The 57,671-nt window shown below is 70.6% G+C and carries 45 protein-coding genes (2 of these 45 cut by a window edge); 36 read left to right on the top strand and 9 right to left on the bottom strand.

What is annotated here, in order from left to right:
- The 6 genes from miaA to hflX all read left to right on the top strand — a co-directional run.
- Positions 1–69, top strand: partial view of a tRNA (adenosine(37)-N6)-dimethylallyltransferase MiaA gene (miaA, locus tag ACIQBL_RS44625; protein WP_401953845.1) — the final stretch only. The gene continues 870 nt to the left of window position 1, outside the view; only the last 69 of its 939 coding nucleotides appear in the window; its start codon lies off the left edge, out of view; it ends in the stop codon at positions 67–69.
- 108 nt (positions 70–177) lie between these two features.
- On the top strand, positions 178–678 hold the full coding sequence (locus tag ACIQBL_RS44620; protein WP_401953956.1) for a hypothetical protein: 501 nt from the start codon (positions 178–180) through the stop codon (positions 676–678).
- A gap of 60 nt (positions 679–738) precedes the next feature.
- Entirely contained in the window at positions 739–1,608 is an 870-nt protein-coding gene (dapF, locus tag ACIQBL_RS44615; RefSeq protein ID WP_401953843.1) for a diaminopimelate epimerase, read from the top strand.
- A 283-nt stretch (positions 1,609–1,891) separates the two neighbouring features.
- Positions 1,892–4,036: a RelA/SpoT family protein gene (locus ACIQBL_RS44610; RefSeq protein ID WP_401953840.1), complete on the top strand. Its 2,145-nt coding sequence runs from the start codon at positions 1,892–1,894 to the stop codon at positions 4,034–4,036.
- A gap of 156 nt (positions 4,037–4,192) precedes the next feature.
- The gene (locus ACIQBL_RS44605; RefSeq protein WP_401953837.1) at positions 4,193–5,722 is read left to right on the top strand and encodes a M1 family metallopeptidase; all 1,530 of its coding nucleotides are present in this window, start codon (positions 4,193–4,195) and stop codon (positions 5,720–5,722) included.
- 123 nt (positions 5,723–5,845) lie between these two features.
- Positions 5,846–7,339 (top strand): GTPase HflX, encoded by a 1,494-nt coding sequence (hflX, locus tag ACIQBL_RS44600; RefSeq protein ID WP_401953835.1) that lies wholly within the window; start codon positions 5,846–5,848, stop codon positions 7,337–7,339.
- A gap of 63 nt (positions 7,340–7,402) precedes the next feature.
- Here the strand turns inward: hflX and ACIQBL_RS44595 are convergent, their stop codons facing one another.
- Positions 7,403–8,632 carry a trypsin-like serine peptidase gene (locus tag ACIQBL_RS44595; protein WP_401953833.1) on the bottom strand — a complete coding sequence of 410 codons (1,230 nt, stop codon included), beginning with the start codon at positions 8,630–8,632 and terminating at the stop codon, positions 7,403–7,405.
- A gap of 308 nt (positions 8,633–8,940) precedes the next feature.
- Here ACIQBL_RS44595 and ACIQBL_RS44590 point away from each other — a divergent pair, with 308 nt between their 5' ends.
- From ACIQBL_RS44590 to ACIQBL_RS44575, 4 genes are all read left to right on the top strand, one after another.
- Positions 8,941–10,407, top strand: coding sequence for a diaminobutyrate--2-oxoglutarate transaminase family protein (locus ACIQBL_RS44590; RefSeq protein ID WP_401953830.1), 1,467 nt, complete (start codon positions 8,941–8,943; stop codon positions 10,405–10,407).
- 102 nt (positions 10,408–10,509) lie between these two features.
- On the top strand, positions 10,510–12,606 hold the full coding sequence (locus tag ACIQBL_RS44585) for an IucA/IucC family protein (RefSeq protein WP_401953827.1): 2,097 nt from the start codon (positions 10,510–10,512) through the stop codon (positions 12,604–12,606).
- Between the two features lie 17 nt (positions 12,607–12,623).
- Positions 12,624–13,361 (top strand): GNAT family N-acetyltransferase, encoded by a 738-nt coding sequence (locus ACIQBL_RS44580; protein WP_401953825.1) that lies wholly within the window; start codon positions 12,624–12,626, stop codon positions 13,359–13,361.
- 183 nt (positions 13,362–13,544) lie between these two features.
- On the top strand, positions 13,545–15,527 hold the full coding sequence (locus ACIQBL_RS44575) for an ATP-dependent DNA helicase (RefSeq protein ID WP_401953823.1): 1,983 nt from the start codon (positions 13,545–13,547) through the stop codon (positions 15,525–15,527).
- A 149-nt stretch (positions 15,528–15,676) separates the two neighbouring features.
- Here the strand turns inward: ACIQBL_RS44575 and lexA are convergent, their stop codons facing one another.
- Complete coding sequence (gene lexA, locus ACIQBL_RS44570; RefSeq protein WP_352111424.1) at positions 15,677–16,456, bottom strand: transcriptional repressor LexA; 780 nt, start codon at positions 16,454–16,456, stop codon at positions 15,677–15,679.
- A 564-nt stretch (positions 16,457–17,020) separates the two neighbouring features.
- On the opposite strand from lexA, the gene nrdR reads away from it, so the two are divergent.
- The 3 genes from nrdR (at position 17,021) to ACIQBL_RS44555 (ending at position 21,504) form a co-directional block, all read left to right on the top strand.
- A complete protein-coding gene (gene nrdR, locus ACIQBL_RS44565; RefSeq protein WP_401953820.1) occupies positions 17,021–17,572 on the top strand; it encodes a transcriptional regulator NrdR in 552 nt (183 codons plus the stop codon).
- Between the two features lie 165 nt (positions 17,573–17,737).
- On the top strand, positions 17,738–20,638 hold the full coding sequence (locus ACIQBL_RS44560; RefSeq protein WP_401953817.1) for a vitamin B12-dependent ribonucleotide reductase: 2,901 nt from the start codon (positions 17,738–17,740) through the stop codon (positions 20,636–20,638).
- A 170-nt stretch (positions 20,639–20,808) separates the two neighbouring features.
- Positions 20,809–21,504 (top strand): DUF6215 domain-containing protein, encoded by a 696-nt coding sequence (locus ACIQBL_RS44555; RefSeq protein WP_401953814.1) that lies wholly within the window; start codon positions 20,809–20,811, stop codon positions 21,502–21,504.
- Between the two features lie 19 nt (positions 21,505–21,523).
- On the opposite strand, the gene ACIQBL_RS44550 is transcribed toward ACIQBL_RS44555, so the two are convergent.
- Positions 21,524–22,057 (bottom strand): TerD family protein, encoded by a 534-nt coding sequence (locus ACIQBL_RS44550; RefSeq protein ID WP_401953811.1) that lies wholly within the window; start codon positions 22,055–22,057, stop codon positions 21,524–21,526.
- A 155-nt stretch (positions 22,058–22,212) separates the two neighbouring features.
- Between ACIQBL_RS44550 and ACIQBL_RS44545 the strand changes: the two genes are divergently transcribed.
- From ACIQBL_RS44545 to ACIQBL_RS44535, 3 genes are all read left to right on the top strand, one after another.
- A complete protein-coding gene (locus ACIQBL_RS44545; RefSeq protein WP_401953808.1) occupies positions 22,213–22,818 on the top strand; it encodes a YdbC family protein in 606 nt (201 codons plus the stop codon).
- 140 nt (positions 22,819–22,958) lie between these two features.
- A complete protein-coding gene (locus ACIQBL_RS44540; RefSeq protein ID WP_401953805.1) occupies positions 22,959–23,633 on the top strand; it encodes a histidine phosphatase family protein in 675 nt (224 codons plus the stop codon).
- Positions 23,630–24,580: an ADP-ribosylglycohydrolase family protein gene (locus ACIQBL_RS44535; protein ID WP_401953802.1), complete on the top strand. Its 951-nt coding sequence runs from the start codon at positions 23,630–23,632 to the stop codon at positions 24,578–24,580. The genes ACIQBL_RS44540 and ACIQBL_RS44535 overlap by 4 nt, the downstream gene beginning before the upstream one ends.
- Before the next feature lie 214 nt (positions 24,581–24,794).
- Here ACIQBL_RS44535 and ACIQBL_RS44530 read toward each other — a convergent pair whose 3' ends face one another.
- The gene (locus ACIQBL_RS44530; protein WP_401953799.1) at positions 24,795–26,342 is read right to left on the bottom strand and encodes an MFS transporter; all 1,548 of its coding nucleotides are present in this window, start codon (positions 26,340–26,342) and stop codon (positions 24,795–24,797) included.
- 186 nt (positions 26,343–26,528) lie between these two features.
- Between ACIQBL_RS44530 and ACIQBL_RS44525 the strand changes: the two genes are divergently transcribed.
- The 3 genes from ACIQBL_RS44525 (at position 26,529) to ACIQBL_RS44515 (ending at position 28,646) form a co-directional block, all read left to right on the top strand.
- Positions 26,529–27,152 carry a TetR/AcrR family transcriptional regulator gene (locus tag ACIQBL_RS44525; protein WP_401953796.1) on the top strand — a complete coding sequence of 208 codons (624 nt, stop codon included), beginning with the start codon at positions 26,529–26,531 and terminating at the stop codon, positions 27,150–27,152.
- A gap of 82 nt (positions 27,153–27,234) precedes the next feature.
- The gene (locus ACIQBL_RS44520) at positions 27,235–27,936 is read left to right on the top strand and encodes a ribonuclease HII (RefSeq protein WP_401953793.1); all 702 of its coding nucleotides are present in this window, start codon (positions 27,235–27,237) and stop codon (positions 27,934–27,936) included.
- Positions 27,937–28,004: 68 nt separating this feature from the next.
- Positions 28,005–28,646: a hypothetical protein gene (locus tag ACIQBL_RS44515; protein ID WP_401953790.1), complete on the top strand. Its 642-nt coding sequence runs from the start codon at positions 28,005–28,007 to the stop codon at positions 28,644–28,646.
- 257 nt (positions 28,647–28,903) lie between these two features.
- On the opposite strand, the gene ACIQBL_RS44510 is transcribed toward ACIQBL_RS44515, so the two are convergent.
- Entirely contained in the window at positions 28,904–29,539 is a 636-nt protein-coding gene (locus tag ACIQBL_RS44510) for a hypothetical protein (protein ID WP_329349201.1), read from the bottom strand.
- Positions 29,540–29,907: 368 nt separating this feature from the next.
- Between ACIQBL_RS44510 and ACIQBL_RS44505 the strand changes: the two genes are divergently transcribed.
- The 8 genes from ACIQBL_RS44505 to ACIQBL_RS44470 all read left to right on the top strand — a co-directional run bounded on the left by ACIQBL_RS44505 (position 29,908) and on the right by ACIQBL_RS44470 (position 43,609).
- The gene (locus ACIQBL_RS44505; RefSeq protein ID WP_401953787.1) at positions 29,908–32,067 is read left to right on the top strand and encodes a RecQ family ATP-dependent DNA helicase; all 2,160 of its coding nucleotides are present in this window, start codon (positions 29,908–29,910) and stop codon (positions 32,065–32,067) included.
- Between the two features lie 140 nt (positions 32,068–32,207).
- A complete protein-coding gene (locus tag ACIQBL_RS44500; protein WP_401953784.1) occupies positions 32,208–33,731 on the top strand; it encodes a DUF4192 domain-containing protein in 1,524 nt (507 codons plus the stop codon).
- Between the two features lie 917 nt (positions 33,732–34,648).
- Entirely contained in the window at positions 34,649–36,565 is a 1,917-nt protein-coding gene (locus tag ACIQBL_RS44495; RefSeq protein ID WP_401953954.1) for a glycogen debranching N-terminal domain-containing protein, read from the top strand.
- Positions 36,566–36,695: 130 nt separating this feature from the next.
- Positions 36,696–37,454 carry an NUDIX domain-containing protein gene (locus tag ACIQBL_RS44490; protein WP_401953781.1) on the top strand — a complete coding sequence of 253 codons (759 nt, stop codon included), beginning with the start codon at positions 36,696–36,698 and terminating at the stop codon, positions 37,452–37,454.
- A 91-nt stretch (positions 37,455–37,545) separates the two neighbouring features.
- Positions 37,546–39,570, top strand: coding sequence for an ATP-binding cassette domain-containing protein (locus tag ACIQBL_RS44485; protein WP_401953778.1), 2,025 nt, complete (start codon positions 37,546–37,548; stop codon positions 39,568–39,570).
- A 162-nt stretch (positions 39,571–39,732) separates the two neighbouring features.
- Complete coding sequence (locus ACIQBL_RS44480; protein ID WP_401953775.1) at positions 39,733–40,620, top strand: FadR/GntR family transcriptional regulator; 888 nt, start codon at positions 39,733–39,735, stop codon at positions 40,618–40,620.
- 434 nt (positions 40,621–41,054) lie between these two features.
- Positions 41,055–42,596, top strand: a complete 1,542-nt coding sequence (locus tag ACIQBL_RS44475; protein WP_401953772.1) for an RNA polymerase sigma factor — start codon at positions 41,055–41,057, stop codon at positions 42,594–42,596.
- A 155-nt stretch (positions 42,597–42,751) separates the two neighbouring features.
- Positions 42,752–43,609: a S1 family peptidase gene (locus ACIQBL_RS44470; protein ID WP_401953770.1), complete on the top strand. Its 858-nt coding sequence runs from the start codon at positions 42,752–42,754 to the stop codon at positions 43,607–43,609.
- 309 nt (positions 43,610–43,918) lie between these two features.
- On the opposite strand, the gene ACIQBL_RS44465 is transcribed toward ACIQBL_RS44470, so the two are convergent.
- The gene (locus ACIQBL_RS44465; RefSeq protein ID WP_401953767.1) at positions 43,919–44,152 is read right to left on the bottom strand and encodes a hypothetical protein; all 234 of its coding nucleotides are present in this window, start codon (positions 44,150–44,152) and stop codon (positions 43,919–43,921) included.
- A 441-nt stretch (positions 44,153–44,593) separates the two neighbouring features.
- Here ACIQBL_RS44465 and ACIQBL_RS44460 point away from each other — a divergent pair, with 441 nt between their 5' ends.
- From ACIQBL_RS44460 to ACIQBL_RS44435, 6 genes are all read left to right on the top strand, one after another.
- The gene (locus ACIQBL_RS44460; RefSeq protein ID WP_401953764.1) at positions 44,594–46,714 is read left to right on the top strand and encodes a type IIA DNA topoisomerase subunit B; all 2,121 of its coding nucleotides are present in this window, start codon (positions 44,594–44,596) and stop codon (positions 46,712–46,714) included.
- A gap of 295 nt (positions 46,715–47,009) precedes the next feature.
- Positions 47,010–47,534, top strand: coding sequence for a DUF1453 domain-containing protein (locus ACIQBL_RS44455; protein WP_401953761.1), 525 nt, complete (start codon positions 47,010–47,012; stop codon positions 47,532–47,534).
- Entirely contained in the window at positions 47,531–48,682 is a 1,152-nt protein-coding gene (locus ACIQBL_RS44450) for a sensor histidine kinase (RefSeq protein WP_401953758.1), read from the top strand. Before ACIQBL_RS44455 ends, ACIQBL_RS44450 begins: the two co-directional genes overlap by 4 nt.
- On the top strand, positions 48,679–49,365 hold the full coding sequence (locus tag ACIQBL_RS44445; protein ID WP_401953755.1) for a response regulator: 687 nt from the start codon (positions 48,679–48,681) through the stop codon (positions 49,363–49,365). The genes ACIQBL_RS44450 and ACIQBL_RS44445 overlap by 4 nt, the downstream gene beginning before the upstream one ends.
- A 69-nt stretch (positions 49,366–49,434) precedes the next feature.
- Complete coding sequence (locus tag ACIQBL_RS44440) at positions 49,435–49,995, top strand: DUF485 domain-containing protein (protein WP_401953753.1); 561 nt, start codon at positions 49,435–49,437, stop codon at positions 49,993–49,995.
- Positions 49,992–51,581 (top strand): cation acetate symporter, encoded by a 1,590-nt coding sequence (locus tag ACIQBL_RS44435; RefSeq protein ID WP_401953750.1) that lies wholly within the window; start codon positions 49,992–49,994, stop codon positions 51,579–51,581. The genes ACIQBL_RS44440 and ACIQBL_RS44435 overlap by 4 nt, the downstream gene beginning before the upstream one ends.
- A 139-nt stretch (positions 51,582–51,720) precedes the next feature.
- Here the strand turns inward: ACIQBL_RS44435 and ACIQBL_RS44430 are convergent, their stop codons facing one another.
- Positions 51,721–52,413 (bottom strand): response regulator, encoded by a 693-nt coding sequence (locus tag ACIQBL_RS44430; protein WP_401953747.1) that lies wholly within the window; start codon positions 52,411–52,413, stop codon positions 51,721–51,723.
- Between the two features lie 159 nt (positions 52,414–52,572).
- Between ACIQBL_RS44430 and ACIQBL_RS44425 the strand changes: the two genes are divergently transcribed.
- The 3 genes from ACIQBL_RS44425 (at position 52,573) to ACIQBL_RS44415 (ending at position 55,407) form a co-directional block, all read left to right on the top strand.
- A complete protein-coding gene (locus tag ACIQBL_RS44425; RefSeq protein ID WP_401953744.1) occupies positions 52,573–53,388 on the top strand; it encodes an ABC transporter ATP-binding protein in 816 nt (271 codons plus the stop codon).
- A complete protein-coding gene (locus tag ACIQBL_RS44420) occupies positions 53,378–54,256 on the top strand; it encodes an ABC transporter permease (RefSeq protein WP_401953741.1) in 879 nt (292 codons plus the stop codon). The genes ACIQBL_RS44425 and ACIQBL_RS44420 overlap by 11 nt, the downstream gene beginning before the upstream one ends.
- A 98-nt stretch (positions 54,257–54,354) precedes the next feature.
- Positions 54,355–55,407 carry an ABC transporter substrate-binding protein gene (locus tag ACIQBL_RS44415; RefSeq protein ID WP_401953738.1) on the top strand — a complete coding sequence of 351 codons (1,053 nt, stop codon included), beginning with the start codon at positions 54,355–54,357 and terminating at the stop codon, positions 55,405–55,407.
- A gap of 71 nt (positions 55,408–55,478) precedes the next feature.
- Here ACIQBL_RS44415 and ACIQBL_RS44410 read toward each other — a convergent pair whose 3' ends face one another.
- Together ACIQBL_RS44410 and ACIQBL_RS44405 are read right to left on the bottom strand one after the other, a co-directional pair.
- On the bottom strand, positions 55,479–56,159 hold the full coding sequence (locus ACIQBL_RS44410; protein WP_401953735.1) for a response regulator: 681 nt from the start codon (positions 56,157–56,159) through the stop codon (positions 55,479–55,481).
- Positions 56,156–57,671, bottom strand: partial view of an ATP-binding protein gene (locus tag ACIQBL_RS44405; protein ID WP_401953732.1) — the 3' portion only. The gene runs 179 nt beyond the window's last position; the window shows 1,516 of its 1,695 coding nt (coding positions 180–1,695); the start codon falls outside the window, past its right edge — the gene reads right to left on this strand; it ends in the stop codon at positions 56,156–56,158. Before ACIQBL_RS44405 ends, ACIQBL_RS44410 begins: the two co-directional genes overlap by 4 nt.

Here is a 57,671-nt window from a genome sequence, read left to right as displayed (position 1 = left end):
GCTGCGGCGGATCTCACAGAACTTCCGCACCTGGCACTGGCGTTGGTCGAACGACCGGTCACAGCCTGATCACGTCATGGCATCGGGACGCTCCGGCCGCCGTTGTGGCCTTCGGGGGCGTGCCATCATCGAGCTTCGATCGACCAAGTGGAGTCCGAGTTGGGAGGGCGCGTGGCGATGGAGGCCGGCCCTCGCGACACCGCAGAAGGCACCGAGCAGGTCACCGCGGACCGTGGTGAACCGGAAGAGGGCGACGGCCTGCTGAGCCCGGACGGCCCGGACGAGATCCAGGGCGGGGTGACCGCCGACGGTCCCGGGCCCGACGAGATGTTCGCCGGACCCGAGGTCGAGGTCGAGCTGCGCCCGCAGCGCCGTCTGCGTATCTGGCAGCTCGCCCCCATCGTGGCCCTGGCCGCGGTCGGCTCCCTGATGTTCGCCTTCCCGCTCGCCTTCGACTTCGGCGACAGCGGGGCCGTGATCGCCATGCTCGGTCTGCTCATCTGCTCCTGCGCGGCAGGCTGGGGCACGACGGCCGCCCGCCGCGTCGGCTACACCTGGCCCGGCTTCCCGCCGCGCGGCTCCGGCCGCCGCCCCGACTGGCGGGTCGTCGTCGCGTACTCCCTGGTGGTGGGTGTGGCCGTGGTCCTCGCCGTGTACCGCGTGGCCAGGCTCCGGTAGGACCTGTCCGGCAGTCACCGTGATCACCGGGTTGTCGTAGCCACCCCGTACGATCGGGGAATGAGCACGCGGATCGCCTTCCTCAAGGGGCACGGCACCGAGAACGACTTCGTGATCGTCCCGGACCCCGAGAACGTCATCGACCTGTCCCCGGCCGCCGCGGCCGCCCTGTGCGACCGTCGCGCGGGCATCGGCGGCGACGGGCTCCTGCACGTCGTGCGGTCCGCCGCGCACCCCGAGGCGCGGGACATGGCGGCCGAGGCGGACTGGTTCATGGACTACCGCAACGGCGACGGCTCGGTCTCCGAGATGTGCGGCAACGGAGTGCGTGTGTTCGCGCGCTATCTCCAACGCGCGGGACATGTGGCCGAAGGGGACATCGCGGTCGCCACGCGCGGGGGAGTCAAGGCCGTCCACCTCGCCAAGGACGGCGACATCACCGTCGGCATGGGCAAGGCGCGCCTCCCCGAAGGGGACGTCACGGTGAGCGTCGGCGAGCGCAGCTGGCCCGCGCGGAACGTGAACATGGGCAACCCGCACGCGGTCGCCTTCGTCGACGACCTCGCGCACGCCGGCGACCTGTACTCCCCGCCGCCCTTCAGCCCGGCCACCGCCTACCCGGACGGTGTGAACGTGGAGTTCGTGGTCGATCGCGGCCCCGGGCACGTCGCGCTGCGCGTGCACGAGCGCGGTGCCGGCGAGACCCGCTCGTGCGGCACGGGCGCGTGCGCGGTCGCCGTGGCCGCCGCCCGCCGGGACGGCGCCGACCCGACCGTCACCGGAACGCGGGTGACATACACCGTCGATGTGCTCGGTGGCACGCTGACGATCACCGAGCGGCCCGACGGCGAGATCGAGATGACCGGCCCCGCGGTGATCGTCGCCGAGGGCGAGATCGATGCCGAGTGGCTGGAAAACGCCATCCGCTGAACGGGTGAATCGCAGTCCCGGCCGCTCCGGGCACCCTGATCCGAAGTCTCCGGCGTCCGGCGCGGCTCGAAACCACGGCCGACGTCGCACGGCGTGGCGCAAAACCGTAAACCTCCCGACCTTCGCTCGAATGGGTGATCCGTTTCACGCTCGGCGAGAGGCGGTCAGTCGCACGTGGTGGGCTCGGTAGCATCAAGCACCGGCCCGGACGGGGGATCGAAGATCCCCTGAGCCGAGTACGCCATGGGGCACCCGTCCGCCGGTCAAGCAGCCGGAGGTGCCCATGAGTGCGGAGGCCACGAACCCTGCGAGCCCAGGCCCTGTGATCAACACAGTGCCCCGCAGGAAGGCCCGCCCCCGGATCGACCTGCGCCGGCTCGGCCGGGCCGCCCTGCTCGGCCCCGCCGCCCGCGACCGGCTGCCCGACGCCATCGGCCATGTCGCCGAGGCGCACCGCGCCCACTATCCCGACGCCGACCTCGAACCGCTGCGCCGCGCCTGGGTGCTGGCCGAGTCCTCGCACCGCGGCCAGATGCGCAAGAGCGGCGAGCCGTACATCACGCACCCCCTCGCCGTGACCCTGATCCTCGCCGAACTCGGCGCCGAGACAACGACGTTGACGGCCTCTCTGCTCCACGACACCGTCGAGGACACGGCAGTGACGCTCGATCAGGTCGGCGAGGAGTTCGGCGCCGAGGTGCGCTATCTCGTCGACGGCGTCACGAAGTTGGAGAAGGTCGACTACGGGGCGGCGGCCGAGCCCGAGACCTTCCGCAAGATGCTCGTCGCCACCGGCAGCGACGTCCGGGTGATGTCGATCAAACTCGCCGACCGCCTGCACAACATGCGCACCCTGGGTGTGATGCGCCCCGAGAAACAGGCCCGCATCGCCAAGGTCACCCGCGACGTCCTCATCCCGCTCGCCGAACGGCTCGGCGTCCAGGCGCTCAAGACCGAACTGGAAGACCTGGTCTTCGCGATCCTCCACCCCGAGGAGTACGACCACACCCGCGAGTTGATCGTCGACAACGCCTCCCGCACGGACGACCCGCTCGCCGAGGTCACCGACGAGGTGCGCACCGTCCTGCGCGACGCCGGCATCCAGGCCGAAGTCCTCATCCGGCCACGGCACTTCGTCTCCGTGCACCGCGTCGCCCGCAAGCGCGGCAGGCTGCGCGGCGCCGACTTCGGCCGCCTCCTGGTGCTCGTGAACGAGGACGCGGACTGCTACGGCGTCCTCGGCGAACTGCACACCTGCCTGAAGCCCGTGGTCTCGGAGTTCAAGGACTTCATCGCCGTACCCAAGTTCAACCTGTACCAGTCGCTGCACACCGCCGTCGCCCACACGGACGGCCAGGTCGTCGAAGTCCTCATCCGCACCCACCAGATGCACAAGGTCGCCGAGGCCGGCGTCATCGCGCTCGGCAATCCCTACGCTCCTCCTTCGGAGGAGCAACAGGCCGCGAACGACGGCGAGCGCGCCGACCCCACCCGGCCCGGCTGGCTCTCCCGTCTCCTCGACTGGCAGGAGGGCGCGCCCGACCCCGACACCTTCTGGTCGACGCTCCGCGAGGACCTCGCCCAGGACCGCGAGATCACCGTGTTCCGGCCCGACGGCGGCACGCTGGGCCTGCCCGACGGCGCGACCTGTGTGGACGCCGCGTACGCGCAGTACGGCGAGGACGCCCACGCCTGCATCGGCGCCCGCGTCAACGGCCGCCTGGCGACCCTCAGCACGGTCCTGAAGGACGGCGACACCGTCCAGCTCCTCATGGGCCAGGACCCGGCCTCCGAGCCCTCCAGGGAGTGGCTGGAGCACGCGCACACCCCCGCCGCCCGGATCGCCATCCAGCGGTGGATCGCGGCGCACCCGGGACGCGGTGACGGGGAGGGCGCCGAAACGGCCGAGAAGGCGCACAGTGCTCGATCGGCGCCCCCCGCCTCCGAGGACACCCCGCACACTCCCGCCGAACGCCCCGCCACCCCCGTCGTGGACCAGCCCGGCGCGACCGTACGACTCGCCGGCTGCTGTACGCCCGTACCGCCCGACGAGGTCACCGGATTCTCGGTGCGCGGCGGGGTCGTGACCGTGCACCGCGTGGAGTGCGCCGCGGTGGCGCAGATGAAGAGCGTGGGGCGCGCGGAGGTCGGTGTGCGCTGGGGCGACACCACCGAGTGCCGGGTCACGTTGGTAGCCGAATCGTTCGGCCGCCCGCATCTCCTCGCCGATCTCACCGAAGCGATCGCCCTGGAGGGCGCGGAAATCGTGTCGGCGACCGTCGAACCCCCGACCCAGCAGCGCGTCCGCCACACGTACACGCTCCAACTTCCGGACGCGGCCCACCTCCTGACTCTCATGCGGGCGATGCGCAACGTCCCGGGCGTCTACGACGTGAGTCGCGCGCAGCACCACACGACGGCCTTCTGAGACACGTGCGCCGGTCCGCGCCCAGGCTCCCCGGGCGCGCCCCGGCCCGCGCGCCCCGGCGCGCCGAGCGCCCCGTGGACCTGCGGAAGACCCCGTTCGAGTGGGCCGGGCGCGAGTCGTCGCCGTGCGGCACGCGCGCGCTGGTAGCGGTGGGGCATGCTGCTCACCCCTCGCACCGGCACGACCGGCATCGGCGTCCCCCGCACCGGCTCCGGAGATCCGGCCGCCCGGCCGCGCACCGGGAACTCCCGACGGCTGAGGGCGGCGCTGCTCGCCTCCGCCGTCTCCGTCTGCCTCGTCGCCGCGAGCGCCCCGCCCACGCCCCTGGGCGTCGGTGACCGCCTCTTCCCGACCCTGGGCAACCCGGGCTACGACGTGGCGTCGTACGACCTCTCCTTCACCTATCCCGGCACCAACAGCAAGCCGCTCCGGGCCGTCACCACCATCGACGCGTGGACGACCGAGGCGCTGGACCGGATCAACCTCGACTTCGCGCACGGCACCGTGGACTCGGTCGAGGTCGACGGGCGGCCCGCCGCCTTCGAGAGCGCCGGCGAGGACCTGGTGGTGACGCCGGAGAGGCCGCTGGCCGAGGGGAGCTGGACGCGGATCACCGTGCGGCACACCAGCGACCCCGTGTCCGCCAAGGGCCAGGACGGCGGCTGGGTGCAGACCAAGGACGGGCTGGCCATGGCCAACCAGGCCGACGCGGCGCACCTGGTGTTCCCGTGCAACGACCATCCCTCCGACAAGGCGATGTTCACCATCAGGGTCACCGCGCCCAACGCCTACACGGCCGTCGCCAACGGTCTGCCGGCCGGCGTCGACAAGGTCGGCGCGAACACCACCTGGACGTACCGCACCCAGCACCCCATGGCCACCGAACTCGCCCAGGTGTCCATCGGCCGCTCCGCAGTGCTGCACCGCACCGGACCGCACGACCTGCCGATGCGCGACGTCGTGCCCGCCAAGGACCGCGCGAAGCTCGAACCGTGGCTCCAGAAGACCCCCGACCAGATCGCCTGGATGGAGAGCAAGGTCGGCCGGTACCCCTTCGAGACGTACGGGCTGCTCATGGCCGACGCGTCCACCGGCTTCGAACTCGAGACGCAGACGATCTCTCTCTTCGAGAGAGATCTCTTCACCGAGCCCGCCTACCCCCAGTGGTACGTCGAGTCGATCATGGTGCACGAGCTGTCCCACCAGTGGTTCGGCGACAGCGTCAGCCCCCGCACCTGGTCCGACCTGTGGCTCAACGAAGGACACGCCACCTGGTACGAGGAGCTGTACGCCGAGGAGAAGGCGCACAAGCCCATGGAGACGCGCATGAAGGCGGCCTACGGCGCCTCCGACCGCTGGCGCGCCGCAGGCGGCCCGCCCGCCCTCCCCAAGGCACCCGCGCCCGGCCAGAAGATCGGCATCTTCCGCCCGAACGTCTACGACGGCGCCGCCCTCGCCCTCTACGCCCTGCGCCAGGAGATCGGCCGCCCGGCCTTCGAACGCCTGGAGCGCACCTGGGTCAGCGTCCACCGCGACGGCACCGCCACCACGGCCGACTTCGAGGAACTCGCCTCCGCGATCTCCGGCCGCGACCTGAGCGGCTTCTTCAAGGCGTGGCTCTACGGCGAGAAGACCCCGCCGATGCCCGGTCACCCGGACTGGACGTCGGAGCCACCCGTGAAATAAGGCCGTGACGGGGCGATCCGCGCCGTGCGACCATCGTCGGGTCGGCGGCGCGGTTCACCGGGAATCTCCCGGGGCACTCGCACGTTGTGACCTTTGCAGGACTCCCATCGACGTAAGGACCCAATGACCTCCTCTTCTTCCCCTTCCCAGGACACTGAGCGCCTCGCGCACGCCTACCCCGACGGTCTTCGGGCCGATGCCCTGATGGAAGAGGACGTCGCCTGGAGCCACGAGATCGACGGAGACCGGGACGGCGACCAGTTCGACCGCTCGGAGCGCGCGGCCCTGCGCCGCGTGGCGGGCCTCTCCACCGAGCTCGAGGACGTCACCGAGGTCGAGTACCGACAGCTCCGCCTGGAGCGCGTCGTACTCGTCGGCGTCTGGACCACGGGAACGGCGCAGGACGCGGACAACTCGCTCGCCGAGCTGGCCGCCCTCGCGGAGACCGCGGGCGCGCTCGTGCTCGACGGTGTCGTCCAGCGCCGCGACAAGCCGGACGCGGCCACCTACATCGGTTCGGGCAAGGCCAACGAACTGCGGGACATCGTCCTGGAGACCGGCGCCGACACCGTCATCTGCGACGGTGAGCTGAGCCCCGGCCAGCTGATCCACCTCGAAGACGTCGTCAAGGTCAAGGTCATCGACCGTACGGCCCTGATCCTCGACATCTTCGCCCAGCACGCCAAGTCCCGGGAGGGCAAGGCACAGGTCGCGCTCGCGCAGATGCAGTACATGCTGCCGAGGCTCCGCGGCTGGGGTCAGTCCCTGTCCCGCCAGATGGGCGGCGGCTCGGGCGGCGGCCTCGCCACCCGCGGTCCCGGTGAGACCAAGATCGAGACGGACCGGCGTCGTATCCGCGAGAAGATGGCGAAGATGCGCCGGGAGATCGCGGACATGAAGACCGGCCGCGACATCAAGCGCCAGGAGCGCCGTCGCCACAAGGTGCCCTCGGTCGCGATCGCCGGTTACACCAACGCCGGCAAGTCGTCGCTGCTGAACCGGCTGACCGGCGCGGGCGTCCTGGTCGAGAACGCGCTGTTCGCGACCCTCGACCCGACCGTGCGCCGGGCCGAGACCCCGGGCGGACGGCTCTACACGCTGGTCGACACCGTCGGATTCGTCCGGCACCTGCCGCACCACCTGGTCGAGGCGTTCCGCTCCACGATGGAGGAGGTCGGCGACGCCGACCTGATCCTGCACGTGGTGGACGGTTCGCACCCGGTCCCGGAGGAGCAGCTGGCCGCCGTACGCGAGGTGATCCGGGATGTCGGCGCCACGAAGGTGCCCGAGATCGTGATCATCAACAAGGCGGACGCGGCGGACCCGTTGACGCTCCAGCGGCTGATGCGGAACGAGAAGCGGTCCATCGCCGTCTCGGCCCGCACCGGCCAGGGCATCGACGAACTGCTCGCGCTCATCGACAGCGAACTGCCGCGCCCCTCGGTCGAGATCGAGGCGCTCGTGCCGTACACGCACGGCAGGCTGGTCGCCCGCGCCCATTCCGAGGGCGAGGTGATCTCCGAGGAGCACACGTCGGAGGGCACCCAGCTCAAGGTGCGGGTGCACGAGGAACTGGCGGCGGAACTCGCGCCGTACGTCCCGGCGCCGCTGGCCTGACGGCCGTAGCACAGCACGTCCTGAGGCTCGCCCCGGATCACCTGGGGCGAGCCTCGGTCGTGTCTACTGCCCTGCGAACTTCTTGCTGACCGAGTCGTACACGCCCTTGGCCACATCGCCCAGTCGCGGGCCCGCCAGCCAGCCCGAAGTCACCGGGCCGATCGAGGTGTTGGACACCAGCGCCGGCTTGCCGTCGGAGCCCGTCTCCACCCAGCCGCCGCCGGACGAACCGCCGGTCATGGTGCAGCCGATGCGGTACATCGTCGGGTCCGAGGCGTTGATCGACAGCCGCCCCGGCTTGTCGGTGCACTGGTACAGCGTCGAACCGTCGTACGGCTTCGCCGCCGGGTAGCCGGTCGCCGTGATGCTCGACACCTTCGGCACGGCCGGCGCGTCGAAGTTCACCGGCAGGGCCGAACCGACCGTCTCCTCAAGGGACTTGCCCCCGCTGCCCTTCTCGGGCGTCACATGGATCACGGCGTAGTCGTACGACGAACCCTGCCCGCCCGTCTCGCCGCCCTGGTCGATCCACTGCTGCGAGGTCCGCACCCAGTCGCCCCACCAGACACCGTACGGAGCGACCTGGTCCCGGGTGGCGGTCGTCAACCGCGCTGTCGTCATACCGGCGTTGTTGTACGACGGCACGAACGCGATGTTGCGGTACCAGCCGCCCTTCTTGCCCGCGTGCACGCAATGGCCCGCCGTCCACACCAAGTTGGACTTGCCCGGGTGCGCCGGGTCCTCGACGACCGTCGCCGAGCAGACCATCGTGCCCTCGGGGGAGTCGAAGAACACCTTGCCCGCCGTCGCCGCGTTGGCGTGGTACGTAGGCGACACGGCCTTCGCGTCCACCGCCGAGGGCGTCGGGTCGGTCACGCCCTGGTCACCGGAGATGTCGTTGGTGTCGACGCCCTTGTCCGGGTCGTTGGCGTCCCGCATCCGGCCGGAACTCCACAGCCCCTTGATGATCGGGTTGATGTAGTCGTCGGCCTCGCGCAGCCAGTCGTCCTTGCTCCAGTTCTTCCAGGCGCCGTGCTTCCACTTGTCGAGGTCGATCCCGTGCTCTTTGAGCTTGTCCTTGATGTTGTCCGGGATCTTGATCTTGCCGTCGCCCGTGTCGCCGCTGGTCGCGGACGCGGTCGACCGGCCGTCCGCCTTGGTGTCACCGGAACCGCAGGCGGTCGCGGTGAGCGTGAGCGCAGAGGCGAGGGCAACGGCGGCCAGCACGGGGGAGGTTCCGCGACGCGCGCTCCTCCCCCGACGGGCGGTGAAGGACGGCCGTATCGATCGCATGGTCTTGACTCCCCCTGGGTGAACGGATGATGCGCCGCGGCTGTGATCCCAGCCGCGACCAGTGGTGAGCTCACGCGGAACTCACGGCCTTCGGGAACGGCAACACACACTATGCGCTCGCTGTGGGGGACTTCCCACGGAACGGCAACGGTTCCGTCACGGCAAGGATCTTGAGGAAACCCGTAACCCCGCCGCCGGTACGGGGGTTGGCCCCGATGGGGTCCTGCTGCCGACGCGCGGTCCCCCGCGCCCGTGGCGACGCGAGACCTCAACTCGCCTTTGGACAGCGGGAGGGACGGGGAGCGGCCGTGGCCGAGTCTGTGTACGGGGGAGGTGGGCCCGCCGGGGGCGTGCCGGGCGGGTCCGGCGGGGTGTCCGCGGCGGCGCGTGGCGTGCCGGAGGGTGTCCTGGGGCGTCAGGCGGCGCGCGGGGCGCACGAGGGGATCCTGCGGCGCCAGGCGGCGCGCGAGTCGGCGGCACGCACCTACGCGCGCGCCCTTCCCGTCGTGCCGGTGCGGGCGCGCGGCCTGACCATCGAGGGCGCGGACGGCCGCCGTTACCTGGACTGCCTCTCGGGCGACGGGACGCTGGCCCTCGGGCACAACCACCCCGTGGTCCTGGAGGCGATCCGCGGCGTCCTCGACTCGGGCGCCCCGCTGCAGGCCCTCGACCTCGCCACCCCCGTCAAGGACGCCTTCGTCACCGAGCTGTTCCGCACGCTGCCGCCCGGACTCGCCGACCACGCGCGCGTGCGGTTCTGCGGCCCGTCCGGCACCGACGCCGTCGAGGCCGCGTTCAAGCTGGTCCGGGCCGCGACCGGGCGCACCGACATCCTCGCCTTCACCGGCGCCCACCACGGCATGCCCACCGGCGCGCTCGAAGCACCCGGCGACGCGTCCAGCGCCCGCGTCGGCCGCCTTCCCTCCCCGCAGGACTACCGCTGCCCGTGCGGCGTCGGCGGCGCGTACGGCGCCGAACTCGCCGCCCGCTGGGCCGAGTCCGTCCTCGACGACCCCGAGTCCGGTGCGCCGCGGCCCGCCGGAGTGATCCTCGAACCCGTCCTGGCAGAGGGCGGAGTGATCCCCGCCCCCGACGACTGGATGCGGCGCGTCCGCCGGATCACTGCCGCCCGTTCCATCCCGCTGATCGCCGACGAGATCCAGACGGGCGTCGGCCGAACCGGCGTCTTCTGGGCGGTCGAGCACAGCGGTGTCACTCCCGACGTGATGATCCTCTCCAAGGCCATCGGCGGCAGCCTGCCCCTGTCCGTCGTCGTCCACCGCGACGACCTCGACCTCCGCCAACCCGACGCCCACGCGGACGCGTTCCGCGGCAACCAACTCGCCATGGCCGCCGGTACGGCGACCCTCGCGTACGTCCGCGAGAACGGGCTCCCCGCCCGCGCGGGCGAACTCGGCGCACGGATGCTCGCCCAACTTCGGGGAGTGGCAAGCGAGTTCGCGTGTGTGGGGGATGTGCGGGGGCGGGGGTTGATGATCGGGGTCGAGTTCGTGGGTGGGAACACGGCCTCGCCGCAGCGGCTCGCGCACCGCCACCGTCCCGCCGCCGCTCCCGAACTCGCCGCCGCGGTCCAGCAGGAGTGCCTGGGCCGCGGCCTCATCGTCGAACTCGGGGGCCGCCACGCGAATGTCGTACGACTCCTGCCACCTCTCACGATCACCGACGAGCAGGCGACGGCGGTACTCGACCGCCTGTCCGACGCGGTGGAGGCCGTGGCCCGGGGTCGGACCGAAGGGGGACACCAACGCGGCTGACCCGTAGCGCCAGTTGCAGAGCACCCAAGTCCAACGCCCGCCAGAACATCCGGAGTCGGCGCGGTACGACTCCCACTCCGAACCACCTTCCGAGGAACTGTCTTGAACCCCACGCACACCCCTGACGGCCATTCCCAGGAGCCGAGTCCTCGGCACCCGCAGACCCTGACGGCGGCGTCGGCCGAGTCCGTTCCCCGGCAGCAGCCCCGCAGCCCGGAAACAGGGCAGCGGCGCGGCACCAACACCGACCTGCTGGAGCACCCGGACCCCCACACCGCCGCCCAGTCCGCAGCCGTCGAGAACCTCCTGCGCTGCTGGGCACGCGAAGCGAACCTCCCCGCTCCCGCCGACGGCACCCTCCGCATCCCCCTACCGGCCAGCGGCACGGCCCTGCTCGCGCAGGTCCACTACTGGTCTCCGACGGGCTGGCACCGCTTCGGCCCTCCCCACCTCGCCGAGGCTCCTCACGGCGCACCGCCCGCCGACGCGGTCACGGTCGCGGCGTTGCTCGCGAGGGAGACGATGGGGCGCGGTGGGGGATCGTACGTACCGGGTGTGGATGCGGAGTCCGGAACCGCAGCCGCGTCCGGAGCCGCAACCTCAGCCGCCACGGCACCCGATACCGCGACAGCAGAAACGTCAACCGCACCAGAAACGTCAACCGCACCAGAAACCCCAACCGCACCAGAAACCGTGACCGACCTCGTAGCCCGCGTAGCCGACTCCCTCCGCCGTACCGTCACCTTCATCACGGACCGCCGAGCCCGCCCGGCCGACGGCCCCGATCTCTTCCTCTCCGCCGAGCAGGCACTCCTGCTCGGACACCCGCTGCACCCGACCCCGAAGAGCCGCGAGGGTCTCTCCGAGGCCGAAGCCCGCCTGTACTCACCGGAGTTGCGGGGCTCCTTCCGGCTCCACTGGCTGGCTGTCGCCCCCTCCGTAGTCGCCACCGACTCGGCCTGGACCGAACGAGGCCGCCCGGTATCCGCCGCCGACCTCACGGCCCGACTCGCCGGAACCGAACTCCCCCTGCCCGAGGGCCATTCCGCGCTGCCCCTGCATCCCTGGCAGTGGCGCGAGATCCAGCACCGTGCCGACATCGCGGCCCTGCTCGACGCCGGCCTGATCCAGGACCTCGGTCCGCAGGGCGCGCCCTGGCAGCCCACCTCCTCCGTACGAACTGTCCACCAGTCCGGCGCCCCCGCCATGCTCAAGCTGTCCCTGGGCCTGCGCATCACCAACTCCCGTCGCGAGAACCTCCGTAAGGAACTCCATCGCGGCGTCGAAGTGCACCGTCTGCTGCGCGGCGGCCTGTCGAAGCAGTGGCAGGCCACCCACCCGGGCTTCGACATCGTCCGCGACCCGGCGTGGCTGGCCGTCGACGCACCCGGCGAGCGCGGCCCCCGCGTGCCCCTGGCCGGGATCGACGTGGTGATTCGGCACAACCCGTTCAGCGCGTCCGACGACGTGTCGTGCATCGCCGGGCTCGTCTCACCACGGCCGTACGCAGAACGGAACGCCACTGTCGGCGGACCGGCGACGACCTCGCTCACCAGCCACTCCCCGTCCGGCGGACCGCTGCGGTCCCGGCTGGCGGAGGTCGTCACGGGCCTCGCCGGGCGGACCGGCCGGTCGCGCGGAGCGGTCGCCGCCGAGTGGTTCCTGCGCTACCTGGAGCAGGTCGTCCGTCCCGTGCTGTGGCTGGACAGCGAGGCGGGAATCGCCCTGGAGGCACACCAACAGAACACGCTCCTCCTGCTGGACGCCGAAGGCTGGCCCACGGGCGGCCGGTACCGCGACAACCAGGGCTACTACTTCCGGGCGTCCCGTCGCGCGGAACTCGACGCCCGACTGCCCGGCATCGGCGAACACAGCGACACCTTCGTCTCCGACGAGGTCACCGACGAACGCTTCGCGTACTACCTCGCGATCAACAACGTGCTCGGTCTCATCGGAGCGTTCGGTTCGCAACACCTCGCCGACGAGCGGCTGTTGCTCTCCGCCTTCCGCCGCTTCCTCCGCGACGTGGCCTCCGGTCCCGCCAGGCTGCGCACCTCCCTGCCGGCCCACCTGCTCGACTCACCCGTCCTGCGCTGCAAGGCCAACCTGCTGACCCGACTGCACGGCCTCGACGAACTCGTCGGCCCGGTCGACACCCAGTCCGTCTACGTCACCATCGCCAACCCCCTCCATTCCTGACCGTCAGGAGCGTCACCGTGCCTCCCGCCAGCGCGCATACAGGTCACAGTCCAGGTACGGACAGCGAGGACACCCTCGTCCTCCGCCTGCCCGAGGAGTTCATCGCGCTCTGGGCCGAGGCGGACGCAGCCGACGCAGCCCCAGCCGACGCGGCGGACTACGAGACAGGCACTCCGACCGGCGACGATCTCCTCGACCGTGTCGCCGGCTGGGGGCCAACTCGCACCCCCGTAGGCGCCTTCCACCTCGTCCCCGTCCAGTTCGCGCGCGACCTCCCCCTGATCGACCGCTGGATGAACGACCCCGCAGTCGCGGAGTTCTGGGAACTGGCCGGCCCGCAGACGCTGACCGAGGACCACCTGCGCGCCCAACTCACCGGTGACGGACGCAGCGTCCCCTGTCTCGGCGTGCTGGACGGCACCCCGATGAGCTACTGGGAGATCTACCGGGCGGACCTCGACCCCCTGGCCCGGCACTACCCCGCCCGACCGCACGACACCGGCGTCCATCTGCTCATCGGTGACGTCGTCGACCGGGGACGAGGGCTGGGCAGCGCCCTCCTCCAGGCCGTCGCCGACCTCGTACTCGAAAGGCGCTCCGCCTGCGCTCGCGTCGTCGCGGAACCCGACCTCCGCAACACTCCCTCCGTGGCCGCTTTCCTGAACGCCGGTTTCCGGTTCGACGCGGAGGTCGACCTGCCCGCCAAGCGGGCCGCGCTCATGGTCCGGGACCGGTCGCTGCGCGATCGGCTGTAGCGCAGGGTGGCAGTGTCGTCACATTTTGTGCACTGCTCGGACCTGTCTGGTCCCGGCCCGAACCGACTTGATCCTCAACCGAACCGAAATCGCCCCCATCCGAAAGACCACCGGTCTTGATCCACCCCCTCCTCCCGCCTTGATCGCCCGGTTGTCAGTCCCGCCCCGTAGGGTGGTCGCGCTATGACGAAGCCCTCACTCCCCGAACTCCTGCATGCTGCCGTCACCGCCGTCGGCGGTTCGGAGCGCCCCGGCCAGGTGACCATGGCCGAAGCCGTCGCGGAGGCGATCGACGACGGCTCCCATCTGCTGGTCCAGGCCGGCACCGGCACCGGAAAGTCGCTCGGCTACCTGGTGCCCGCGCTCGCGCACGGGGAGCGTGTGGTCGTCGCGACCGCCACCCTCGCGCTCCAGCGCCAGCTGGCCGAGCGGGACCTGCCGCGCACGGTCGACGCACTGCAGCCCCTGCTGCGCCGACGCCCCCAGTTCGCGATGCTCAAGGGCAGGTCGAACTACCTGTGCCTGCACCGGCTACACGAGGGCATGCCGCAGGACGAGGAGGAGGGCCTCTTCGACCAGTTCGAGGCGGCGGCGCCCACCAGCAAGCTGGGCCAGGACCTGCTGCGGCTGCGCGACTGGACGGAGGAGACCGAGACCGGCGACCGCGACGACCTCACGCCCGGAGTCTCCGACCGCGCCTGGGCGCAGGTGTCGGTGTCCTCGCGCGAGTGCCTGGGCGCCCAGAAGTGCGCCTACGGAGCGGAGTGTTTCGCCGAGGCGGCCCGCGAGCGCGCCAAGCTCGCCGAGGTCGTCGTCACCAACCACGCGCTGCTCGCGATCGACGCCATCGAGGGCGCCCCGGTCCTCCCGCCGCACGAGGTGCTGATCGTCGACGAGGCGCATGAACTGGTCTCGCGGGTCACCGGAGTGGCCACCGGCGAGCTCACCCCGGGCCAGGTCAGCCGCGCGGTGCGCCGTGCCGCGAAACTGGTCAACGAGAAGGCCGCCGACCAGCTCCAGACCGCCGCCGAGGGCTTCGAGCGGCTGATGGAGCTCGCCCTGCCGGGCCGCCTGGAGGAGATCCCGGAGGACCTCGGTTACGCCCTCATGGCGCTCCGGGACGCCTGCCGTACGGTGATCTCCGCGATCGGCGCCACCCGTGACAAGTCCGTGCAGGACGAGGACGCGGTCCGCAAGCAGGCGCTGGCCTCCGTGGAGGCCGTGCACGACGTGTCGGAGCGCATCACCAACGGCTCCGAGTGGGACGTCGTCTGGTACGAACGCCACGACCGCTTCGGCGCCTCCCTGCGCGTCGCCCCCATGTCCGTGTCGGGCCTGCTGAGGGAGAAGCTCTTCGCGGACCGCTCGGTGACCCTGACCTCCGCGACACTGAAGCTCGGCGGCGACTTCAACGGCGTAGGGGCCTCCCTGGGCCTCGCCCCCGAGGGCACCGCGGGCGACGACCTGCCGCAGTGGAAGGGCGTCGACGTCGGCTCGCCCTTCGACTACCCGAAGCAGGGCATCCTGTACGTCGCCAAGCACCTCTCGCGCCCCGCGCGGGACGGTGATCGCGCCGACATGCTGGACGAGTTGACGGAACTGATCCAGGCGGCGGGCGGTCGCACATTGGGCCTCTTCTCCTCGATGCGGGGCGCCCAGCTCGCCGCCGAGGAGCTGCGCTCCCGCATCCCCGAGTACCCGATCCTGCTCCAGGGCGAGGAGACGCTCGGCGAGCTGATCAAGAACTTCGCGGGCGACCCGAAGACCTGCCTCTTCGGCACGCTGTCGCTCTGGCAGGGCGTCGATGTCCCCGGCCCCAGCTGCCAGTTGGTCGTCATGGACAAGATCCCGTTCCCGCGTCCGGACGACCCGTTGATGAGCGCCCGCCAGAAGGCGGTCGAGGACGCCGGGGGCAACGGCTTCATGGCGGTGGCCGCCACCCACGCGGCGCTCCTCATGGCCCAGGGCGCCGGCCGTCTCGTCCGCGCGTCGGGGGACCGGGGTGTGGTCGCCGTCCTGGACCAGCGGCTGGCCACCGCCCGCTACGGCAGCTATCTCAAGGCGTCACTGCCCGACTTCTGGTACACCACGGACCGCGACCAGGTCCGGAGGTCGCTGGCCGCGATCGACGCGAAGGCGAAGCAGGGGGAAGCGGAATCCGAGTGATCCGGCGCTCCGGGGCAACACCGCCCCGGAGCGCGCCGGTTCGGCTGCCGGTTCCGGACCCCGGACAGCACAGGACCCCGGAACCGGCGCAGGGGTCCCGGGGTCCGGTCAGGGGGCGGGGCCGAGGGGCCCGCCCGCCGCAGCCGCCGTCACACGCGCCGCAGCACCGCCACCACCTTGCCGAGGATCGTCGCGTCGTCGCCGGGGATCGGCTCGTACGCCGCGTTGTGCGGGAGGAGCCAGACGTGCCCGTCCTCGCGCTTGAAGCGCTTGACGGTGGCCTCGCCCTCCAGCATGGCGGCCACGATGTCGCCGTTCTCGGCGACCGGCTGGCGGCGCACGGTGACCCAGTCGCCGTCGCAGATCGCGGCCTCGATCATCGAGTCACCGACGACCTTGAGGACGAACAGCTCACCGTCACCGACCAGTTGGCGGGGGAGGGGGAAGACGTCCTCGACCGACTCCTCGGCGAGGATCGGGCCACCGGCGGCGATACGGCCCACCAGTGGGACGTACGACGCGGCCGGCTTGCCCGCGGTGTCCGTGGGCTGCACCGACGAGGACTGGTCGCTGCCGCGGACCTCGTACGCGCGCGGGCGGTGCGGGTCGCGGCGCAGGAAGCCCTTGCGCTCCAGTGCCATCAGCTGATGTGCGACCGAGGACGTGCTGGACAGGCCCACGGCCTGGCCGATCTCGCGCATCGACGGCGGGTAGCCCCGTCGCTGCACCGAGTCCCTGATGACCTCGATCACCCGGCGCTGCCGGTCCGTGAGTCCCGAGCTGTCCGCCCGGATGCCGGGAGGTCGGCCTGGGAGGGAACGCTTGTGTCCCTCGGGATTCGCGGCTTCGTTCATTGCATGCACCGGCTCGAGTCGGCCCTGGGAGCGATCCTGGGCAGTGATGGTGGCACTGTCTGCGGTGGTGGTCACGTCGGCCCCTCTCGATGGTCTCCCTGCTGGACAACGGTAGTTGCTTTCGAAAGGTTGCGCCAAACACACGTTCGAGTGAAAAATCGCGGATGGCCTCCCGCGACCATGTGTCTGGGTGTATGGCTGACGCTTCACCTGGTGGACGAAGAGCCCATCGCTGCCCTCTTCGCCGCCCGGGTGGTGACCTTGTAGGTTGTCGCCTCAGTCTGCCACCCGGTGTCCCGGCAGTCGGGGGCCGGTCCCGTTCCGTGCGGGAGCCCCACGCCTCCTCCGTGCCGCGCTCACGGTATCCCCGTAAGTGCCCTGGCGGTACGGCTGTGCGCCCGAGTGTTCGGGGTGACGGTATGGCCGTATGGCACATGCCAATACGGGTGCGACACGCGCGTGCGGCGTGTTTGTGTGAGCCAATCACCACATCTAGTGGTTGGATTGCGGCAGCAGCCCAGAAGTTGTGGTCCCCCGGGTCTCCGCAGTCTCGGCCATCCCCTATGCTTGGGGCTGCTTCGAGAGGCCCAAGGGGTCTCCCGAGGCTATTGAGTCTGCTGTGAGGGAGGGTTGGAGATCATGCACTGCCCCTTCTGCAGGCACCCCGACAGCCGTGTCGTCGACAGCCGTACGACCGACGACGGTACGTCGATCCGCCGACGCCGCCAGTGCCCTGACTGCTCCCGTCGTTTCACGACCGTGGAGACGTGCTCGCTCATGGTGGTCAAGCGGTCCGGAGTCACCGAGCCTTTCAGCCGTACCAAGGTCATCAACGGTGTGCGCAAGGCATGCCAGGGACGGCCTGTCACCGAGGACGCACTCGCCCAGCTCGGCCAGCGGGTCGAGGAGGCCGTGCGGGCCACCGGAAGCGCCGAACTGACCACCCATGACGTCGGGCTGGCCATACTCGGCCCGTTGCAGGAGCTCGACCTCGTCGCGTATCTGCGATTCGCCTCCGTCTACCGGGCGTTCAACTCGCTCGAGGACTTCGAGGCCGCGATCGTGGAACTGCGGGAGGCGACGCCTGGACCCGCCGCGGACGACGAAGACGCGGGATCGGGGAGCCAGGAAGACGACGGTGGGTCCGGAGGGACTGTTCAGGTCCCCGTGCCCGCCCACTCCGCCGACTGACCGACGGGCCGGAACCGGGCGGAGACCCCGGATCCGGTCGGACAGCGGCGGACCAGAACTTGTCGCGGAGCCATGAGCGTGTGGGCTGCCGTGACACCAGACAAACACTCTGCCACGGGAACATCGTGGCATTTCAGGGCGTTTTTGCCTGTAGAGGGAGGCGGCATGACAGAGACGGCGAGCGGTCCGGCACGAGGTTCCCGTACGAAGGGCACCAAGACCACCAAGGGACTGCGCATCGAGCGTATTCACACCACCCCCGGCGTGCATCCGTACGACGAGGTGGAGTGGGAGCGTCGTGACGTCGTCATGACCAACTGGCGCGACGGCTCGGTCAATTTCGAGCAGCGTGGCGTCGAGTTCCCCGCCGAATGGGCGGTGAACGCGGTCAACATCGTCACCAGCAAGTACTTCCGCGGCGCTGTGGGCACCCCGCAGCGCGAGGTGAGCCTCAAGCAGCTCATCGACCGCATCGTGAAGACGTATCGGAAGGCCGGCGAGGACCACAAGTACTTCGCCTCGCCCGCCGACGCCGAGATCTTCGAGCACGAGCTGGCGTACGCCCTCCTGCACCAGGTCTTCAGCTTCAACAGCCCCGTGTGGTTCAACGTAGGGACCCCGCAGCCCCAGCAGGTCTCGGCCTGCTTCATCCTCGCCGTCGACGACTCCATGGAGTCGATCCTCGACTGGTACAAGGAAGAGGGCATGATCTTCAAGGGTGGTTCGGGCGCGGGCCTCAACCTGTCCCGCATCCGCTCCTCCAAGGAACTGCTCTCCTCCGGTGGCAACGCCTCGGGACCGGTCTCCTTCATGCGCGGCGCCGACGCCTCCGCGGGCACCATCAAGTCCGGCGGCGCCACCCGCCGCGCGGCCAAGATGGTCATCCTGGACGTCGACCACCCCGACATCGAGGACTTCATCCAGACCAAGGTCAAGGAAGAAGAGAAGATCCGCGCGCTGCGCGACGCGGGCTTCGACATGGACCTCGGCGGCGACGACATCACGTCGGTGCAGTACCAGAACGCCAACAACTCGGTCCGCGTGAACGACACGTTCATGAAGGCCGTCGAGAACGGCGACAAGTTCGGCCTGACGTCCCGCATGACCGGCGAGGTCATCGAGGAGGTCGACGCCAAGGAGCTCTTCCGCAAGATGGCCGAGGCCGCCTGGGCCTGCGCCGACCCGGGCATCCAGTACGACGACACCATCAACCAGTGGCACACGTGCCCGGAGTCCGGCCGTATCAACGGCTCGAACCCGTGCAGCGAGTACATGCACCTGGACAACACGTCCTGCAACCTCGCCTCGCTGAACCTGATGAAGTTCCTCAAGGACGACGGCAAGGGCCACCAGTCCTTCGAGGTCGAGCGCTTCGCCAAGGTCGTCGAGCTCGTCATCACCGCGATGGACATCTCCATCTGCTTCGCGGACTTCCCGACCCAGAAGATCGGCGAGAACACGCGCGCGTTCCGCCAGCTCGGCATCGGCTACGCCAACCTCGGCGCCCTGCTGATGGCGACGGGCCACGCGTACGACTCCGACGGCGGCCGTGCCCTCGCGGGTGCCATCACCTCCCTGATGACCGGCACGTCGTACAAGCGCTCCGCCGAACTCGCCGCGGTCGTCGGCCCGTACGACGGCTACGCCCGCAACGAGCAGCCGCACCTGCGTGTCATGAAGCAGCACGCCGACGCCAACGCCGTGGCTCCGCGCGCGGACGACCTGGACACGCCCATCTGGGCCGCGGCCACGGAGTCCTGGCAGGACGTGCTGCGCCTCGGCGAGAAGAACGGCTTCCGTAACGCGCAGGCGTCCGTCATCGCCCCGACCGGCACCATCGGTCTCGCGATGTCCTGCGACACCACCGGCCTTGAGCCCGACCTCGCCCTGGTCAAGTTCAAGAAGCTGGTCGGCGGCGGCTCGATGCAGATCGTCAACGGCACCGTCCCGCAGGCCCTGCGTCGCATGGGCTACCAGGAGGAGCAGATCGAGGCGATCGTCGCCCACATCGCCGACAACGGCAATGTGATCGACGCCCCGGGCCTCAAGCAGGAGCACTACGAGGTGTTCGACTGCGCCATGGGCGAGCGCTCCATCTCCGCGATGGGCCACGTCCGCATGATGGCCGCCATCCAGCCCTGGATCTCCGGCGCGCTCTCCAAGACGGTCAACCTGCCGGAGACGGCGACCGTCGAGGACGTCGAGGAGGTCTACTTCGAGGCGTGGAAGCTGGGCGTCAAGGCGCTCGCGATCTACCGCGACAACTGCAAGGTCGGCCAGCCCCTCTCCGCGAAGACCAAGGAGAAGGAGAAGGTCGAGGTCACCGCCAAGGCCGAGGAGACCATCCGGACCGCGGTCGAGAAGGTCGTAGAGTACCGCCCCGTCCGCAAGCGCCTCCCCAAGGGCCGCCCGGGCATCACGACCTCCTTCACGGTCGGCGGCGCCGAGGGCTACATGACCGCCAACTCCTACCCGGACGACGGTCTCGGTGAGGTCTTCCTGAAGATGTCGAAGCAGGGCTCGACCCTCGCGGGCATGATGGACGCCTTCTCGATCGCCGTCTCCGTAGGCCTCCAGTACGGCGTGCCGCTGGAGACGTACGTCTCGAAGTTCACCAACATGCGCTTCGAGCCGGCCGGCATGACGGACGACCCGGACGTGCGGATGGCGCAGTCGATCGTCGACTACATCTTCCGCCGCCTGGCGCTCGACTTCCTGCCCTTCGAGACGCGCTCCGCGCTCGGCATCCACTCCGCGGACGAGCGTCAGCGTCACCTGGAGACCGGTTCGTACGAGCCGTCCATCGACGATGTCGAGGTCGACGTGGAGGGCCTCGCCCAGTCGGCGCCCCGCGCCCAGGAGTTGAAGGCTGTGGCCGCGCCGACGGCCGTGGCCGAGGCGACCAAGCCCGCCCCGCTGCAGGCGCACACCAGCGCCGAACTGGTGGAGATGCAGCTGGGTATCCAGGCCGACGCCCCGCTGTGCTTCTCCTGCGGCACGAAGATGCAGCGGGCCGGTTCCTGCTACATCTGCGAGGGGTGCGGGTCGACCAGCGGCTGCAGCTGATCAACCGCAGCTGCTTGAAGTGAACTAGCTGGTCAGGGCGGCGGAGTCGGTATCAGGACTCCGCCGCCCTCGGCGTTTCCCGGCCCGGGGCGAATCCGGTTTCCCAGGGGAACGATCAGCGGTTAATCTCCCTCGACGCACATAGCGTGCGCACAGGGGAGGGTGGGGGCATGGTCGACGATTCCGTCGAACCCGAAAGAGGCATGAGGGCGGGGGCCCAGGCAGTCGCGGCGGTGGTGGTGGTCGGCGGCATGGTGGGCGGTATGTGGGGACTTGGGGGAGTCCTGCCCAAGACGTCGGCACAGGACGGCAAACCGGCGACCTGCTCGGCGAGCGCGGACAACACCCTGCCGGCGAAGTACGTTTCGCCGACGAAGCTCTGCGCGGCGCTGAACCGCGCGGACCTTCCGGTGCTCCTGGGGACTCCGGACGAGCACGCGGAGTCCGCCTCGGGGAGTTCGGGCTGGATGACGCTCGCCGGCGGCACCAAGATCGCCAGCCCTGAGGCAGACGTCGACCTGAGGACGTATTCGGTGCGGCTGTCGGCGTCCTACGACGACATTCCCGTCGCCGAGGCGGCCCGCTATGTGGACTCCAGCTCGCAGGTGAAGACGGTCCTGGGGCGCCCGGCCGTCCTCTACTCGGACCGTACCATCGCCATCAGCTTCAACCTCGGTGGCGGCAAGGCCAGTACGGGCCCCGGGGGCGTCGCCCGCAGTCTGCTGGTCTCCATGAGCGCGAAGGACCGGGGCGACTCCTTCGAGATATCCATCTGGCGTCAGGACGACGTGCCGCCCGACGATGAGGCGCTGTTCCGTATCGCCGAAGAGGTGCTGCCGACGGTCCCGGGCTGGACCGCCGGCTGACGAGCCGTCCGCGACGGGCTCAGGGCTGCTGCGCCCTGCCCATCGTCCGGGTGAAGGTCGCGGGGTCGTCCTCGAAGCCCTGGATGCCGGGGTGGAAGTCCCAGCTTCCGGAGTCGTCCCGGACGAACTCCCCGACCGTCGCCGCCGTCGCACCGAGGACGTCACCGAAGTCGTCCTCGGTGAGGACGGTGTACCCCTCCCGGATGCGCAGTTTCGGGTTGAGGACGTTGACGAACGTACGGTGGGCGACACGCTGTTGGATGACGACACCGACCACCACGCGCGCGTACCGGTCGGCGAGCCGGTCGAGCTCCAGGGTCATGACCTCGTCCCAGCCGAAGCCCTTGCCGTCCTTGCTGTCCCGGTTGAGATAGATGGTGCCGTCGGGGGAGCGGCTGTCGAAGTGCACCGCGTACGCGGGAGCGCCGTACAGGTCGCCCGCCACATAGGTGGTGGCGACGATGTCCAGATCGACGGGCGGCTGCCCGGTGGGACTCGGATCCCACTGGAGCCCGACTTCGGCCTTGCGGATCCCCTTGTTGAGGCCGTTCACCACAGTTCCCCTTCCCCGTTCGCCTCGATCGCGCGCCCCAACTACTGGGCGATCAGCGTTCGTTGTCCATCGTGCCACGCGCGCGGGGGCGCATGCGCCGACGATCTCAGCCGGAGCGTGACCGGCGCCACGCTCCGTGGCCTTACGATGGCGCGGTGCTGGTCAAGTGGATTCGCTGCACCGTCGTGGACCGCCGCGGCTTCGAGCGCGGGCAGCGAAAGTGGGCGGGGCTGCTGGGTGAGCCGGGATTTCGGGGACAGGGGGGAGGCTGGAGCAGAGCACGGCCAGGAGTGGCGCACATCTTCGCGTTCTGGGAGAGCCGTGCCTTCTACGACTCCTTCATGGCCCGATCCCACGACCGGCTGGCGTCGGCCCAGGCGGGCACCTTCAAGGACGCGCAGGTCAAACTGTTCGACCACCGCTTCGACGTGAAGACCGGCTTCGAACCGCGCTTCACCGACGCCGACCTGGTGCGGGTGGCGCTGTGCCGTGTCCACGAGGAGCGCGCCGAGCACTTCACGCTGATGCAGGAGAAGGTCTGGAATCCCGCGATGGCCGGTTCCCCGGGCATGCTCCGCGGGCTGTTCGGCGAGGCCCCGGGACACGAGTTCATGGTGCTGTCGATGTGGCACTCGGCCGCCGAACACGGCAAGTACCGGACCGAGCGGGTGGAGCGGCTCGCCCTGAGGGCCCAGATCGAGGCGGACGTCGCGTCCCTCACGGGCGACATCGTCCAGCTCGAACCGGGGTGGACAGTTTGATATCCGGACTGACGGCGTCGACGTCCCGGTGTGTGAATCGTGCGCCCCTATGTGGCCCAACGGGCACAATTTGTGTGACCTACGCCGTATGGAGCCCGTACGAGTGCTCGATATGCCGTCACTCGATCTAGGGTTTTGGCATGGCACGACCACGGCGCATCGTCCTTGTCCGGCACGGCGAGTCAACGGGCAATGTTGATGACACTGTGTACGAGCGTGAACCCGACCATGCCCTGGCGCTGACCGACCAGGGTTGGCGACAGGCGGAGGAGACCGGCAAGCGGCTGCGGGAGGTGTTCGGCCGCGAGCGCATCAGCGTGTACGTCTCCCCGTACCGCCGCACGCACGAGACCTTCCGCGCCTTCCACCTCGACCCCGACCTCGTGCGGGTACGCGAGGAACCCCGGCTGCGCGAACAGGACTGGGGGAACTGGCAGGACCGCGACGACGTACGCCTCCAGAAGGCGTACCGGGACGCCTACGGGCACTTCTTCTACCGCTTCGCCCAGGGCGAGTCCGGTGCCGACGTCTACGACCGGGTCGGCGGCTTCCTGGAGAGCCTGTACCGCAGTTTCGAGGCCCCCGACCACCCGCCGAACGTGCTCCTGGTGACACACGGCCTGGCGATGCGGCTGTTCTGCATGCGCTGGTTCCACTGGACGGTCGCGGAGTTCGAGTCGCTGTCGAATCCGGGGAACGCCGAGATGCGGATGCTCGTTCTGGGAGACGACGGCAGGTACGCCCTGGACCGGCCGTTCGACAGCTGGCGGGACCCGGAGCCGTACGGGATCAGTGGACAGGGTGCGGAGCGATGATCGCCGACTCCTCTCCCACCTCCCCCGACTCTCCGCACGCTCTCGACGCCGACGACCTTCTCGACGCGCGCCTGGGCCGCGCCCTGGCCAGCCTGCGCGGACTGGCGGTGGGTGACGCGCTGGGCTCCCAGTTCTTCGTGCCGGTGAACTACCCGCTGCTCAAGCGCGGGAAGCTGCCGCCGGCTCCCTGGCAGTGGACGGACGACACGGAGATGGCCTGCTCCGTGGTCGCGGTCCTGGCCGCCCACCACCGCATCGACCAGGACGCGCTGGCCCGTTCCTTCGCCGTGCGCCACGACTTCGACCGCGGCTACGGCCCCGCGGTCAACCGGCTGCTGCGCCTCGTCCGCGAGGGCGGCGACTGGCGCGAGCTGTCCGCCGCGCTCTTCGACGGACAGGGGTCATGGGGCAACGGCGCGGCGATGCGGATCGCACCCCTGGGCGCCTGGTACGCGGACGACCCCGAGCAGGCGACCCACCAGGCGGAGATCTCGGCCTACCCCACACACCAGCACCGCGAGGCCGTGGCCGGCGCCATGGCCGTCGCCGCGGCCGCCGCACTGGCCGCGTCCCCCGACGGCCCGCCCAGCGGCGAGGCACTCCTCGACGGCGTCATCGCCCTTGTACCGAAGAGCGCCGTCGGCGCGGGGCTGCGGCGCGCCCGCGACATGCTCGACTACGCCGACGCGGGTACCGTCGCGGCCGTCCTGGGCTGCGGACGTCGTACGACAGCTCACGACACGGTCCCCTTCGCGCTCTGGTCGGCTGCCCGCGGGCTCGGCGACTACGAGCGGGCGTTCTGGGCCACCTCCCAGGTCGGTGGGGACGTGGACACCACGTGCGCGATCGTGGGCGGCGTGATCGCCGGCGGTACGGCGGGGGCGCCGCCCGCAGAGTGGGTGGAGCGGACGGAGGCGCTGCCCGACTGGGTGCCGACGTCCGTCTGACGCCTTCAACTCCTCGTCCTGCGGCGCCGTCCGCACACCATCGAAACTCTCTGTGCCCGTTGGGAACTCTCCGTGACCGCCCGGCCGTTGTCCTGGCAGCTGCTGTGTGACACATGAGTCCACACGGCAGACAGGGCACGACAGCTGTAGGGGGTGGGTGGTCATGAGGATTTCGCTGGAGCCGGTCGGTCGGGCCCCGACCGGGCCCGACCGGTCAGGCGATCCCCGGACCCGCCGTGCCCGCGAGGGCCTCGAGATCGCTCTTGCGGACCCGGATCACGAACCAGGCGGTGGCCAGGGCGAGTACGGCCATCGCGGCGGCCGGGATGAAGGCCGTCGAGATGCCGTGCGCGAGCACCTCGTGCCCCCACGGCGCGGGCAGCCGGTGCGACTTGGCGAACTCGGCCTTCTGCTCGGCCGAACCGTGGGAGAGGAACTTCGGCAGCTGCTTCTTCGCCTCGTCCCTGCTGGCCGAGCCGAACACCGTGGTCAGGATGGACAGACCGAGCGAACCGCCCACCTGCTGCATGACGTTGAGCAGCGCGGAGGCCGCGCCGGCCTCGTGCGGGGAGACACCGGAGACGGCGGTCACCGTCAGCGTCACGAAGTTCAGGCCCATGCCGAAGCCGAACACCAGCATGGGGCCGAGTACTCCGTCGACGTACGAACTGTCCGAGCTGATGAGGGTCTGCCAGGCCAGCCCGATCACGGCGAGCGCCGAGCCCATGAGCATGAAGGGTCGCGGCCCGAGCACCGGCAGGAACCGTTGGGACAGGCCCGCGCCGGCCGCGATCACGACCGTCACCGGCAGGAAGGCGAGACCCGCCTGGATCGGGCTGTACCCCAGCACGTTCTGCACGAAGAGCACGATGTAGAAGAACATGCCGAACATCGCGGCGGCCAGGCTCAGCATGATCACGTAGGTGCCCGAGCGATTGCGGTCGGCGAACATCCTGAGCGGGGTGATCGGCTCCTTGGCCCGCGACTCGGTGATCGCGAAGGCCACCAACAGGACGATCGCCGCGGCGAAGGACCCGATGGTCAGGCTGTCGCGCCACCCCTTGTCCGCCGCGCGGATGAAGCCGTAGACGAGGGACGCCATGCCCGCCGTCGAGGTCAGTGCGCCCGCGATGTCGAAGCGGCCGGTGTGCCGTTCGGACTCGCTGATGTACAGCGGTGTGAGCACGGCGATGAGCAGACCGATCGGCACGTTGACGAAGAGCACCCAGCGCCAGTCGAGCCACTCGGTGAGCATGCCGCCCGCGAGCAGACCGATCGCGCCGCCGCCCGCCGAGACCGCGGCGAAGACTCCGAACGCCCTGTTCCGCTCCGGGCCTTCGGGGAAGGTGGTGGTGATGAGTGCCAGCGAGGTGGGCGACGCGATCGCGCCACCCATGCCCTGAAGGACGCGCGCGGCCAGCAACTGCCAGGGTTCCTGGGCGAGTCCGCCGAGCAGCGAGGCGAAGGTGAAGAGCAGGATGCCGGTCGTGAAAACCCGGCGCCGGCCGAGGATGTCACCGGCCCGGCCACCGAGAAGCAGCAGGCCGCCGAAGGTGAGCGTGTAGGCGCTGACGACCCACGTGAGGTCGGTCGTGCTGAAACTGAGCGCGGCTTGAATATGCGGGAGGGCGATGTTCACAATCGTCGCGTCGAGTACCACCATGAGTTGGCAGGCCGCGATGACCGCGAGCGCGATGCCGGGATGCCCCTCCCGGCGGGCCGCCCCTGGTTTCGGTTCCTGAATCAACTGAGAGGTTGTCACTATGGGTCCCCCACAAGTGAGTTAGTGAACGCTCGCGTTCACTGCCGCGTCAACGGTAGTGAGTCCCCGACAGTGAACGCAAGCGTTCACTTAACTCGCCTTCGTGTGGCGCGTCCCCGTCGCTGCCGCGTGACGCATCCCCGATCCCCGGAATCCCCCATTCCACTGCTCGCTGGAGACACTCAGATGGTTACTTCGGGCTGGACGGCCGCCCCCGCTCGGACGGCCTCCCTCCGCCGCCGCGGCGCCGTGCTCGAACGCGCGATCCTGGACGCTGCACTGGAGCAGCTCAGTACGGTCGGATGGAACGCCCTCACGATGGAAGGCGTCGCCGCCGGCGCCCAGACGGGCAAGGCCGCGGTCTACCGGCGCTGGTCCTCCAAGGAGGACCTCGTCGCGGACGCGTTGCAGGCCGGACTGCCGCGTCTGGACGACGCGCCCGACCTGGGAAACGTGCGCGGGGATCTGCTGGCGCTGTGCACGCAGGCGCGCGACGCGATGTTCTCGCGCCCCGGATTCGCCCTACGCGCGGTGATTCACGAATGCGACACCGTGCAGGCGGAGCGCTTCCATGGCGTGATCTTCGAAGGGGTCGTGGAACCGACGATCCGACTGCTCCGCGAGGCCATTGACCGAGGAATAGAGCGGGGCGAGGTCCGCTCCGACGCGTCCAACAGCTATGTCATCGATGCCATCCCGGCCATGATGATGTACCGCTCGAAGATGTGCGGCAGCGAATGGAGAGACGTCGACATCGAGGAGATGATCGACCAGTTGATGCTTCCGCTGCTCCGGCCCGGCGGTGCGTGACGCCTGACCGGGACGGTCGTGGAGGAGCTTGGGGAAACCTGGGTGTCGCAGGGGGTACCGGGCGGCGTACCCTGAGGGCGCCATGCCGTACGAACCACCCACTCACGCCGTCGAGCGCTCACTCCGCGCCACGACCGGAGCCAAGGTCATTGCCGGCGTCGACGAGGTGGGGCGCGGCGCGTGGGCCGGACCCGTCACCGTCTGCGCGGCGGTCACCGGACTGCGCCGACCCCCCGAAGGCCTCACCGACTCCAAGCTCATCGCGGTCAGACGACGCACCGAACTCGCCGAGGAACTCCGCAAGTGGGTGACCGCGTACGCCCTGGGGCACGCGTCCCCCGAGGAGATCGACGACCTGGGGATGACGGCCGCGCTGCGGCTCGCCGCGGTACGGGCCCTGGAGGCCTTGCCGGTTCGCCCCGACGCGGTCATCCTCGATGGGAAGCACGATTACCTGGGGGCTCCTTGGCGGGTCCGTACGGTGATCAAGGGCGACCAGTCGTGTGTGGCGGTCGCCGCCGCTTCGGTGATCGCCAAGGTTCAGCGCGACAAAATGATGGCCGAACTGGGCATCGACCATGCAGACTTCGCTTTTGCGGCCAACGCCGGGTATCCGTCACCCGTGCACAAGGCCGCGCTGGAGGAGCGGGGACCCACCCCGTACCACCGGTTGTCGTGGGCGTATCTTGATGCGCTGCCCCAGTGGCGGCACCTCAAGAAGGCCCGCAGCTGGGTGGAGGGAACCGTTCCGAAGATCGAGGGCCAGCTCGGCTTCGACTTCTGACTGTTCCGCTCGCACTCATGTGCCACCCCCTGGCGCGAGCCGCACCAACGTTTGATAAAAATCAGCTCATGCCTCTCATTCCCGAGGAGCCTCAGATTCACGAGAGTGCCCAGGGTCCCCGCGCCACTCCGGCCAGCGGCCGCGTCGCGCCGACCCCCCGCCCTGTACCCGGCCCCCGCCCCGCGGCTCCGTCGCGTCCCGGTCGCCCTGGCCCCCTGCGGCCGACGGCCCCGGCGCAACGCACGCCGCGTGACGTGGCCGTGGCCAAGCCCGGACCCTCGGGTCCGGCTGCTCCCACCGCCTCCGACACCGCTGTGGCGACCCCGCAGATCCAGTTGGTCCCGGCCTCGGCCGAGGGCGCGCTGGACGCCGCCGAGGAAGCCGTCGACCTGCTCCTGGAGTCGGGCCGTACCCCCGGTGACGTGCTGGTGATCACCACCGGCGAACCGCACCCGTGGGCCGCCCACGAACTGTCCTTCGGCGAAGCGTCCTACTGGGCGCAGCACGACGCGCGCGACGACGTCTTCTACGCGGACGCCGCCGTCGCGGGCCGGGCGGCGTCCCGTCCCGTCGTCGTGGTCGCCGTCAACGGAGGTCCCGCCGCCGTTGCCGCCACCGCTCTGCCCCTGGCCCTCGGCCGGGCCGGTGCCCTGCTGATCGTGTGCGGCGACCCGCAGCAGATCAACTCGGTGCTGGGCGCGGGCGTCTGAGCCGTCTCCGGGACTCCCGGAGAGCGACGGCGGTGGTGTCAACGCCGTCGCGACGGTCTGTGCACGGTGGGGCGTTCGGCGTGCGCGGATTACGGTCGTACGGCAGGCGAAACGTGCCTTCCGTGGGGGGCTTCTTCGCGTGCGGTGCGCGTGACCGGGCGTGCGGGAGTCTCCGCCCGGGGCGGCTCGGCGTCGTACGGACTCCGTAGTGGTGGCGTGTGGCGGCGCGCGGTCCGGGCGTGGTGCCCGGACCGGGTTCAGCGGGCCGCGGCGCGGCGCAGGACCTCTGAGGCGGCGCCGCCGGTGCGGGGCAGCAGGGGCGGTACCTCGGACATGGCGAAAGGTTCCGGCGCGGAGTCCGCGCTGGGCCGTCGGCCGCCGCGCCCCTCGCCGAGCACCTGCCAGCCGTCGCGGGTCAGCGTGATGTAGGCCCCACAGCGCAGCCCGTGCAGCGTGCAGGCGTCACGCAGCCCCCACATCCACGCGCCGTCCTCCTCGGTCCACCGCGCGTCGCCCTCACGGCAGTAGAGCAGCACGGCGGTGCGCACCGGCGTACGGCGGCGCAGATCGTGCGGGATGACCCGGCGCAGCTGCGCGAGCAGCGCGTTGCGGAACATCCAGCCGTCGGCCGGGGCGGACCGCCGGACGAACGAGGCGCTCGCGAGCAGTCGCTCGTCCGGGTCGAGGACGGCCACGATCGCGGTCGCCGGTCTCGGGCGATGCCGGGAGTGCAGTCCGCTGACGACCTCACGGGGATTGCGCAGCAACGGGATTCCGGCGGCGGCCCATTCGGAGGGTTCGAGCAGACGGGCGAGGGGGTTGGCGGAAGCGGCGGACAGGTCGGCAGACGTCGACGTGGATGCCGCGGAGGACGGAGCGAATCCGAAGGTCACGGTCCTCCCTTCGGCTACGCGCCCACACTACGGGCGGGGTCGGATTCGGGGGAGCGCACACCGCAGCAGAGCCCTACCGGATCACGGACGAGCCGTGCGGGGAGCGGACTCCAATTCTTCCTGTCGAACTGGGATGCGGCAACGAGCAAATGGGGCCACAGACCCTTATCCGGCGGTCTGTGGCTTATATCCCTACCCAATGCGTCGCCCGGCGACGCCTGGGACGTTCGAGCACGACACTTTCGTACGCCATTGACGTGCGGGAGGTCCAGAGGGCGCTGGTCGGCCCGGGTGCGGGAGCCGGTCCCGCGGGCTGCTTCACGGCGGCGGATTGGGCCGTTGTCAGTGGCGTGAGGTTGCATGGGGGGATGAGCAACCAGGAGCTGCGCGCAGAGGCCGACGCCATCCTCGCCGAGCTGGTCGGTGACCCGAGCGGTACGGCGCGGCTGCGGGAGGACCAGTGGCAGGCGGTGGCCGCTCTCGTGGAGGAGCGCCGGCGCGCCCTGGTGGTGCAGCGCACCGGCTGGGGCAAGTCGGCGGTGTACTTCGTCGCCACCGCCCTGCTGCGCCGGCGTGGCTCCGGACCCACGGTGATCATCTCGCCGCTGCTGGCGCTGATGCGCAACCAGGTCGAGTCGGCGGCGCGCGCCGGTATCCGGGCGCACACCATCAACTCGGCCAACCCGGAGGAGTGGGACAGCATCTACGGAGAGGTCGAGCGCGGCGAGACCGACGTTCTCCTGGTGAGTCCCGAACGGCTCAATTCCGTGGACTTCCGCGACCAGGTCCTGCCCAAACTCGCGGCCACGACCGGCCTGTTGGTGGTCGACGAGGCGCACTGCATCTCCGACTGGGGACACGACTTCCGCCCCGACTACCGCCGGTTGCGCGCGATGCTGGCCGAACTGCCCGCCGGCGTACCGGTACTGGCCACCACCGCGACCGCCAACGCGCGCGTGACCGCCGATGTGGCCGAGCAGTTGGGCACGGGCGCCGGAGAGGCCCTGGTGCTGCGCGGTCCGCTGGAGCGCGAGAGCCTGCGCCTCGGGGTGGTCCAACTGCCGGATGCCGCACACCGTTTGGCCTGGCTCGCCGAGCACCTGGACGAGCTGCCCGGCTCGGGGATCATCTACACGCTCACCGTGGCCGCCGCCGAGGAAGCCACCGCCTTCCTGCGCCAACGGGGCTTCAAAGTCGCCTCGTACACCGGGAAGACGGAGAACGCCGACCGGCTGCAGGCCGAAATCGACCTCCAGGAGAACCGGGTCAAGGCACTCGTCGCCACGTCGGCCCTGGGTATGGGCTACGACAAGCCGGACTTGGGCTTCGTCGTCCACCTCGGCTCGCCCTCCTCACCGATCGCCTACTACCAGCAGGTGGGGCGTGCGGGACGCGGTGTCGCCCACGCCGATGTGCTGCTCCTGCCGGGCAGGGAGGACGAGGCCATCTGGCGCTACTTCGCCGATACGGCCTTCCCGCCCGAGACGCAGGTCCGCCAGACCCTCTCCGCCCTCGCCGACGCGGGACGACCGCTGTCCGTGCCCGCCCTGGAGACGGCGGTGGACCTTCGGCGCAGCCGCCTGGAGACGATGCTCAAGGTCCTGGACGTCGACGGAGCCGTCAAGCGCGTGAAGGGCGGCTGGGCGGCCACCGGAGCCGAGTGGGTGTACGACGCCGAGCGGTACGCGTGGGTGGCCAAGCAGCGGGCCACCGAGCAACAGGCCATGCGCGACTACGTGAGCGCGTCCCAGTGCCGGATGGAGTTCCTGCGCCACCAGCTGGACGACGAAGGGGCGGTGCCGTGCGGCCGGTGCGACAACTGCGCGGGCGCCTGGATCGATTCCTCCGTCTCGGCCGAGACGTTGACAGGGGCGACGAAGGAACTCGACCGCCCTGGAGTGGAGGTCGAGCCGCGCCGGATGTGGCCGACCGGGATGCCCGCGCTGGGCGTCGACCTCAAGGGCCGTATCCCGGCCAAGGACCAGTGCTCCACGGGGCGTGCCCTGGGGCGTCTCTCGGACATCGGCTGGGGCAACCGACTGCGCCCGCTGCTGGCCGAGAACGCGCCTGACGGCCCGGTCCCCGACGACGTCCTGAAGGCCGCGGTGGCGGTCCTCGCCGACTGGGCGCGCTCTCCGGGCGGTTGGGCACCGGACGTCACGGACGCCTCCGCCCGGCCTGTGGGAGTCGTGGCCGTACCGTCACTGGCCCGCCCGCGACTGGTCGGTTCCCTCGCCCAGGGCATCGCGACCATCGGCCGTCTCCCCCTCCTGGGCACCCTGACGTACACCGGACCGGACGGCACGCACGCGGCACGCCGCAGCAACTCCGCGCAACGCCTCAGGGCCCTGTCCGACGCCTTCGCCGTCTCCGAGGACCTGGCCGGCGCCCTGGCCGCCACTCCAGGCCCGGTCCTGCTCGTGGACGACTACACCGACTCCGGCTGGACCCTCGCCGTCGCCGCCCGATTGATCCGCCGGGCAGGGGGCGAACAGGTTCTTCCGCTGGTTCTCGCGGCGGCAGGCTGAGATTCCGGTGCCGGAGTCCGGGGGTGGACACCCTGATCAGGTAAGCCGATACGGCCGTACCGCACCCCATGTGGCGTGTCCCTGACCGGACTTATCCACAGGCTCAAGCGGGATTCCGTGATCCGCGAGATCGTCAACGCATGACGAATCACAGCGAAACGACCGGATCCTCCGAAAACGGCGACATCGACCCCACCGCCTACGACCGACACGGCTCCGAGCACCAGGTCACCCTGCGCACCCCGGGCGAACTCGCGGACGCCCTGCCCTATCTGCTCGGGTACCGCCCCGAGGACAGCATCGTCCTGGTCGCCCTGCACGACCGGGGCGGCCGGGGCCGGTTCGGAGGCCGGGCCAGGCTCGGCATTCCCGCCGGCGCGGACGACTGGGCTTCTGTGGCACAGCAGTTGGCCCACGGCCTGGTGACCGGCAGCGAGCGCAGGGGAACCCGGCCCGAGCAGATGATCGCCTACGTCTGTCAGGAACCGGCGCCGGGAGAGTCGGGTCGTCAGGTCATGGAACGCCTGCGCCCCCTCGTGCAGAGTCTGCGCAAGGCGTGCGGCCTCCTCGACGTGACGGTGATCGAGGCGATCTGCATCTCGGACGGCCGCTTCTGGTCGTACTGCTGCCCGATCGAGGGATGTTGCCCGGTCGACGGCTCCCCGATGGGCCTGCCCGGTACCTCCGTGCTGGCCGCCGCGGCGACCTACGCGGGGCTCCAAGTGCGCGGCACACTGCGCGAGTTGCGCACCAGGCTGCTGCCGTGGGAGACGGCTGCCGCACTGGAGCAGGAAGCCGCTCTGGACGCCGCCGGCATGACCCTGGTCCCCAGGATCCTCGACGACTCCGGCCGTGCCGAGGTGGCACAGGAGACCTTGGACCTCGCCCAGCGGATCCTGGGCCGGTTCGCCGCGGCACCGCCCGTGTCCGGCGCGCTCCCGTCGGACCTGCGCGACGACGAACTGCTCGCCCACGACGAAGCCGCCACGCTGATCCTCGGCCTCCAGGACCGTACGACCCGCGACCGCGCCGCCGAATGGATGGAGGGCCAGGACGCGGTCCCGGCCCTGCGCCTCTGGCGCGCACTGGCCCGCCGCTGCGTCGGCTCGTACGGCGAGCACGCCGCGGCTCCTCTCACTCTCGCCGGTTGGGTCGCCTGGTCGACCGGCGACGACCTGGAGGCCCGGGAGGCGCTGGCCATGGCCCTGGGCGCGGACCCCGGGTACTTGTTCGCCCGCCTCCTGCACCAGGCATGCAACGAGGGCCTGGACCCGGAGTCGATCCGCCGCTGCCTGCGCGCGGAACGGGAGGGGCGCGCGGGAGTCGAAGGGGCGATCGGCGGAGAGGAGGTCGTCGACATTTCCGTGCCGCGGGGCACGAGCGATCCCGGCGACGGTCCGGCAACGGCGGCGACCTCGCCCACGGCCTCCCGTCGTCGACGACGCGCGCGTGCCGCCGACGGAGTCGAGGGCCGTCCCCGTCTTTCGGGGTCGGACGGCCGCCGATCGGGAACGGACGGACCCCGTCCCCGCACACCGGCGCAGGGCACCGCGCGCTCCGGCAGCACACGTCCGCGCACCTCCGGGAAGGGCGGTTCACGGCGTCACGACACCTGCGCGGAGGGGGCGCAGCCGGGGACCAACGGCATTGAGGGGGACGGGTGATCAAGGGCTGGGGGAGTGGAGGACAACCCGGCTCGGCCGGTGGTTGGCTCCGAGCCTTCGGGGTGTGGTTCCGCAGGGCCGTCGGGGCGAGGGTGGTGGCCCCGCGAGCAGTGGGGATGCGGGAGGTGATCCCACAACTGGGCGGAGTGCGGGCGGTGGAACCGCGAGTGGTCGGCGTTCGGGAGGTGACCCCGCACCTGGTCGGTGCGCAGGCGGTAACCCCGCAAGTGGCCGACGCGCGGGGCGGCGCTCCTGCCATGGCGGGGCACGCGACGCAAGGAATGGGTAGGAGCGGCCGATGGACCGTGCGCCGAGCTGTCGGCGATCGGGACCGGGGGACCGGCGTCGACCGGCCGCGTTCTGCGCTGCGCCGGCGAGGGATTGGCGCCGACTGCCCGCCTCCTGCGTCGCGCCGCCATTCGGTCGGCTTCCCCGGGCGAGGGCGTGACCAGGAGGAGCCCGCCTCCGTTCACCTGAGTGGCGGAACGCCTGAACGGGCCGTGTCGCCGCACCGCCTTTGTCCTCCCGGAACCCTCTGTTTGGCGCCGAACATGCCTGAGGCGCAGAGAGCGCAGAAGAAGCCGCCCATGTATCCGCCGCCTCCGCCCTCCGCAAACGACGAGCGCCCTGCCTCCGGTGACCCCGAGCCGCGCCTGAGCCGGAGCGCCGGCCCATCGCCGGGGCCCAACCCGCGCACTTCAGCGGGTGCGGACCAGAACCGACGTCCGTCCGATCCGCCGCAGCCACCTCATCGGCCGGCAGAAGGGCGACCACCCGGCCAAGTCCGCCGCCCGCCTCCACCTCCATCACCCCCGCACCAGTCCTCCTCCCTCGCCTCGCCGCAAAGCCCGACGTCACGCACACCTCGCCCGTTACCCCGCCGTTCCCTCGAACTGCCGCCCACCCACACCACGTTGATCTGCGTGGCCCTCCCCGGCCTCGCGGTCTCCACCGAGCAGGGGCAGATGAACGGCCGGGGGTTGGAGGGCTTCTACCGTGCGGGCCGGCGGGTGCTCTCCCGCTGCCAGCTGCGGGTGGCCGGACGCGAACCGCTGGCGGTGCAGGCCAGGATGACGGCGGCCGACCGCGCCCGCTTCGTGGGGACAGTCCGGGTGTCTCCCGACTGCGGTCCGGACCCCGACCTCGTCGTCGAGCGGACCCGGCACGCCGACGGCGCCGAGCGCATCACACTGCGCAGCGTGTCCTGGCGTCCGCTGCGCCTGCCCGTCGAGGTGGCGCTCGGCACGGACCTGGCGGACCTGGGCGCGATCGCCGCGGGCGGCACGGGACCCGAACTGCCCGCCGGCGTGCACGCCTCCGGGCTGCGCTGGTCCGGCGCCACCGGCAGCTCGGAGGTCACGGCGGACCCACCGCCCGCCGACGCACTGGCCTCCGCGGGGCTCCTGCGCTGGGAGTTCGAACTGCCACCGGGTGGCACGGTGAGCGTGGAGCTTCGGGTACGGCCGGTCGGCGCGGGACCGGTCCGTGCCGTGGGCCACGGGGCGACCAGCCCCCTGGCCTCCGCGCGGGCGGCCGGGGACGACCCCCGAGTCCAGGTGCTCCTGCGGACCGGCGTCGAGGATCTCCAGGCACTGCTGCTGCGCGACCCCTCGCACCCCTCCGACACGCATCTCGCGGCCGGGGCACCGTGGCGCTGCGGTCTGGCCTCGGCGGAGTCGCTCACGGCGGCTCGTATGACGCTGCCCCTCGGTACGCGGCTTGCCGCAGGCACACTGCGGACTCTCGCCCGCACCCAACTCCAGGGCTCCGGAGCGCAGTTGGGCATGATTCCCGGACCGCGCCGCGACGCCGGCGCCCATCTGCCGCCGAGCTGCACGGGGACGGAGGCGACCCTGCTCTTCCCGGTGCTGCTCGCGGAGGCCCGCCGCTGGGGGCTGCCGGAGCAGGAGACACGGGAGTTGCTTCCGGCGGCCGAGCGCTGTCTGAGCTGGCTGCGGACCACCGTGGGCGACGGCACCTATCTGCGCGACCCGCACCCGGGCGGACCCGTCCGCTGCGAGACACAGGCCCACGCCCATCGGGCCGCGCTGCTCGGGGCCGATCTGCTGGACGCGTTCGACAGACCCGGCGGTGCCGATCTGCGGCAGTGGGCGCAGGAGTTGAGCGCCGCGTTCCGCGCGGACTTCTGGATCGGAGACCTGGGCGGTGGCCGTCCGGCAGCGGCCCGGGCTCCCGACGGACGCCTCGTACCGCACCTCGGCGCGACCGCGGCCCACCTCCTCGACACCGGGTTGCTGGGCGGCGGTGAGTACGCGCCCGGCCTGCTCGACAAGGTGCGGGCCGAGCAACTCGCCCGGCTCCTCGGCGGCCCGGCCATGGACTCGGGCTGGGGGCTGCGCGGCCTGGGTGCGAAGGAACCGGGATACAGCCCGTTCGGTCACCGGAACGGAGCCGTGCGGGTGGCGGAGACGGCGATCGCCGTCGCGGGCCTGGCCGTCGCCGGGTACGAGAAGGAGGCGACCTCGCTGCTGCGGGGCGTGCTCGCCGCGTCAGAGGCGTTCGGACACCGGCTCCCCGAGATGTACGCGGGGGAGCAGCGCACGGACGGGAGCGCTCCCCTTCCCCACCCGGCGGCCTGCCGCCCGGCGGCCACGGCGGCGGCTGCCGGGGTGCTGCTGCTGACCACTCTCGTGGGCATCCGCCCCGACGCCCCCGCCCGCACGGTCACCCTCCGCCCGGTGCGCAGCGCACCCCTGGGCGAGATCGGCCTGACAGGGCTGCGGATCGCGGGCGCCCCCTTCTCCGTACGGGTCGGCCGACTCGGTGTCGCCATGGTCGAGGAGGCCGCCGACGGCCTGCAATTGAGAGCCTGACCTCGGACGAGGCTGTATTGGCCGGCGGCCGGAAGCGGAAGACGAGCCGCCTGTCGCACCGAAGTGGATCAGTCGCGGCGGTACCGGCGAAGGGAGTGTTTATCGTCAGGCAGACGACTATGATCGCCGCATGTCCTACGACCCGTCAGCGTATCCGCCCTTCGCCGTCACCGTGGATCTGGTCGTGCTGACCGTGCGCCGCCATGCTCTGTGCGGGCTGGCGGTACGCAGGGGTGAGCCGCCGTTCCAGGGGCGCTGGGCGCTGCCCGGCGGTTTCGTGCGGGCCGACGAGGATCTGTCGCAGGCCGCCGCCCGCGAGCTGGCCGAGGAGACGGGACTGCGCGCCCACGACCCGGCCGTCCCCGCCCAGGACAACGGAGCGCATCTGGAGCAGCTGGCGACCTACGGCGACCCCAAGCGCGACCCGCGGATGCGCGTGGTCAGCGTCGCCCACCTCGCTCTCGCCCCCGATCTGCCCGCACCCCGCGCCGGCGGCGACGCCAGCAACGCGCGCTGGGCGCCCGTCGAGGAACTGCTGCAGCAAGGGGGGTTCGGACGCGACGGCGATCCGGTGGCGCCGCTCGCCTTCGACCACACGCAGATCCTGTCCGACGGGGTGGAGCGTGCCCGTTCGAAGATCGAGTACTCGTCCCTGGCCACGGCGTTCTGCCCCACCGAGTTCACCGTCGGCGAGCTGCGCCGCGTCTACGAGGCGGTGTGGGGCGTGGCGCTCGACCCGCGCAACTTCCACCGCAAGGTGACCGGCACGCCCGGCTTCCTCGTCCCGACCGGCGGTACGACGACCCGTCAGGGAGGCCGTCCTGCACAGTTGTTCCGGGCCGGCGGCGCCACACTGCTCAACCCGCCGATGCTGCGCCCCGAGGTGTGACGCCGTAGCGCCTCGACCGAGTCGATCAACCGTTGCGGAGCGGGCCGTTCAGTGCCCGGAAAAACGGACATAACGCGCTATCTTGCTGTGGGTGATCCAGGCCTTCGGACTGACCAGCACTGCCCGCAAGGAGCATCCGCCCGCCGTCGACGACGTCTCCTTCGAGGCTCGTGCGGGCCGTGTCACCGCACTCCTCGGAGCGCCGGGCGCGGGCAAGACGGCCGCGCTCAGGCTCATGCTCGAACTCCAACAGGGACGTGGAATCACCTATTTCAGGGGCCGCCCCCTGCATCGCATCGCCCACCCGTCGCGCGAGGTCGGCGTACTGCTGGGCGATGTGCCGGGTCATCCGGCCCGATCGGTCCGCGGCCACCTGCGCATGCTGTGCGCCGCGGCGGGCGTTCCGGCCCGGCGCGCCGACGAGGTCCTCGAAGTGGTCGGCCTCGTCAGTCTGCGTGCCGAACGCCTCGGCAGCCTCGCGCGCGGCATGGACCGCCGCCTCGGCCTCGCCTGCGCCCTGCTGTCCGACCCGCACACGCTCGTGCTGGACGAACCCGCGGACGACCTCTCCGCCCGCGAAAGCCGTTGGCTGTACGGCATGCTGCGCGCGCACGCCGCCCAGGGCGGCACGGTCCTGTTCACCACCGCCGAACCCAAGGAAGCAGCCCGCAGCGCCGACCGGGTCGTCACTCTCGAACAGGGCAGACTCGTCGCCGACCAGGAGGCCGCAGACTTCGCCCGCACCCGGCTCCGCCCCCGCGTCGCCGTCCGCACCCCACACGCCGCCCGTCTCGCCGCCCTCCTCACCAAGGAGGCCCGCACCGCACACCGCTCCGTCGAAGTCGTACGGGAGGAGGGCAACCGCCTCTCCGTGTACGGCAGTACATGCGCCGACGTCGGCGAGACGGCGTTCCGGCACGACATCCTCGTCCACCAACTCGCTGACGAGGTCGGCGACATGGGGCCCGGCGCCGGAGCAACCCCTTACGGAGAGGGGGAAGCCATCGACGAGTCACGGGAGTCGTGCACCTCATCGACAGCCGAGATGCCGACGTCATCCACGGACACGCTGAGTGCCGAGACTCAGCAACCCCGCACCGCCACGTTGCCCACTGCTGATCCGCCTGCCGCCGGAGAACCGGAGCCGGTGGCCGACCCTCACCCGCCGCACGAGGCCCATGCCGGCCTCCACATGACAACCTCCGCCCACTCCCGGCTCGTGCCCCTCATCGACCCCGACGAGACGACGACCGGCACGCATCCCCCGGCGCGCGTCCCACGCCCCTCCCAACCCCTCACCCTCGACGCCCCGTCCCCGCTCCCGCCCCCCATCTCCGTCCGCTCCGCCCCCAGCCCGCTGCGTCCCCTCCGCTACGAGCTGCGGCGTGCCGCCGGTATCGGTACCGGGTTTCTGACCGGGGCCGCCGTGCTCGTCGTGTCCGCCCTCACCGCGCTGCTGTTGGCCCGGATCGGCCACACCCCGCAGGCGCGTCTGCTGGCCGCGTGGCCGTGGGAGCTGCCCCTGCCGCCCGCGGCGCTCGGTGCGGGGCTGCTCGGGGCGTTCGCGTTCGGTGACGAGTTCCGTCACCCGGCCCTGGCAGCGGATCGCGGCACCGTGCCCCGCAGGATGGGACTACTCGTCGCGAAGCTCCTCGTCGCCGCGGCCACCGCGCTGATGCTGGCCTTCCTCACGGTGGGCTGCGACGCCGAAGTGCTCTACCTCGTCTACGGACGGGAGCTCGCGCAGGTTCCCGCCGACTGGCTTTCGATGAGCGCGAGTTGGCTCGGCCTCGTCGTCGGGTGTGCCTGGGCCGGTGTACTGGCCGCGGGCATCTTCCGGTCCACGACGGCCGGGCTCGCCGCGGTGGTCGCCGTACCGGTTCTCGTCGTACCCCTCGTGCACAAGGCGCTGGAAGGTTCAGCCGTGCGGACCGCGGAAGGCTTTCCGGTGCGGTTGCGGAAGGTGTTCCTGCTGCAGTGGCCTTTCGGGGGTGAGCGATATCTGTCCGCGGCGGCGCGGGTGATCGTCCAACCTGTGGGCGGGGCACTGACGTTGTCGCTGACCGCCCTGCTCTGCGCGTATCTACTCACGACCCTGCGTAGCAGGGTCCGATGACGGCCGTCGGCGCCCTTCGGGTTCCGCTCTGCGCACAACTCCCCGGAGAAAGCCCATTTCTTTCCGATAAGGCGTCAATTGCGACGGGGTGAGCGATCACCCTTTCGTGTGCTTTTCACCAAAGACCTCAAGGGAGTTGGAGACAGCGCCGACAAAGGATCCGTGAGTACCCTTGCGCACACCATGATGACCGCCGCCCGCTCCGCAGACTCCGGTCTCGCCGGCCCGGGCGAACTCGACCGCTACCCCTATGCCGAGGCGCCCGTCACCGAGCGCCTCGGAGCCCCTTCCTGGGACGGTTCCGACCCCGAGCTGGGCCGCGTTGGCCGACGTGCCGCGGGCAGCCGCGGACGCGGGCTGCACGGCCAACTCGTCCAGCAGCTGGGCCAGATGATCGTCTCCGGGGACCTGGGCGCCGACCGCCCGCTGGTGCCCGAGGAGATCGGCCAGCGTTTCGAGGTGTCCCGCACCGTCGTCCGCGAGTCGCTCCGCGTCCTGGAGGCCAAGGGCCTGGTCAGCGCCCGCCCGAACGTCGGCACGCGCGTGCGTCCCGTCAGCGACTGGAACCTCCTCGACCCGGACATCATCGAGTGGCGCGCCTTCGGCCCGCAGCGCGACAACCAGCGCCGCGAGCTGAGCGAGCTGCGCTGGACGATCGAGCCGCTCGCCGCGCGCCTCGCCGCCGGGCACGGGCGCGAGGACGTCCAGCAGCGCCTCTCCGACATGGTCGAGATCATGAGCCACGCCATGGGGCAGGGCGACGCGCTGACCTTCTCCCGTGCGGACGCCGAGTTCCACTCGCTGCTCATCCAGGTGGCGGGCAACCGCATGCTGGAGCACCTGTCCGGGATCGTCTCCTCCGCCCTCCAGGTCTCCGGCGGCCCGGTCACGGGCTGTGACCGCCCGAACGACGCGTCCCTGGGGCACCACGCCCGGATCGTCGACGCGCTCGCCGCCGGTGACGGTGCGGGAGCCGAGGCGGCCATGCGGCAGTTGCTCATCGTGCACCCCGAGGTGGAGCGCGTGGTGCCCGCCCCGCGCGAGCACTGACCCGCGCGCGGCGGTCGGCGCGGTCGAGGTGTGCCGCGTTCTCGTGGCGCCGCCCGGCCGGGGCGCCCGCGTCCCGCCGGACCCCGCAGGATCCTCCAGGGAATCCGGCGGGGTCCGGCGGTGCGACGGGGCGCCGGACCCCCTGAGGAGCGCCTGTCACGGCCGTGAGTGACCTCCTCTGCCCGTGTCTGGCCGTTTTTGAACGCTTACGGGGTGTGACTCGGGCCACGCAGATTGGGCGTAACGCTCGCGGGAACTGCGCGATGACCTAAGAGGTGACAGCCGCGGAAGGGAATACGGACGCCGTTCAAGGCGCTGTGCTTCTTCCCGGCCCCAGCCCGCGCCGTCGGCCCATCCCCAAGTCGGCGGTCGTCGGCTCCTGTCCGTACCGGACGGGGCCGGAAGCCGTTTTCCATCGTTCCGAGAGGTTGTTCGTGTCGGCCAGCACATCCCGTACGCTCCCGCCGGAGATCGCCGAGTCCGTCTCTGTCATGGCGCTCATCGAGCGGGGAAAGGCTGAGGGGCAGATCGCCGGCGATGACGTGCGTCGGGCCTTCGAAGCTGACCAGATTCCGGCCACTCAGTGGAAGAACGTACTGCGCAGCCTCAACCAGATCCTCGAGGAAGAGGGTGTGACGCTGATGGTCAGTGCCGCGGAGCCCAAGCGCACCCGAAAGAGCGTCGCAGCGAAGAGTCCGGCCAAGCGCACCGCCACCAAGACGGTCGCCGCGAAGACGGTGACCGCCAAGAAGGCCACCGCCACCGCCACTCCGGCGGCATCCGTCGCCGACGCCTTCCTCGAGGACGGCGCCGCCCAGCAGGTCGCTGCCAAGAAGACCGCGCCCGCCAAGAAGGTCGCCGCCAAGAAGGTCGCCGCCAAGAAGACGACGGCGGTCGCCAAGAAGACCAGCGCCAAGAAGGACGACGTCGAGCTGATCGACGAAGAGGCGACCGAGGAGACCCCCGGCAAGACCGGGGACGAGCCCGAGGGCGCCGAGAGCGCCGGCTTCGTACTCTCCGACGAGGACGAGGACGACGCGCCCGCGCAGCAGGTCGCCGCCGCTGGCGCCACTGCCGATCCCGTCAAGGACTACCTCAAGCAGATCGGCAAGGTCCCCCTCCTCAACGCCGAGCAGGAGGTCGAGCTCGCCAAGCGCATCGAGGCCGGTCTGTTCGCCGAGGACAAGCTGGCCAACGCCGACAAGCTCGCCCCCAAGCTCAAGCGCGAGCTGGAGATCATCGCCGAGGACGGCCGCCGCGCCAAGAACCACCTCCTGGAGGCCAACCTCCGTCTGGTGGTCTCCCTGGCCAAGCGCTACACCGGCCGCGGCATGCTGTTCCTGGACCTCATTCAGGAGGGCAACCTCGGTCTCATCCGCGCGGTCGAGAAGTTCGACTACACCAAGGGCTACAAGTTCTCCACGTACGCCACCTGGTGGATCCGTCAGGCGATCACCCGCGCGATGGCCGACCAGGCCCGCACCATCCGTATCCCGGTGCACATGGTCGAGGTCATCAACAAGCTCGCGCGCGTGCAGCGCCAGATGCTCCAGGACCTGGGCCGCGAGCCCACCCCGGAGGAGCTGGCCAAGGAACTCGACATGACCCCGGAGAAGGTCATCGAGGTCCAGAAGTACGGCCGCGAGCCCATCTCGCTGCACACCCCCCTGGGCGAGGACGGCGACAGCGAGTTCGGTGACCTCATCGAGGACTCCGAGGCCGTCGTCCCGGCCGACGCGGTCAGCTTCACGCTCCTCCAGGAGCAGCTGCACTCCGTCCTGGACACCCTGTCCGAGCGCGAGGCCGGTGTGGTCTCGATGCGCTTCGGTCTCACCGACGGTCAGCCGAAGACCCTCGACGAGATCGGCAAGGTGTACGGGGTCACCCGTGAGCGCATCCGCCAGATCGAGTCCAAGACCATGTCGAAGCTGCGCCACCCGTCGCGCTCGCAGGTGCTGCGCGACTACCTCGACTAGGTCGTACGCGACTGTCGCGACCAGGTCGTAGCCGTACGACACGGAAGGCCCGGTCTCCTCTCGGGGAGCCGGGCCTTCGTGCTGGCGCGGGTGCGCGGCGTGGCGCGCTGGATCACTCTGGGTCTCTCATGACCATCACAGAGTGAGGAACGTGCATGCGTCGTCCCCTTGCCCGGGCGCTGACCCGGCCGCTGGTCCTGGCGGCTGCCGCGTCCGCCATACCGCTGGTATCCGCGGCCCCCGTGGCCGCCGACAGCATTGTCGTCGGCGGGTTCCCGGTCGATGTCTCCGAGAGTCCATGGACGGTGGCGCTGTCCAGCCGTGACCGGTTCGGGGGTACCCGGGCGGGACAGTTCTGCGGCGGTGTGGCCGTGGGCCGGACCACCGTGCTCACCGCGGCCCACTGCATGGGCGACGACGTCCTGGGAGCGCCGCCGCACCGGGCGCGCGACCTCAAGGCCGTCACGGGCCGTACGGACCTGCTCTCGGACCGGGGCCAGGAGATCGCCGTACGCGACGTGTGGGTCAATCCGGAGTACGACGCCGGCAGTAACGCCGGTGACTTCGCCGTGCTCACCCTCGCCGCTCCGCTGCCCCAGAGCTCGGTCATCGGGACGGCGGCGGCGGGCGACCCGGCCTACGCACCGGGTACGGCCGCCACGGTCTACGGCTGGGGCGATCTCACCGGCAGCGGCGACTACGCGGGCAGTCTGCACGCGGCACGCGTGCACGTGCTGCCCGACGCGCGCTGCGAGGAGGCGTATCCGGCCGGTACCGACGGCACCTACCTCTCCGCGGCCATGCTGTGCGCCGGAGAGACCGAGGGAGGCCGTGACGCCTGTCAGGGAGACAGCGGGGGACCGCTGGTCGCCCAGGGGCGGCTGATCGGGCTCGTGTCGTGGGGCAGCGGCTGCGGACGGGCCGGGAGCCCTGGCGTCTACACCAGGATGTCCGACGTCCTGCGGACACTGGGCCGCCATCGCGGCTCGCCGGGGCCGCACAAGGGCGCCTGACGGCGTCTGAGAGGCATCAGCGGGTAGGAGCCGGTGGATACGAGGACGGGCGGCCCCGCGCCGGGGGGGGGGGGGGGGGGGCGCCCCGGCGCGGGCGGGGGGGGGGGGTGGGGGGAGGGCAGGGTGAGGGCGGTTCTTTACGGGGGGGTGGGGCGGCGGCGGGGGCCCCCCCGGGGCGCGGGGGGGGGGGGGGGCGGGCGGGGGGGGCGGGGCGGGGGGGGGGGGGGGGGCGGGCCCCCCCCCCGGGGGGGGGGGGGGGGGCCCCCCCCCCGTCGCCGGCCTGTGCTGGCTCGTCGTGGACGCGAAGTGTCAGCGCTCTTCTTCAGCGGTGCTTGCAGCAGGAGCGGTGGTCAGTCGCTCCGACTCGTCCTGTATCTCAGCGGCGATCTTCTTGAGTTCCGGCTCGAACTTGCGGCCGTGGTGGGCGCAGAAGAGCAGTTCTCCGCCGCTCAGCAGGACGACGCGCAGGTATGCCTGGGCGCCGCAGCGGTCGCAGCGATCGGCGGCCGTCAGTGGGCTCGCGGGGGTCAGAACAGTAGTCACGTCGCCTCTTCTCTAGCTCGACGAGCTGTCGTACCAGGGTCAACATCCAACCAGCCCGAAAACGTTCCCGCTCGTGGCTTTTCCTCGAAAAATTCTTCCGGGGCGGCTGTCTGCTGCCGGTTGGCGGCGAATGTGCCGTATTGCGTGTCTATGTGTCTGTACGGGTTCGCGCTGTGGGTCGGGGTCGGTCCTCCCGGCTGGGTTGCCGGTTGTTCTTGAGGACGTGCCCGGAGCCTAAATGGTTCATGCCCCGAAGGGAACGTGATATGTACTTCACTCCATCGAGGGATCGAACAGGTATACGACCCTGGACTAGTGTGAGGAGGAGACGAGGGTGGCGTTACAACGGCTCTACCAGGCCTCGGTACCCTCTGAGCGGCAACCGAAGCCGGGCCCTTACCCAAAAGGGCCTCATCTGAAATTCAGCGAGGAGCGAACCGCGTGACCGCCGAAACGTCCGTGCCGTCGACAGCGCTGCTGGCAGGAGCAGACCGGGACGGTTCCAACTACACCGCGCGGCACCTGCTCGTCCTCGAGGGGCTCGAGGCCGTACGCAAGCGCCCGGGTATGTACATCGGGTCGACCGACAGCCGTGGCCTGATGCACTGTCTGTGGGAGATCATCGACAACTCCGTGGACGAGGCCCTCGGGGGCTACTGCGACCACATCGAGGTGATCCTGCACGACGACGCCTCGGTGGAGGTCCGGGACAACGGCCGGGGCATCCCGGTCGACGTCGAGCCCAAGACCGGCCTCTCCGGTGTCGAGGTCGTCATGACCAAGCTGCACGCCGGCGGCAAGTTCGGCGGCGGCTCGTACGCCGCCTCCGGCGGTCTGCACGGCGTGGGCGCCTCCGTGGTGAACGCCCTGTCCGCGCGGCTGGACGTCGAGGTGGACCGCAGCGGCAACACCCACGCCATCAGCTTCCGGCGCGGTGTGCCGGGCTCCTTCGCCACCGCCGGTCCGGACGCCGCGTTCGAGCCCGGTGGCCTGCGCAAGGCCAAGCGGATTCCCAAGACCCGCACCGGCACGCGCGTGCGCTACTGGGCCGACCGCCAGATCTTCCTCAAGGACGCCAAGCTCTCCCTGGAGGGCCTGCACCAGCGGGCCCGGCAGACCGCCTTCCTGGTGCCCGGGCTGACCATCGTCGTCCGCGACGAGTACGGCCTCGGCGAGGGCGGCAGCAAGGGAGAGGAGTCCTTCCGCTTCGACGGCGGCATCAGCGAGTTCTGCGAGTACCTGGCGAGTGACAAGCCGGTCTGCGACGTACTCCGCCTCTCGGGCCAGGGCATCTTCAAGGAGACCGTCCCTGTCCTGGACGACCACGGCCAGATGACGCCCACCGAGGTCACCCGTGAACTCGGTGTCGACATCGCCCTGCGCTGGGGGACCGGCTACGACACGACCCTCAGGTCGTTCGTCAACATCATCGCCACCCCCAAGGGCGGCACCCACGTCGCCGGCTTCGAGCAGGCCGTCGTCAAGACGATGAACGAGGTGGCGCGCGCCAAGAAGCTGCTGCGTGTCGCCGAGGACGACATCGTCAAGGACGACGCCCTGGAGGGCCTCACCGCGGTCGTCACCGTCCGGCTCGCCGAACCGCAGTTCGAGGGGCAGACCAAGGAGGTGCTCGGTACGTCGGCGGCCCGCCGCATCGTCACCAACGTGGTCACCAAGGAGCTCAAGGACTTCCTGACCTCGACGAAGCGCGACGCCGCGGCCCAGGCCCGCGTGGTCATGGAGAAGGCCGTCGCCGCCGCACGCACGCGTATCGCGGCCAGGCAGCACAAGGACGCGCAGCGCCGCAAGACGGCCCTGGAGACCTCCTCGCTGCCCGCCAAGCTCGCCGACTGCCGCAGCGACGACGTGGAGCGCAGCGAGCTGTTCATCGTCGAGGGGGACTCCGCGCTCGGCACCGCCAAACTCGCCCGGAACTCCGAGTTCCAGGCGCTGCTGCCGATCCGCGGCAAGATCCTCAACGTCCAGAAGTCGTCCGTCACCGACATGCTGAAGAACGTCGAGTGCGGGGCGATCATCCAGGTCATAGGAGCGGGGTCGGGCCGTACCTTCGACATCGACGCGGCCCGCTACGGCAAGATCATCATGATGACCGACGCCGACGTGGACGGCTCCCACATCCGGTGTCTGCTGCTCACCCTGTTCCAGCGCTACATGCGGCCCATGGTCGAGGCCGGCCGGGTGTTCGCCGCGGTGCCGCCGCTGCACCGCATCGAACTCGTCCAGCCCAAGAAGGGCCAGGACAAGTACGTCTACACGTACTCGGACCGTGAGCTGCGCGAGAAGCTCCTGGAGTTCCAGAGCAAGGGCGTCCGGTACAAGGACTCCATCCAGCGCTACAAGGGTCTCGGCGAGATGGACGCCGACCAGCTGGCCGAGACGACGATGGACCCCCGCCACCGCACCTTGCGCCGGATCAACCTCTCCGACCTGGACGCGGCCGAACAGGTCTTCGATCTGCTGATGGGCAACGACGTGGCACCGCGCAAGGAGTTCATCTCCAGCTCGGCCGCCACGCTCGACCGGTCGCGGATCGACGCCTGACCGTCGATGCCTGATTGTCGACGTCCGACCGTTGCGCGGGCCTCGGCCCGGACCCGTCCTGGGCCCGGACCGAGGCCCGGCTCCGTACCGTCCCCGGACTGAGGCCCGGCTCCGTACCGGGCCCGGACTGAGGCCCGCGCCGTCGCTCGGCTCCACCCGTGGGTGGAGGGCGAGGCGGTCCGAGGATCCACCCACGATCCACCCTGGCGCCGATCTGCCGACCTGCGGATTTCCGTAGCGTCGAAGGCGTCGGCAGCGCTCGCCGTCGACATCCCTTCCGCTCACGGAGGCTCTGATGTCCGGGCTCGTCAACGCGTTGGTGATCGTGGCCGTCGTCGCCGTGGTGATCGTGCGACAGTTCCGCGCCCGCCGGATCGACACCGGTCGGCGCTGGTGGCTGCTCCCCGCGATCCTCGCCGTCGTGGCGCTGCGCGAGCCCGGCATCCTCGACGCGCACCACCACACCGAGTCGGCCGTCCTGCTCGGCGTCGAGCTGGTCATCGGGCTGGCCACCGGAGCCGGCTGGGCCTGGACCACATGTCTGTGGGTCGAGGAGGACGGTGCCGTCTGGAGCAGGAGCACCAAGGCGAGCGGGGGCGTCTGGATCGTCGGCATAGCCCTGCGCGTCGGCCTCTTCGCCCTCGGCGCGGCCGTGGGCGTCCACCAGGACAGCGCGGCCCTGATGCTCGGTCTCGCGGCAACCCTGCTGGTGCGCTCCGGGATCCTGGTCTGGCGGGCCCAGTCCTTCACCGGGGCGGCCCGATCGGCCCCGGCGTACGGTTTCGGCATGGCGCGGCAGGCCCGGAAGGAGCGCGTGTGACGGAGAACGCCTGGACGCGCTGGCCCTCGTGGGAGGCGCTGAGCCGAGCGGGAGTCTCGCGGCCCCGGCGTGTGCTCGCCTGGGCCGTCCGGCTGCTGGTGCTCGGCATGCTGCTGTGGGGCGCCTCCACCGGCCACCATGTCCACGGGTGGGCCCTGGCCGGAGGCGTCGCCGGGATCCTCGTGGCCGCGGGCCTCGCCTGGGCCTTCTGGCGCACCAGCCTCGCCCACCGGCTCTGGCCGTCCCTGGCCCTTATCGCGGCGCTCCTCGGGCTCGCAATCGGGGGACAGTCGGCCGGATTCACGGTCCCGGCCCTCGTCGTCTGGTGCGGCTGTGCCATCAGCTCGCTGGAGCGGCTGCCCATCGCGGTCGCTCTGCCCGTGACATCGCTGTCCCTCGCGACCTTCGCCGCGGTCAACAACGACGTGTGGCTGACCACCGCGGTCACCACAGCGGGACTGGCCCTCGCCGGGTACACGCTCCGCCTCGATGCCGAGGCCCGGGGCAACGCCCAGCGGCTGCTGACTCAGGAACGCATGGCCCGCGCCGCCGAGGCGGAGTCCGCCGCGCTGGCGGAGCGGGCCCGGATCGCCCGGGAGATCCACGACGTGCTGGCGCACAGCCTCTCGGCCCAGCTCGTGCACCTGGAGGCGGCCCGGCTGCTGATCGAGCGGGGCGCCGACCGGGAGACGATTCTGGAACGGGTCGTGGCGGCACGGGGGATGGCCCGCGACGGCCTCGCCGAGACCCGGCAGGCCCTGTCCGCGCTGCGGGGCGAGATGACCCCGCTGGAGGACTTCCTGACCGAGATCGTCGCCACGACCGGCGGTGCCGAGGTCACCGTTACGGGTGACCGGAGACAGCTGCCGGCCGAGGCCTCGCAGGCCGTGCGCCGGGTCGCCCAGGAGGCCCTGACGAACGTGCGCAAGCACGCCCCGGGCGCCAAGGTGCTGCTCAGGCTGGACTACGGCGCACACGAAGTGACGCTGGACGTAAGGGACTCGGGCGGCTCACCGGGCGAACTGACCGGGGCGGGAGGTGGATACGGTCTGCTGGGCATGCGGGAACGCGCCGAGTTGCTGGGCGGTTCGCTGCGCGCCGGGCCGGACGAGGAGGGATTCGTGGTGACGCTGAAGGTGCCCGCATGACGGAGGAGGCCGTGAAGAGGCCCGCGCGGGTCGTGGTCGCGGACGACCAGACCGTCGTACGCGAAGGCATCGTGATGCTGCTGGGGCTGCTGCCCGGGATCGAGGTCGTGGGCGCGGCGGTCGACGGGGACGAGGCGGTGCGGCTCGTCGCCGAACTCGCCCCGGACGTCGTCCTGATGGACCTGCGCATGCCGCGCTGCGACGGTGTCGAGGCGACCCGGCGGATCCGCACGGAGCATCCCGGAACGCAGGTCGTGGTGCTGACGACGTTCGCGGACGACGCGTCGCTGTTCCCGGCACTGCGCGCGGGGGCGCGCGGCTACCTCACCAAGGACGCGGGCGGCGACGAGATCGTACGGGCCGTGGAGAGCGTGCTGTCGGGGGACGCGGGGCTGTCGCCGAGCATCCAACGGCGGTTGCTGGAGCGCCTGTCGGAGCCCGAGCCGCAGCCGTCGCCGGGGCCCGAGGAGCCGCCGGACGGGCTCACCACGCGGGAGACCGAGGTGCTGCTGCTGATCGCCGAGGGCCTGACCAACCAGGAGATCGCCCGCGAGCTGCATGTCTCCACGGCGACCGTGAAGACCCACATCAACAACCTGTTCGCCAAGACGGGGCTCAAGGACCGTGCGCAGGCGGTGCGTTACGCCTACGGCAAGGGCCTGGTGCGGCCACCAGCGGGTTGAGTCACCTGATGGGGTGAAGCCAGCGGAGAAGAAGAGTCGGGGATCTTCCCGTTCTGTCCATCCTTGGGCATGCAGTCAAGCAACGGTCGTCCCCGCGGTGGCGGGAGTGGTCACGAGAGTCCGGCCGAGAACCAGGAAGGTCATGACCCAACCCCCGCCGAGGCATCCGGAAAGGTGAGATACCACGACCCGTGGTACGACGCACTCGCGTCCGGCTGGGGCGAGTTGGACGGCGCGGGCGTGCCCGCTCCCGAGGTGCCGTCCGCCCGCCGGGAGCACGAGGGACGGGCGCTGCGCGCCGCGGACGTGTATCTGGAGGTGCAGCGCAGCGCGGCCTTCCAGGAGGTGCGCAGCCGCTATCTGAGGTTCGTGGTGCCGGCGGTGGCCGTGTTCTTCGCCTGGTACGTGGCATACGTGGTGGCCGCGACGACCGCGCCCGGGCTGATGGCGCGGCCAGTTGCGGGCGCCGTGAACGTGGGGATGGTGGCGGGGCTCGGCCAGTTCGTCACCACGTTTCTGCTCACCTGGGCGTACGCCCGGCACGCGCGGCTGCGCAGGGACCGCGCCGCGCTCGAACTGCGGTGGGACACCCAGGAACTGACGCGTGGTGTGCGAGGCGGTGTCTCGTGACCGGCAATCATCAGACGCTGGCGCTGCTGCTGTTCAGCGGCTTCGTCGCCGTCACCCTGGGGATCACGACCTGGGTGAGCCGCAACCGGCACGGTTCGGCGGAGGAGTTCTACGCCGGCGGGCGGCTCTTCTCCCCGATGGAGAATGGTTTTGCCATCGCGGGCGACTACATGTCGGCCGCCTCCTTCCTGGGCGTCACCGGACTCATCGCGCTGTACGGCTACGACGGCATGCTGTACGTGGTGGGCTTCTTCGTCGCCTGGCTCGTGGTGCTGCTCCTGGTGGCCGAACTGGTACGCAACTGCGGGCGGTTCACACTCGCCGACGTGGTCGCCGCGCGGATGAACGAGCGGCCGGTGCGGATCGCGGCGGGAACTTCCTCGGTCACCGTGTCCGTTCTGTATCTGGTGGCACAGATGGTGGGCGCGGGCAGCCTGGTGTCACTGCTGCTGGGCGGGACGAGCCCGGCCGCGCGCGTGTGGACCGTCATCGGCGTCGGCGCGCTCATGGTGATCTATGTGTCGTTGGGAGGGATGCGGGCCACCACCTGGATCCAGATCGTCAAAGCGGTCCTGCTGCTCAGCACCACCGTCGCGCTGACGGTGCTGGTCCTGCTGCGCTTCCACGGCAACATCGACCAACTGCTGCTCAGCGCGGCCGATCGCAGCGGTCACGGCCTGGCGTTTCTGGCGCCGGGACTCAAGTACGGCGGGGACTGGACCGCGCGCTTCGACTTCATCAGCCTGGGCCTGGCGCTCGTGCTGGGGACGGCGGGCCTGCCGCACATCCTGTCCCGCTTCTACACCGTGCCGACCGCGCGGGCCGCACGCCGTTCGGTGATTTGGTCGATCGGGCTCGTCGGCGGCTTCTACCTGATGACCATCGTCCTTGGCTTCGCCGCCGCCGCGATCGTCGGACCGGAGGCCGTACGGAAGTCGAACGCGGCCGGCAACACAGCGGTCCCGCTGCTGGCCCTCGACCTGGGCGGCGCCAACTCCACAGGCGGGACAGTCCTGTTCGCGATCGTCGCCGCCGTGGCCTTCGCCACGATCCTCGCGGTCGTCGCCGGGATCACACTGGCCTCCTCGGCCTCCGTGGCCCACGACCTGTACGCGTCGCTGCGACGCCCGCGCGCCAAGCCGTACAGCGAGGTCGCGGTGGCCCGCACGGCGGCCGTTGGCATCGGCGTGGTCGCGATCGCGCTGGGCCTGCTCGCCAGGGACCTCAACGTCGCCTTCCTGGTGGGCCTCGCGTTCGCCGTCGCCGCCTCCGCGAACCTCCCCGTGCTGCTCTACTCCCTGTTCTGGCGCGGCTTCACGACCCGCGGCGCCGTGTGGGCCGTATACGGCGGACTGATCCCCGCACTGGCGCTGGTACTGCTGTCACCGGTCGTGTCGGGCAGTCCGGACTCGCTGTTCCCGGGCGTCGACTTCCAGTTCTTCCCGCTGCAGAACCCCGGCCTCGTCTCGATCCCCCTGGGCTTCCTGGCCGGCTGGCTCGGCACGGTCACCTCACCGGAGGTCCCGGACGAGGCCAAGCACGCGGAGACCGAGGTACGGGCACTCACGGGGGCGGGGGCCGTGTAGCGGGGGCGCCCGCCGCCGTCGCAGGAGCGACCCGCTGTCGTACGACGCGAGCGACCCACTGTCGTACGACAGCGGTCTGATCGTCGTACGACGGCGGCGCGCGTACCCGTGTGCCGTGCCGTGTCTGAGTGTCGCGTGGCTACGGCGCCACCCAGGCGTAGCGATGTTCCGGGCGGCCCGTGTCGCCGTACTTGAGGGAGAGGCGGAGGCGGCCGGCCTGTTCCAGGTGGCGGAGGTAGCGCTGGGCGGTCGAGCGGCTCAGGCCGGTCTCGGCGGCGACCTCGTGGGCCGAGAGCGGGTGGCCGGCGCGGTGCAGGACGCCGCAGATCAGGTCGGTGGTCGGTTCCGAGTGGCCGCTGGGCAGGCCCGGGGAGGCGGGCACGGTGGTCGTGCGCAGGGCGCCGAAGATGCGGTCGACCTGCTCCTGGCCCGCGATGCCGCGACCGCCGACGCGGTCGACGGTGCGGCGCAGGGCGGCGTACGAGTCGAGGCGGGTGCGCAGCGCGGCGAAGGTGAACGGCTTGACCAGGTAGTGCAGGGCGCCCAGGCGCATCGCCTTCTGCACGGTAGTCACATCGCTGGCCGCCGTGATCATGATGACGTCGGTCGTGTGGCCCTGTTCCCGCATGCGGTGGACGAGTTCGAGACCCGTCCGGTCGGGCAGATAGTGGTCGAGCAGCACCAGGTCGATGGTCCCGCGTTCCACGGTGGCCAGCGCCTGGGCGGCGCTGTGCGCACGGGCGGCGACCCGGAAACCGGGAACCTTTCCCACGTACTTGGCGTTGATCTCGGCGACGCGGAAGTCGTCGTCCACGACCATGACGTCAATCATTGGGCCTCTTTCCTCAAGGCCAGGCGAGCGTTAAGCCCGTGTTTCGGCTCCGCAGTTGTAGCGCGAGCAAAACGAGCACAACAGGCTCTTGAGAGCAAAAGAACGGCTTGCGCCCAGAAGACTGCTGCTGTGGTCCGGGCCACATCTACGGTCCCGGCCATGAGCGCAGACACCAGCCCCGCCATCGAGCTGCGGGGCGCGAGCAAGACCTTCAGGACCCCGTCGGGGGGTCTGCACACGGCCGTACGGGGGCTTGATCTCACCGTCGGACGTGGCGAGTTCGTGGCGGTCGTCGGTCCCACGGGCTGCGGCAAGTCGACCACGCTGACCCTCGTCAGCGGACTGGAAGAGCCCTCCGAGGGCGATGTGCTGGTGGCCGGGGAGCCCGTCTCCGGCGTCGGCGACAAGGTCGGTTTCGTCTTCCAGCAGGACGCCACCTTCCCCTGGCGCACGGTCCTGTCCAATGTCATGGCGGGTCCGCGCTTCCGTGGCGTACCGAAGGCGGAGGCCAGGGCGAAGGCGCGGGAGTGGCTGGCCCGGGTCGGGCTCTCCGCCTTCGAGGACCGTTATCCGCACCAGCTCTCCGGCGGTATGCGCAAGCGCGTCGCGCTCGCCGCGACCTTCGTCAACGACCCCGAGATCCTGCTGATGGACGAGCCGTTCTCGGCGCTCGACGTGCAGACCAGGGCCCTGATGTCGGACGAACTCCTGGAGCTGTGGGAGGGCACCGGTGCCTCGGTCGTCTTCGTGACCCATGACCTGGAGGAGTCCATCGCGCTGGCCGACAGGGTCGTCGTGATGACCGCCGGGCCGGCCACCGTGAAGCAGGTCTACGACATCGATCTGCCGAGGCCCCGCAAGGTCGAATCAGTGCGCCTGGAGCCGCGGTTCATCGAGATCTACCGCGAGATCTGGGAGTCGCTGGGCGAAGAGGTCCGCATCACGCGCGAGAGGGGTGCGGCCCATGTCGCCTGACGTCATGCCCGAGGACCGGGTCGCTACGGCTGCCACCGAGCCGGGCGCCAAGGCGGACCGCGCCCATTCACGCGCGCGTGCCGCCCGTAAACGCAAGGTCGGCGTCGGGGCGGCGAGAGTGTTGCTCCTGGTCGCCGTTCTCGGTCTGTGGGAGGCGCTCTCCCGGGCCAAGGTCATCGATCCGTTCAACTTCTCGATGCCCTCGAAGATCTGGGACCAGATCTCCACCTGGGTGATGCACGGGACCGCGCTCGGCTCCCTGGGTGAGCAGATCCGGTACACGCTCCAGGAGGCGCTGCTCGGCTGGATCATCGGTGTGATCGCCGGTGTCGTGTTCGGTATTGCTTTGGGGCGCATCACCTTGCTCGCCGACGTACTTGGTCCATACATCAAGGTGCTCAACTCCATACCGAGGATCGTCCTCGCCCCGATCTTCGTGATCTGGTTCGGGCTCGGACCGGCTTCCAAGGTCGCGTCGGCCGTCGTGCTCGTCTTCTTCCCGGTGTTCTTCAACGCCTTCCAGGGTGCCCGTGAGGTCGACCGCAACCTGGTCGCCAACGCCCGCATCCTCGGTGCCAGCGACCGCCGGGTGACCCTCCAGGTGGTCATCCCGTCCGCGACCTCCTGGATCTTCACCAGCCTCCACGTCAGCTTCGGCTTCGCCCTCATCGGCGCGATCGTCGGCGAGTACATCGGCGCGACCAAGGGCATCGGCCTGCTCGTCGCGCAGTCCCAGGGCACCTTCAACGCGGCCGGTGTGTACGCCGCGATGGTGATCCTCGCGGTCGTCGCCCTCGTCGCCGAAGGGCTCCTCACCTTCGCCGAGAACCGCATCTTCCGCTGGAAGCCGTCGGGCTCCGACAGCTGAACGGCCCCTCGCGGCACCCCCTACGGCCCCTCGCGGCATCCCCGTTGAAGAACCCCCCTGCCTCCTCGCACCGCACCCTCACAAGGACGTGAACCGCCATGCGCAAGACCGCCAGATACACCGCCCTGGCCGCCTCGGGCCTGCTCGCCCTCTCCTCGCTCACCGCCTGCGCCAACGACGCGGCTTCCACCGCCGCCACCAGCAAGGGCGACGGCAAGGGCGTGAAGGTCAAGATCATGGTCGGTGGCCTGGACAAGGTCATCTACCTGCCCGCGATGCTCACCCAGCGACTCGGCTACTTCGACGCGGAGGGCCTCGACGTCGAGCTGCTGAGCGAACCGGCCGGTGTCCAGGCCGAGACCGCGCTCGTCTCCGGGCAGGTCCAAGGGGCCGTCGGCTTCTACGACCACACGCTCGACCTGCAGGTCAAGGGCAAGTCGGTCGAGTCCGTGGTGCAGTTCTCGCAGGCGCCCGGCGAGGTGGAGATCGTCTCCACCAAGGCGGCGGGGAAGGTCAAGTCGCCCAAGGACTTCAAGGGCAAGAAGCTCGGTGTGACCGGCCTCGGCTCGTCCACCGACTTCCTCACCAAGTACCTCGCCGTCAAGAACGGCGTCAACGTCAGCGAGTTCACCCCGGTCGCCGTGGGCGCGGGACCGACCTTCGTCGCCGCTCTCCAGCAGGGCTCCATCGACGCCGGTATGACGACCGACCCGACCGTCGCCACGATCCTCGACAAGAAGGCGGGCAAGGTCCTCGTCGACATGCGGACGCCCGCGGGGTCGCAGGCCGCGCTCGGTGGGCCGTACCCCTCGTCAAGTCTGTACATGCAGACGGACTGGGTGAACAGTCACAAGTCCACTGTGCAGAAGATGGTCAATGTATTCGTCAAGACGCTCAAGTGGATGTCCACACACAGCGCGACCGAGATCGCCGACAAGATGCCCGCCGACTACTCCCAGGGCAACAAGTTCCTCTACGCCACCGCGATCAAGAGCACGCTGCCGATGTTCACCAAGGACGGCGTCATGCCGGCGAACGGCCCGGAGACCGTCGAGAAGGTGCTCAAGGCGTTCAACCCCACCATCAAGGACGCGAACGTGGACCTCGACACGACCTACACGACCGAGTTCGTGAAGAACGCGACAGGCTGACGGCCCTGCGGTCGGCATCCGTATAGGAGGTGGGGTACGGCCCCTTCCCCCGCCCCCCACAGGCCGTGCCCTCAGGCGCGGGTCGCCCACACGTAACGGTGTTCCGGGCGGCCCGCGTCGCCGTATTTGAGCGTCAGCCTGGCCCGTCCGGTGCGCTCCAGGAGCTTCAGATAGCGCTGGGCGGTCTGGCGGCTCACGCCCGTGCGGTCGGCGATCTCCTGGGCGGACAGGGGTCCTTCGGCGCTCATCAGGGACTGGCGCACGAGTTCCGCCGTGGTGGGGGAGTGCCCTTTGGGCAGCCCGGGCTCCGAGGGCGCGGACAGGGCGCCGAAGATGCGGTCCACCTCGGCCTGTTCGGCCTCGCCGCCACTGTCTAGCGTGCGGCGCAGTTCCGCGTACGCCTCCAACTTGGCCCGCAGACCGGCGAAGGCGAACGGCTTCACCAGGTACTGCAACGCGCCCTGCCGCATCGCCGCCTGGACGGTCGTCACGTCCCGGGCCGCCGTCACCATGATCACGTCCGTCTGGTGGCCACGCCGGCGCATCTCCTGGACGACCGCGAGACCCGTCTCGTCGGGCAGATAGTGGTCCAGGAGGACCAGGTCCAGGCGGGGCAGCGTCTCCAGCCGGTTCAGCGCTTCGGCGGCGCTGTGCGCCTCGGCCGCGACATGGAAGCCGGGCACCTTCTCCACGTAGGCGGCGTTGACCCGTGCGACCCGGGTGTCGTCGTCCACGACCAGGACCTCGATCATCGCGACTCCTCCTCGGCGGCGGTCTCCCCGCGGGCGGTGAGGGCGGGCTCCAGTTCAGGCTCGCTCAGTGCCTCGCTCAGTGCCTCGGCCAGGGCTTCGGGCAGGACGACCACGAACTCCGCGCCTCCGCCGTCCGCCTCCGTCACCGCCGCGCTGCCACCCTGCCGTTCGGCGAGTCGACGCACCAGGGAGAGCCCGATACCGCGCTTGCCATGGGCCGGGGGCTTCTTCGTGGACCACCCCTCGGTGAAGATCAACTCCCGTTGTTCCACCGGGATTCCGGGGCCCGTGTCCCGCACCCGGAGCACGGCCGTACGCCCCTCTGTCCGCAATTCGACCTCCACGCGTGCGTGCGGTGTGCCCCCGACGGCGTCGAGCGCGTTGTCCACCAGGTTGCCGACGACCGTGACCAGCCCGCGCGGGTCGATCAACCGGTCGGGCAGCCAGGTCAGGTCGGAGATCCACAGGGCGACGCCCCGCTCGGCCGCGACGGTCGCCTTGCCCAACAAGAGCGCGGCGAGCAGCGGGTCCTGGATCTTCTCGGTGACCTGTTCGGCGGTGGCCCGGTGATCCCCGACCACCTCGCCGACGAACTCCACGGCGTCGTCGTACATCTCCAGTTCGAGCAGCCCCAACAGGGTGTGCATGCGGTTGGCGTGCTCGTGGTCCTGGGCGCGCAGGGCGTCGATCAGGCCGTGCGTGGAGTCCAACTCCCGGCCCAGCTGCTCCAGTTCGGTGCGGTCGCGCAGGGTGGCCACGGCGCCGCCGTCGTCCGTGGGCATCCGGTTGGTGACGAGGACCCGCTGGCCGCGGACGGCGAGCAGATCGGTGCCGGTCACCCGGCCGGCCAGGACGTCGGTCGTACGGCCCTCTCCGAGCGCCTCGTCGAGGGACCGGCCGACCGCCTCGTCGCCGATGCCGAGAAGTCGTCGCGCCTCGTCGTTCAGGAGCCGTATGCGGCCCGCGCGGTCCAGGGCGACGACACCCTCCCGGATGCCGTGCAGCATCGCCTCGCGCTCCGAGAGGAGCGCAGAGATGTCCGAGAAGGCCAGGTCCCGGGTCTGCCGCTGCACCCTCCGGGAGATCAGCCAGGCCGCCAGCGCGCCGACGGCGAGAGCGCCCCCGGCGTACGCCAGCAGCCCCGGGATCGCGCTGATCAGCTGCGCGCGGACACTGTCGTACTTGATGCCCACCGAGACGGCCCCGACGACCGTGCCGTCCGCGGCGCGCAGGGGCACCTTGCCGCGGGCCGAGCGGCCCAGGGTGCCGTTGTCGATCTGCTTGACCTCCTGGCCCGCCAGGGGCTGGCCGGGAGAGGTCGAGACGAAACGCCCGATCTCGCTCGGAGTCGTGTGCGACCAGCGCATGCCCCGCCAGTCCATCACCACCACGTACTCGGCCTTCGTGGCCTTCCGGATCCGCTCGGCCTCCTGCTGCACGGGTCCGTCCACGCTGGGCGGGGTGTTCTGGACGTCCTTGATGATCTGCGGCTGCTGCGCGGTGGTCCGGGCG

The sequence above is a fragment of the Streptomyces sp. NPDC088350 genome (assembly GCF_044753545.1).
Taxonomy (GTDB): domain Bacteria; phylum Actinomycetota; class Actinomycetes; order Streptomycetales; family Streptomycetaceae; genus Streptomyces.
Note: the sequence above shows the minus strand (reverse complement) of the source record. Positions and strands in the feature narration are given on the sequence as shown.

Coding starts and splice junctions, on each gene's coding strand:
- ACIQBL_RS44540 (WP_401953805.1), top strand. CDS start 22,959: ATGGCACGACCACGGCGCATCGTCCTTGTCCGGCACGGCGAGTCAACG.
- ACIQBL_RS44500 (WP_401953784.1), top strand. CDS start 32,208: ATGACGAATCACAGCGAAACGACCGGATCCTCCGAAAACGGCGACATC.
- ACIQBL_RS44445 (WP_401953755.1), top strand. CDS start 48,679: ATGACGGAGGAGGCCGTGAAGAGGCCCGCGCGGGTCGTGGTCGCGGAC.
- ACIQBL_RS44455 (WP_401953761.1), top strand. CDS start 47,010: ATGTCCGGGCTCGTCAACGCGTTGGTGATCGTGGCCGTCGTCGCCGTG.
- ACIQBL_RS44505 (WP_401953787.1), top strand. CDS start 29,908: ATGAGCAACCAGGAGCTGCGCGCAGAGGCCGACGCCATCCTCGCCGAG.
- dapF (WP_401953843.1), top strand. CDS start 739: ATGAGCACGCGGATCGCCTTCCTCAAGGGGCACGGCACCGAGAACGAC.
- ACIQBL_RS44490 (WP_401953781.1), top strand. CDS start 36,696: ATGTCCTACGACCCGTCAGCGTATCCGCCCTTCGCCGTCACCGTGGAT.
- nrdR (WP_401953820.1), top strand. CDS start 17,021: ATGCACTGCCCCTTCTGCAGGCACCCCGACAGCCGTGTCGTCGACAGC.
- ACIQBL_RS44520 (WP_401953793.1), top strand. CDS start 27,235: ATGCCGTACGAACCACCCACTCACGCCGTCGAGCGCTCACTCCGCGCC.
- ACIQBL_RS44440 (WP_401953753.1), top strand. CDS start 49,435: ATGCAGTCAAGCAACGGTCGTCCCCGCGGTGGCGGGAGTGGTCACGAG.
- ACIQBL_RS44605 (WP_401953837.1), top strand. CDS start 4,193: ATGCTGCTCACCCCTCGCACCGGCACGACCGGCATCGGCGTCCCCCGC.
- ACIQBL_RS44410 (WP_401953735.1), bottom strand. CDS start 56,159: ATGATCGAGGTCCTGGTCGTGGACGACGACACCCGGGTCGCACGGGTC.
- ACIQBL_RS44430 (WP_401953747.1), bottom strand. CDS start 52,413: ATGATTGACGTCATGGTCGTGGACGACGACTTCCGCGTCGCCGAGATC.
- ACIQBL_RS44610 (WP_401953840.1), top strand. CDS start 1,892: ATGAGTGCGGAGGCCACGAACCCTGCGAGCCCAGGCCCTGTGATCAAC.
- ACIQBL_RS44525 (WP_401953796.1), top strand. CDS start 26,529: ATGGTTACTTCGGGCTGGACGGCCGCCCCCGCTCGGACGGCCTCCCTC.
- ACIQBL_RS44555 (WP_401953814.1), top strand. CDS start 20,809: ATGGTCGACGATTCCGTCGAACCCGAAAGAGGCATGAGGGCGGGGGCC.
- ACIQBL_RS44560 (WP_401953817.1), top strand. CDS start 17,738: ATGACAGAGACGGCGAGCGGTCCGGCACGAGGTTCCCGTACGAAGGGC.
- ACIQBL_RS44535 (WP_401953802.1), top strand. CDS start 23,630: ATGATCGCCGACTCCTCTCCCACCTCCCCCGACTCTCCGCACGCTCTC.
- ACIQBL_RS44515 (WP_401953790.1), top strand. CDS start 28,005: ATGCCTCTCATTCCCGAGGAGCCTCAGATTCACGAGAGTGCCCAGGGT.
- ACIQBL_RS44620 (WP_401953956.1), top strand. CDS start 178: ATGGAGGCCGGCCCTCGCGACACCGCAGAAGGCACCGAGCAGGTCACC.
- ACIQBL_RS44415 (WP_401953738.1), top strand. CDS start 54,355: ATGCGCAAGACCGCCAGATACACCGCCCTGGCCGCCTCGGGCCTGCTC.
- ACIQBL_RS44595 (WP_401953833.1), bottom strand. CDS start 8,632: ATGCGATCGATACGGCCGTCCTTCACCGCCCGTCGGGGGAGGAGCGCG.
- ACIQBL_RS44425 (WP_401953744.1), top strand. CDS start 52,573: ATGAGCGCAGACACCAGCCCCGCCATCGAGCTGCGGGGCGCGAGCAAG.
- hflX (WP_401953835.1), top strand. CDS start 5,846: ATGACCTCCTCTTCTTCCCCTTCCCAGGACACTGAGCGCCTCGCGCAC.
- ACIQBL_RS44575 (WP_401953823.1), top strand. CDS start 13,545: ATGACGAAGCCCTCACTCCCCGAACTCCTGCATGCTGCCGTCACCGCC.
- ACIQBL_RS44470 (WP_401953770.1), top strand. CDS start 42,752: ATGCGTCGTCCCCTTGCCCGGGCGCTGACCCGGCCGCTGGTCCTGGCG.
- ACIQBL_RS44420 (WP_401953741.1), top strand. CDS start 53,378: ATGTCGCCTGACGTCATGCCCGAGGACCGGGTCGCTACGGCTGCCACC.